Origin of the sequence: Streptococcus mitis (genome assembly GCF_946190065.1) — a bacterium.
Taxonomy (GTDB): Bacteria; Bacillota; Bacilli; order Lactobacillales; family Streptococcaceae; genus Streptococcus; species Streptococcus mitis_DE.
Genome location: NZ_CAMHZD010000005.1, coordinates 57,672 through 113,774 on the forward strand (window position 1 = coordinate 57,672; position 56,103 = coordinate 113,774).

A 56,103-nucleotide genomic window follows, 5' to 3' on the forward strand; every position below is an offset into this window, starting at 1 on the left:
AGCAAGTACGGGTATTATTGAAGAGCTCATATTCATAGCTATATTTTACCTCGGAACCTACTATATCTTGAAAAACAAGGTTAATTTGCAATAATATTAGAGTCTAGCGACAATAACTCGCTAGGCTTTTTTCGTTCTCAGGACTTACATTTTTATATGAAGTATTTAATAAAAAGGAGTATAATGACTTTAAAACTAATTACATGTATATCTATAAGGAGGTCAATTCTTTATGCTGAGAAGATTTGTTACCAAGAAGCACCTCGTACTTTACTTCTTTTCTATTGCCATTACTTGGCTGGAAGCGATTATCACACCAGCCCTTGTTCAAAATATTGTTGCTAGTTTTACCAATCAAGAGCTAGGCATTCTTTGGAAAGTATTGATTCTAGGAATCCTTGGTAATCTCATCCTCTTACTAGGTTTGGCTGGGAAACGCTATTACTACGCCCGTTTGATTACTGACTTCAAATATGGAATCAAGAGTGCTATTTTCAAGCGATTTTTAAACAGTTATGAGATTGATGAAAAGGATATTTTGTCTGACCTAGAAAACGACGTCAAGCAACTAGAAGAAAGCTATATTGAGCCAACGGTCATCATCATTTCTTCTCTTGGCTTCACAACTGTGTCCATTCTCTATGCCCTATGGACCAATTTTTACTTGGGTTTGATTTTCATCCTCTTCTACTCCTTTCCTGTACTCTGCAGTGCTATTGGATCCAAGCGTTTGGATTCACTTTCTGAAAAGCGGTCCACTGTTAACCAGAGCTACTTAGCAAGCTTGACAAATTTTATTGGTGGTAGCCAACAAATTCGCCATTATCAGGGGCAAGACTACTTTTTTTCTCGTTATCAAAAGCAATTACAAACCAGTCTAGATGCCGAAATCAACTATGAAAAACAACGAACTTTAAACAGTCTCTTTATCAATAGCATCGATGCCTTTTGTTCTGTCACACCAATCGTCATCGGTGGCTTTATGACCTACTATAATTATTTAGACGCGGCGAGTTTTGTGGCCATCTATCTAGTTTCCCATAATATCGGCTATCAATTCCAAGAGTTGGCTTATTTTACCAACACCCGAAAAGCGACTCGAACTCTTCTCAACAAATACCAAAAACTTTTGGGTCAGTCTGACTCCATCTCGCCTAGAAGCATAGAAAACATTTTCCCTATCCAGCTTAACAGCATCTCCCTAGAAAAAGATGGGAATATCCTCCTGTCTCCGATTTCCATACACATCAAGCAAGGAGAAAAAATCGCCATTATCGGGGAAAGTGGCTCTGGAAAGACAACCCTGCTCAATATCATTCATGGAGAAGAGACACCGACAAGTGGACAGATTAGCTTTGCTGGTCAGAACCTGTCACGTCAAGAAATCACAAGTATTAGTTCCTATATTCTCCAAGATAGCCATTACTTTGACACGCTATCTCTGGAAGACAATATCCTTCTGGGACTGGATAAAAAGGAGGAACGTTTAACTTACATCCTCAAAAAAACGGGATTAGATCATTTGAAAAATAGAACGCTCAGCAATGATAGTCTGTCTGGTGGCGAGAAACAACGCCTAGAAATCGCTCGCTCTCTCTACCATAATAGCCAACTCATCCTAGCAGACGAGATTAAGGCCAATCTTGACTCGGAAAATAGCAGAAAGATCAGTGACTTGCTCTTCTCCCTACCTCAGACAGTCATTGAAGTCATTCACCACTACACGGAAGAAGACTTAAAACACTATGACCAAGTCATTCATTTAAGCAAAGAAAAGTAATAGTCTATAACATACGATTTTAAAAAGCAAGGAACCCGAATTCCTTGCTTTTTATACTCAATGAAAATCAAAGAACAAACTAGGAAACTAGCCGCAGGTTGCTCAAAACACTGTTTTGAGGTTGTGGATAGAACTGACGAAGTCAGCTCAAAATACTGTTTTGAGGTTGCAGATGGAAGTTGACGCGGTTTGAAGAGATTTTCGAAGAGTATTAACTCAATATCAAACTGGCTACAATAGGACTGACAAAGACATAGAGAATACCTGTGACACCGATAGCCAAACCACCCATAGCTCCTGCTACAGAGCCGTATCGAAAGGCTGTGCCTGTTCCGACTGCATGGCCTGTTCCTCCAAGGGAAAGACCAACAGCTACTGGATCGTCAATTTTCAACCACTTCAAAAGGGTTGGTCCGATGACACTGGTTAAAATCCCAGTTGCCACTACAACCACCAAGGTCACAGTCGTCAAACCTTGCAATTTTTCTGTAATTCCTACTGCCATGGCGGTTGTCACTGACTTAGGAAAGAGAGAAATGGCTAAGAAAAAGTCCATGCCAAAAATCTTAGCCACAAGGGCTGTGAAAGAGGTATTGACAACTACGGCTAACAGACTTCCAAAAAGAATACTCCGAGCATGGTGCTTCATCAAGTGAAAACTCTTATAAAGCGGAATCCCTAGAGCCACGGTCGATGGGACAATCAAGTTGTTCAGATAAACCCCACCTTGGTAGTAATCTTGGTAAGAAATCCCCGTCACTTTTAGAAAGATGATAATGAAAACAGCTGACAAAAGCAAGGGCGTTGTCAATGGATGGGGAAAACGTCTGTAAATCAGCATTCCCATTAGATAAGCTAGGATAGACAGGGCAAGCCCAAACAGGGGATTGGAAACAAATTCACTCATTTGGCATCTCCTTTCTCATAATCTCCCTCAAACCGTCTCTTGATAAACTGAACTACCAAGGCTATGAGGATAATATTGATGACTGCTGCAAAAAAGATAATCAAAACAATGGGCAAAAGATAGGGAGCAATCACATCAAACTTCTCCATGATTCCCACTGCTGGCGGCAAAAAGAGAATGGTCATATTGGCCAGCAAGAAATTCCCCACCATGTTGACATGCCTGGTTCTCAACCACTTGAATTGTAGGGCTAGAAAGAGAATAATCAAACCGATAATGCTGCCTGGGATAGGCAGATGAAAGAAACTAGAGATCCCCTCTCCGATTAGAGAAATCACAAAGAGAATCATTAATTGAACATATAATTTCATCCTAAACTCCACGAAATAGACTTCTTGCATACCAGTTTACTCTTTTTTCAGAAAATTTCAAGGAAATACGCAAAAGTTAATAAAAATAGGGAGAAAAGGGAATACAGACAATTAAAAACTTGTGAAAACAGGCATGATTTAGGATAAAAGATTCAGTGTCTTTCTTGCCAGCTTTCTTGAAAAGTAGTATAATTATTGCATGCGCAATCATCTTGTGATACAAAGACTGTCCGTGAATGGACTTTCTTCTATTTATAACTCTAAAAAGAAAGGAGATACTATGGCCTATTTGGAAAAATGGTTTGACTTCAATCGTCGTCAGAAAGAAATTGAAAGTCTCTTGGAAGAGACCATTGCCCAGCAGAGCGAGCAAAGGCTGACCTTGAAAGAGTTCTACCTCCTCTACTACCTGGACTTGGCTCAAGAAAAATCTCTACGCCAGATTGACCTGCCAGATAAACTTCATCTGAGCCCGAGCGCTGTTTCTCGAATGGTGGCTCGCTTGGAAGCTAAAAATTGCGGTCTGCTTAGTCGCATGTGTTGTGATCAAGATAGACGCTCTAGCTTTATCTGCCTGACAAGTGATGGGCAAAAAACACTAGCCACACTACAAAAGGCTGTCGAAGAAAGCTTGGAAACTGGTTTGGATTTCTTGATTTAAGATGATTTTTTAAAAAAAGTTGCGTGCGCAATCATTTTTCTTGACATTCTCTTTTACAAGGAGTAAAATAAAGTCATCATTAAACAAAGGAGCTTTTAAAATGATTGAAATTACCTATCTAGATGCCAGCAAGAACGAAAGAACTGTAACGTTCGAATCTTATGAAGACTTTGATCGTTCACAACAAGCTTGTCTTATCGGCGTCGCAGACTACTACCCTGTTCAAAAATTGACTTACAACGGTCATGATTTGGACTACCATGGAACTTACGGAGATATCTTCTTCTATCTCAAGAAACAAGATTTAAGCCAATATAACTAAAAAAGGAGAAATACAATGGCAAAAGCAATTACAGATGCAACATTCGAACAAGAAACAAAAGACGGTTTGGTCTTGGTAGACTTCTGGGCAACTTGGTGTGGTCCATGTCGTATGCAAGGTCCAATCTTGGATAAATTGTCTGAAGAACTTTCAGAAGATGTTTTGAAAATCGTTAAAATGGACGTTGATGAAAATCCAAACACAGCTCGTGCCTTTGGAATCATGTCCATCCCAACTCTTCTCTTCAAAAAAGACGGCCAAGTAGTCAAACAAGTTGCTGGTGTTCACACAGCAGAACAAATCAAGGCCATCGTTGCTGAATTGAGCTAATCATATTAGAGACCAAGTCCTTTCTTTGGTCTCTTTTTTCTTGCCCTTTGCCATTTTTCAAAAAATATGCTAGACTATAGGTAGAATATTACGATGTTTGGGACATGCCATCGCTAAAAAAAACCTTGACTTGGTATTTTTTAGCTCCCTCAAGGGAGCTTTTTGCGTGCTCTGAACATTTCCCATTTTGGAAGGAGTACTATGAAACGTCAATCTGCCTTGGTCGTCTTTAGTGGCGGTCAAGATTCTACAACCTGCCTCTTTTGGGCTAAAGAACACTATGAAACGGTCGAAGCCGTCACCTTTGCCTACGGCCAACGCCATCATCTCGAAATTCAAGTCGCTAGAGAAATCGCCAAGGAACAGGGGATTCGTCATCATATCCTAGATATGTCTCTGCTGGGGCAAATCACTAAAAATGCCTTGACTTCTGATCTGGAGATTGAGCAAAAAGAGGGAGAGGTTCCCAATACCTTTGTTGACGGTCGCAACCACCTCTTTCTATCCTTTGCGGCAGTTCTTGCCAAACAACGGGGCATGAAAGATATCGTGACAGGTGTCTGCGAAACAGACTTCTCAGGCTACCCCGATTGTCGGGATGTCTTTGTCAAATCCCTCAATGTCACCCTCAATCTTGCCATGGATTACGACTTTGTTATCCAAACACCTCTCATGTGGCTAGACAAGGCTGAAACTTGGGAGTTAGCCGATCAACTCGGTGCCTTTGACTATGTTCGTGAAAAGACCTTAACCTGCTACAACGGGATTATTGGAAGTGGCTGTGGAGATTGCCCAGCCTGCCACCTACGTCAGCATGGTCTAGATGTTTATCTCTCACAGAAAGGAGAGGCCTAATGTTTTTTGCACCTAAAGAAATCAAACAGGAAACTGGGGAGTCGCTTGTCTACAATCCTCACAGAACCTTGGTATCAAAAGAGTTTACTTTCGACGCTGCCCACCACCTCTTTCACTATGAGGGAAAATGCAAATCCCTGCACGGCCACACCTATCATTTGCAGATTGCTGTCAGTGGATTTTTAGATGAACGTGGCATGACCTACGATTTTGGAGACATCAAAGCTATATACAAGAACTACTTAGAGCCCCACTTGGATCATCGCTATCTAAACGAAACTCTTCCCTATATGAACACGACTGCTGAAAATATGGTTTACTGGATTTTCCAAACCATGAATCAAGAGTTGCCCGACGAACGCGGTCTTCGTTTGGAATACGTTCGCCTCTATGAAACTCCGACTTCCTTTGCGGAGTTTAGACGGGAGTGGTTAGATGACTAGGGAACGTGTCCTCAAACTACCAGTTCTGGAAATTTTCGGCCCAACCTTTCAAGGCGAAGGCCGTGCAATCGGGCAGAAAACCATGTTTGTCCGCACTGCTGGTTGCGACTACCACTGCGACTGGTGCGATTCTGCCTTTACTTGGGATGGCTCTGAAAAGCCAACTCGTATGACTGCTGACGAGGTCATTGCTGCCTTGGATAAATTGGGGAGCTACGACTATGTAACCCTATCTGGGGGCAATCCTGCTATCCTAGCAGCCAATATGGCTGAACTGGTCACCAAGCTCAAGGAACGCGGTGTCACTCTGGCTGTTGAAACTCAAGGCTCTCGCTGGCAAAATTGGTTGAAAGATATCGACCAGGTCACTCTCAGTCCCAAACCTCCTTCATCCAAGATGGAAGTCAACTTCGAAACCTTGGACTTTATCGTTTCCCAACTGGATCCAGACAAGGTCACCTTTAAAATCCCTGTCTTTGATGATGCAGATTTAGCTTTTGCTAAAGGCATACAAGAACGCTACCAACCAGATGTTCTTTTCTTATCTGCAGGAAATCCTGAGCCCAAGGTCACAGGCAATATTATCCAAGACCAACTGGACCGTCTCAAAGAACTCTGGGAACGCATCGCTGCTGACGATAGCTGGGGCAATGTCCGCGTCCTTCCTCAACTCCATACCCTCCTCTACGATAACAAACGTGGTGTTTAAGATTAGAAAGAAAAAATCATGTCACAACAAGAAGAAATGAAAAACCTCAGCCTACTGGGCAACAAAGAAACCAACTACATTTTCGAATATCAACCAGAAGTCCTGGAATCCTTTGACAATCGTCATGTGGAAAATGACTATTTTATCAAATTTAACTGCCCTGAATTTACCTCACTTTGCCCAATTACCGCTCAGCCAGACTTTGCGACCATTTATATTTCCTACATTCCTGACAAGTTCTGTGTCGAGTCAAAATCCCTCAAACTCTACCTCTTTAGTTACCGAAATCATGGAGATTTCCACGAAAACTGTATCAACACCATCGGGAAAGACTTGGTTAACTTGCTAAACCCTCGCTATTTAGAGGTTTGGGGAAAATTTACACCTCGCGGTGGCATCTCAATTGACCCCTACTACAACTACGGTAAGCCTGGAACTAAGTATGAAGGCTTGGCAGAACAACGCCTCTTCCAACACGACCTTTATCCAGAGAAGATTGACAACCGTTAAACTCAAACGAAAAAGCCCTGTTCCTCGAGATGAGGAGCAAGGCTTTTTGAGTTTCAATTATTCTTCTGTTCCAAGGAAGTTTTTCGCAACGAGGGCTGCAAGAACTCCACCAGCGATTGGTGCAAGGATGAAAATCCAAACTTGTTGAAGGGCTGCACCACCTACCAAAACAGCTGGTGCCAAGCTACGGGCTGGATTTACTGAAAGCCCAGTAATATTCAAGCCCACAAGAATCATCGCCATCAAGGACAAACCGATTACCAAACCAGCTATCGCGCCATTTCCCTTGCTTTCTGAAGTCACTGTCATGATAACCACAACAAACAAGAAGGTTGCAATGACTTCAAACAAGAAACCTCCAAATACAGTGACACCGTTTGCCAAGGCATTTTCACCAAGACTAGCAGTTGACATCCCTGAGTTAGCCAAGAGGAAGAAGACAGCGCCAGAAGCAATAAAAGCTCCAACAACCTGACCAAGGATGTAGTTGACAAGGTCTTTTGATGACAAACGTTTGTTTACAAACATAGCGATCGAAACAGCTGGGTTCAAGTGAGCCCCTGAAACAGTTCCGATTGAGTAGGCTGCAACCACGATGGCTAAACCAAAGGCAAAGGCGATTCCAAGGTGACCAAGGCCATCAAGACCATTTCCAAAAACAACAGCTCCTGTTCCGACGAACACAAGCATGAACGTACCGATTAACTCAGCGACAAATTTTTTCATTTTCTTTCTCCTTTTTTCAAAAACTAGATACTAGTCTATCAAAAGAAGGAAAGGGGTTCAAGAAAATTGATTGGAAATTTTCTTGAAAATCATGAAATAACTCACTTGTTCTTAGTATTGAAAAGACTGGATAGCTTCTTTCAAGTCATCTTGTAAACTATTTCTCTGGTCAAGTTGGACATAGACTTCCAACAGACAGGATCTAAAGTTGGAAAATTTGTAAAAATCTTCCCTTTCTTCTATCAGAAAATCAACTGTTTTTATCCAAGAAGCTACTTGCTCTTGTTCCAACTTCCCTTGTAAAATCGGTTCATAAAGTACTCTGGCTAAACGCCAATCCTCATCATCTGTAAAACGAAAGGGAATTCCTTTAAATAATTGACCAAGTATGTCAAATACTTCATGAATTTTGTTTTTAGGAAAGCCTGAATGACAAACTACCTCTGTCAGTAAATCGGCTCCATGTGCAAAAGCGTGAACCCAACCATACTGACTTGAAAAACTTGTTGTATCCTTTTCTTTTGAAAGATAGTACAAACCTTGATGTAAAAGGACATTGCGAATTTCTGCTTTTAATCCCTGATAAAAACCCGATTGCTGGTTGGCATCCGCAGACAAGAGATTTGCATAAACAAGTGCCCTAAAAGAACGTTCAAGTGTTGGCAGGTCTACCATATCAATCTCTTTATCTAGTCCTCCATCAGCTGAGACCACCTCAGCAATGAACTGAAATTGTTCCTGTGTAAATAACCCTTCCTGAATCCCTCTAGCAAAGCTTGTAAAAACAAGGTCGTCGCGAATTTCTGGAGAAGGATCTCCCAAATGGTCAAGTAACCACTGGATTTCTTCCTCATGATAACTTGGTTTTTCTTCTGCTATTTTTCTAAGTAACTTTTGATACATGGTCAATACCTCTACATTTCTAGCAACTTGATATAATCTAGACCCCATTTCTCGACAGCATCTAAAACAACTCTGAATTCCTGCCCCATTTCGGTTAAGCTGTACTCAACTCGTGGTGGAACTTCGGCATAGACCTTTCGTTGAACAATCTTATCCTTTTCTAATTGACGGAGATGACGGGTCAAAATAGTTTGAGTAATCCCAGGCAATAATCTCTGCAATTCTTTAAATCGTTTGGTACCCGTACTCAACTGATAAATGATTACCAGTGCCCATTTCCCCGTTAAAACCCTCTGCGTTGTCGCAAATGGACAAATACCATACTCACTCACTTTATTTGTCATAAAATATCTTCTTTCTATTTTTTTAAAAAAATTTATCTTTTAGTATCAATAAAAGTACTACTTTTGATACTAGCTATCGAAAAAGTGTCTACTTGTATTTTTGTTTGTAACTGTTACAATTATATCATAAAAAAGAAATGGAGAATATATATGTCAACAAACTTAGAAATTTTCAATGCTTATAACCAAGCTTTAATTGCTGGTGACTTTCCTGGTGTCTTTGAAACGATGGCAGACGATATTGTCTGGCATCAAACTGGTACTCATAGTATATCTGGTACAGTTGTTGGTAAGGACAAGCTAGGAACTCACCTGGCTACATTTGCTGAGAAAACTAATGGAACCTTTAAGGTGATAACAAATTGGGTTTCTGACAATAAGGATTTAATCGCAGCCAATGTTACTTTTCTTGGAACACGTGCTGATGGTACTGAACTCAATATGAACGGGATTGACCTCTTCCGCATTGAAGACGGAAAAATCAAAGAAGTTTGGCTCTTCTCTTCAGATCAAGCTGAAGAAGATAGCTTTTGGGGATAATTTAAGAGGCCAGGACAAAAAATTTTGATTTTAGGAATTCTTTATTATAAATTTTTAAAATCGATAGATTAGAAAAAAAAGCGAACAAGACAGAATTCTGAGTGTCAGATAACTCGTTTTGTTCGCTTTTTATATTTAAGGTTAGACTTTTGTTCCAGACTCTTTTAATTTATTCTCCCAACTGGGCACTGTAGGCGATAATCTGGTCAACCGTGTCTGACAAGAACTGGATGGTATCACGGAGTGGTTTATCTGTTGAAATATCAGCACCGATAATCATGGCTGACTCAAGTGGTGTCTTGCTACCACCTGATTTGAGGAGATTGAGCCAGTCTTCAGCTCCAGTTTCTGAGTTTTTAAGATGGAGGTAACCAGCTGTCGAGATCACAAGTCCAGCCGAGTAAGTGTAACTATACAAGCCCATGTAGTAGTGAGCTTGGCGCATCCAAGTCAAAGCTGCATCGTCGTCGATTTCAATGGCATCTCCCCAGAAATCGGTCAAAACTTCCTTCATAATGCTGTTGAGTTTGCTTGCTCCGAAAGTTGCTCCTTCTTCAATCAATGTATACACTTTACGCTGGAAGGCTGCTTCCAAAAGGTGAGTGATAAAGTTATGGAAGTAGGTGTCTGTCAAGCGGTGAGCCAGAGCGAAGCGTTTTTGACGAGGGTCGTCAGATTGGTGCTCCAAGTAATCACTGAGAAGCAATTCATTGAAAGTTGACGGTGCTTCGACATAGTAAGTCGACATGTGTGCATTAAAGTAGCTTTGATGATTATCTGAAAAGATGAATTGACCAGAATGCCCGATTTCATGAATCAAGGTATAGACATCACTCAAACGACCTGTCCAGCTCATGAGGACATAAGGGTGCACGCGATATGGGTCCGCTGCATAGCCACCAGAATCCTTGCCACTATTGGCAGCAAAGTCCACCCAGCGCTCTTCTTGATAGCGAGCAACTTCCTGACAATATTCTTGCCCCAAAGGTTCTACTGACTTCATGACCAAATCATAGGCGTCGTCAATGGTCACTTGAGGATTGAGGACACTATCCAAATCCAATTTCCAGTCTGCAAAGGTCATCTTTTCAAGACCATTCACCTTGGCAACATGCTTGAGGTATCTCTGAGCAACTGGCGCAAAGTCCTTCATGATGAGGTCAATCTGGCGATCAAACATGGCACGGTCCACTTCTTGCTCAGCCAGAAGATAATCAAAGACAGAGTCATAGCCCTTCATATCTGCCAAGAGTTTTTCAGACTTGACTTGGGCTAAATAAGCTGCGGCAGCCGTATTTTGGTGCTTACGAAGTCCTTCTGAGAAGGAACGGAAAGATTTCTCACGAACCTCAGCATCCTCGTGATTTTGGTAGAAATTCTCATAGGTCACAAAGCTGTTTTTGTAGGTCTTGCCATGGGCTTCAAAGTCGGCCATTTCAAAATCCCCAGCTCGCATCTTAGTATAAATATCCTGCGGACTGTAGAAAACTTCACCGAGATTGGTCAAGGCCTTCTCCACATCAGCTCCTAGATAGTGGGCTTTTTTGATTTTGGCCTGACGAATGGCCGCCGTCAAATGAGGTAATTCACCCAAACGGTTCAAGACTTCCTCATCAGCTTCCACCAAGGCATCGTCAAAAAAGGTCAAGGCTACACTGGCATCTGTTTCAAATTCCATCCCAGCTTGGGCAATGTTAGCAAATTCTTCATTGCTATAGTCTGTCGTCTGAGGCATAAAGCCATAGTTTCCAATATGGCTCATCTGAATGTAGATTTGTTCCAATTCCGCAAAGGCCTTTTCAAAATCCTCAAAAGTATGAAGATTGCCCTTGTAATCACGGCTAAACTGGTTGATGTCTTCACGAGCCTTCTCGATTGCACGCAAGAAATCCTCACGGTCTTGGTATAGGGCTGTTAAATCCCAAAGTTCCTTCTCTGGAAATTCTGAACGGTGTTTTTGTTCCATTTTCTTCCTCTTATTTCTCTAATTCTAATAAAACACTAAGGGCTGATAAAGCATAAAGCGGCGCTGTTTCTGCTCGCAAAATACGAGGACCAAGTCCTGCCAAAACAGCTCCTTTGGCTTCAAAACTTTCGATTTCTGCAGGTGACAGACCACCTTCTGGACCAAAGATAAAGAGCAGTTTGGCTCCTTTTTCAAGACCAGCGACTGTTTGTAAGAGCGCAGCGGCTTCTCCCTCTTTTGCTGATTCTTCATAGGCCACTATGATAGAGTCAAACTGGTCAAACTGATCTAGAAAATCTGCTTTTTTCTCGAAAAGCTTGATACTTGGAACAACATTACGCTTACTTTGTTCTGCCGCTCCAAGGGCAATTTTTTCTAGTTTTTCAACCTTTTTGCCCAATTTCTTGCCATCCCACTTGGCGACCGACCAGTCGGCAGGAAAGGCCCAAATCTGGCTGGCACCCAGTTCGGTTACTTTTTGAGTGATAAACTCCAGCTTGTCCCCCTTGGGAAATCCAGATGCGATGGTCACTTGGACTGGCAGTTCCACATTATCAGCTAACTCTTCAACCAACTCAAACTGACGGGCTTCCACATCCAGCACGCGCGCCAAGCGCTTGATACCATCATCAAAGACCAAAGTCACCTCATCACCTTCTTTCAAGCGCATGACTTGAAACATATGCTTGCTGGTTTCCTTGTCCTCGATGGTAACAAGAGAGATAGCACGGCCTTTGACAAAATACTGTTGCATGCTAGCCTCCAATCACACCGGAAATATCCTTGGTTTTCTTAAAGACACAGGCATTCCATTCCCCTTGAATCATGTGGGTTTCAAGGAAAAATCCAGCTGACTCAGCCGACTCGCGCACCATATCCCACTTGTCCTTGATAATGCCACTCATGATCAGGTAGCCTTCGTCCTTAACCAAACGATAGGCATCGTCTGTCAGATGAATAAGGATATCCGCCAAGATATTAGCTACAATGACATCTGACTCAATCTCAACTCCCTTAAGCAAGTCTCCTGCTGCTACATGGATGTTTTCCATGCCAGGGTTGAGCTCAATATTTTCCTGAGCGACACGAACTGCCACATCATCCAGGTCATAGGCGAAAATTTCCTTAGCACCAAGCAGCGAGCTAGCAATAGAGAGAACCCCTGAACCAGTCCCCACATCTAGCACCGTTTCGCCACCACGAAGGACCTGTTCCAAGGCAAAGAGGCTCATCTTGGTCGTCGGATGGGTTCCTGTCCCAAAAGCCATACCTGGATCCAGCTTGATAATCTTTTCTCCCGCAGTCGCCTCATAGTCTGTCCAAGACGGCACGATGGTCAAGTCATGGGTGATGCGAGCTGGTTCATAATATTTCTTCCAGTTGTCTGCCCAGTCTTCCTCAGCCAAGGCAGTCGTCCCCATCTTGACCTCACCCAAATCCATAAAATCAGTTAGTTCCGCGAGACGAGCCTGCAAGTCTGCCTCAACCACTGCCACATCAACCGTATCAGGATAGTAGGCTGTCACTACGATTTCTTCTTGCTGCTCTACCTCTGGGAAAATCTCACCAAAACGATCCACATTTCCCACATAGTCCATACTGTCTTCGATTGCAACACCTTGCGCTCCCAGCTCAATAAGGAGGTTAGAGACTAGCTCCTCTCCCTCACGCTTCACTGTAACTTTTAACTCTTGCCATGTTTCCATAAATTTTTTCCTTATCAATCTATTAATTCTTCTAATTCTTTTAAAGTTCTTCCATCCTGATCTTTCCAATCAGTTCGACCGTTCGTTTGCATACCCAGCAAAAAAGCTGCTGCATAAGAAGGGCTAGAAAAGAGTTGTTTTTCTTTTAACACTCCATCTTGAATGACCCGAGAAGCTATTAAATTCTGACGCATTTCTTTTAAACTTGCTGGAAGGTATGGAGAATCCTTTATTTCTACTTGACTTCCTTCTAAAACAACAAAACCTTCAGTTGTCCGTTCACAAGTTGCTTCTATTACTTTGTTAGATTTCTTAGTTTTACGCTTTAAATAAAGATAAGTTGAATGATTATCAGTCAGATCTTGACTAACTTTCTTTTTTGTTTCATTTCATCACGAGACTTCAAATCTCCCAATTGAATACGAGGTATTTTGTAAATCACTCCCGTCCAATTTGACAAAGTACATTTGATTTTTCCAGTTACTTCACCATCCATGAGAAACATATTGATATTTTTGCTACGCTTTGCCATTTATCGAACTTCCTCCAAATAATCCCTCACTCTATCTTGCAACTGCGGAACTACTTGACTGGATGTCAAAAATTCCTCAATGTTCATCAGTCTATAGGCTTGCCCTTCATCTCCAAATACGATACTGTCAAACTGGTCCTGTGTCAACAAACCGACTAGAAAAACGGATTGTTTATCTGCAAAAAGCATACTTGGATAAACCTTACTCCATAGCAGACAATCCTCAGTCAGATGAATTCCCAGTTCTTCATAAACTTCACGCGCCGCGCACTCAAACGGACTTTCATCCCCCTCTCGTCCCCCACCTGGCAGTTCCCACATATTGGGCCAGGGAATGCTTGCCTTATCATCGCGTAAGATAGTCAAGAGCTTATCCCCACAAAACAAAGCAATCTTACAGCCTGTGAAATCAGAAATTTCTAGTTTCATCTTCAGTTCCTTCTAACATTTCCTTTTCCAGCTCTGCTAACCAATTTTGATAATAGATTTTCTCATCCCGTAACATTCGGCTGCTATTCATTTTACGTCTAGCAATCTTCATAGCCTTGTGAGTTTGAACTACATCTTTCCTTACCTTAAATTGATACCAAGCTTGAATGACCTGCATATCTGCTGTTTTTATAGATAAAAAGGATTTGACCCCTCGAATACTTGCATATTCTTCCGCTTTCTTATTATCTCCTTCCATCAGAGCAACTTGAAGAAGGTATAATTGAGAGCTAGTTTTAGACATTGGATTGTCTGTTTTCTCTAGCACAGACTGCAACTGTTGCTTTGCAAGCTCTATATTATCATCCAATATGAATACCAATCCCTGAAGAGTCTGAACACTTTCTGCAAAACTCCCTCTCACATCCTCATCAACAGACATGATAAAGTCTTTCAAGTCATATTCTTGAGGAGCTAGCAAGGTCTGGGCAGAATGCCTCAACATCAGGTAGGCGTATTTCGTATTTTCAGGGTATTGTAGCAATTCCCAGATTTTTGCTCCATCGGTGATTCCGACTGGCAAAACGTTGTTTAAGAAGAAAGATAAATTTAGAAAAATCCAAGTGCCTGCAAAATACCAGCTTCTTGTCAAAAATCCAAAAAGTGTTGCCAATAATATCAAGCAAAGGTGAACTATCAAGCCACCTGAAAGCATTAAGATGATTCTTTGATCACTTTCATTCTCTTTTAAACCAATATACTGAGCACCAACATTTTTTATAACTGCTGTTCGACTAAGATGAAGCCTGCCTGACTTTTTGGTTAAAAGAAAGTTCCCTAATCCAAAAGCCACCAGACGATAGCCTGTCAAGTATCCACAAAAAGCATGACCCAGCTCATGAAGAATAAAGATTACATACATGCTTAGAAGAGCGAAGGTATAACCAAAAGTAAAGGCTAAAAATGCGGAATACCCCAACTCTGCAAATGCGATGGTTCCACAAGCAAAAGCTAGCATAATAAGGACAAAAGCTAGCACATAAACCAAATAAGTCCCAATTTTTTTCATAAAGTCTCCAACCAACCCCTAGTATCTCGGATAAGGATAAAATTCCCCCTCTTCCAAGCCAACTTTTCCTTCTTCAAAGACTTCTTGGTTCCATTCCATGACGAATTCTTCTGCTTCTGGGTCTTCCAAAAAGTCCATAAGGGCATCTAGTCCAACCTCGGCAGTATCTTTAAGGAAAAGAGCAAAATAAGCTAAAAATTCGCGAGAAAATCCTTTTTTAGGCAGGTAAGGAATGACCGTCAAATAGTCTTCCTCATTGACGGTTGACTTGGCAGGATTGTAAAAAAGCACTGCTTCTTCAAAGAGGATATCATCTGACGAAACCTCTCCGTCCTCGTCCACCATCTCCACACCTGTAGCGTTTTGTGCTTCCAATAGAAAACTCACTTCAACTGCGTGGTTGCGTTTGTCCCAACTAATCTCAAAGTCAAAGGGAAAGTTCTTCTCCAACTCTTCCTCTAAAACATCTAAAAATCCGTAAGTTGCCATTTTGTCCTCTTTCCTATGCGACTCTTAAATCGCCCCGATTGCTCGGAAATATGCTAAAATAGATACTACCATCTTACCACATATACATCAGAAAATCCACGTTAGAAAGGACTGCTATGCCAGACAATCTCGCGCTTCGCATGCGCCCTAAAACCATCGACCAGGTCATCGGTCAGGAACATCTGGTTGGACAAGGAAAAATCATCCGCCGCATGGTGGAAGCCAACCGACTGTCCTCCATGATTCTATATGGACCCCCAGGAATCGGCAAGACCAGTATTGCCTCTGCCATCGCAGGGACGACCAAGTATGCCTTTCGAACTTTCAATGCGACAGTTGATAGTAAAAAGAGACTGCAAGAAATCGCTGAAGAAGCTAAATTCTCAGGTGGCCTTGTACTGCTACTAGACGAGATTCATCGTCTTGACAAGACTAAACAAGACTTCCTCTTGCCTCTCTTGGAAAGTGGTCTGGTCATCATGATTGGGGCTACGACTGAAAATCCTTTCTTTTCTGTCACTCCTGCCATTCGTAGCCGTGTTCAAATTTTTGAGTTGGAACCTCTGTCTAACCAAGACGTCAAAGAGGCTCTTCAGATAGCTCTAAGTAGTCCTGAGCGTGGTTTTGATTTCCCAGTAGAACTAGATGAAGATGCGCTGGATTTCATCGCAACCTCTACAAACGGAGACCTGCGCTCTGCCTTTAACTCACTGGATTTGGCAGTTCTCTCTACCCCTGAGAATGACGAGGGCATCCGCCATATCACCCTAGACATCATGGAAAATAGTCTTCAGAGAAGCTACATTACCATGGACAAGGATGGAGACGGTCACTATGATGTTCTATCTGCCTTGCAAAAGTCTATCCGTGGCTCAGATGTTGATGCCAGTCTTCACTATGCTGCCCGCTTGATTGAGGCTGGTGATTTGCCAAGTCTCGCTCGTCGTTTGACTGTTATCGCTTATGAAGATATCGGTTTGGCCAATCCTGAAGCCCAGATTCACACCGTGACTGCCCTGAATGCTGCACAGAGGATTGGTTTCCCCGAGGCTCGTATCCTCATTGCCAACGTCGTGATTGATTTGGCTCTTTCTCCAAAATCCAACTCAGCTTATGTGGCTATGGACAAGGCACTTGCTGACCTCAAAACATCAGGGCACTTGCCTATTCCGCGACACCTGCGTGATGGGCACTACAGTGGAAGCAAGGAACTGGGCAATGCCCAAGACTATCTCTATCCACACAACTATCCTGGAAATTGGATTAAACAAGACTATCTGCCAGAAAAAATTCGTAATCATCACTATTTCCAAGCAGAAGATACTGGTAAATATGAACGGGCTTTGTCTCAAAGAAAGGAAGCTATCGACCGTTTGCGAAAAATCTGAAATCCTTTTCAAAAAATTGCACTTTCCTCTTGATTTTTTTTGAAAAAGTGGTATCATATAAACATAGAAACGCTGTGGTGTACGACTTCACACTTAAGTGTTGACCGACTATTTTTTGTATTATTAGGGAAACAAAAGTCTTCTAACAGCATGTAGGCCGTCTCACACGGAAACAGCTTCAGTTAGAGCGAGTTGCCCACCTGCTTAATTGCGCGGGTTCAATACAAACCGTGAAGTTTCGGCACCAATACAGCTTTTTTCTTTGCCTCCTTAGCTCAGCTGGCAGAGCAGCGGACTCTTAATCCGTGGGTCACAGGTTCGATCCCTGTAGGGGGCATCTAAATACAACAGGAAAAGCCTTGATAACCAAGGCTTTTTTGCTTATCTATAACTGATTTGCCTCATCATTTGCCCCACTTTTAAATCTATCTTTTCTTTTTGAATCAAATTACATCTTTACAAATAGTGTAAAGCCAGTTACTTTTGCTTTGATTCCATACAATATTTTCATGTAGAGAAGACAAATTTTATCTTCTCTTTTTATTTTCAAAATAATAAAAACTGATTTTCTTTTCATAAATCAGACTGAAACTTCCAAATTTTCCATTTAGTTTATTGATATTTCCTCTAAAAAGGTGTATAATATTTTTATTATCAAACTATACTATATAACAGGATGGTATTGAAATGAAATTTTCTAATCGTTTATCGCTATTCCTTGCAGGAGTTGTTTTTGTCCTTTTAGGACTTTTCCTATTTACAAACCCAGTAGCTAATCTTGTTGCTTACAGCTGGTGGATTGCATTTGGTTTACTGGTTTCTTCTATAGCAGCTATTTTAGGCTATTTCTCTGTACCAAAAGAGCTTCGCTCACCAGCTCATCTTTTCCAAGGGATTGTTAATCTTCTCTTAGCTCTTTACCTCGTTGCCTATGGCTTTGTGACGCTGCCAGTTGTCATTCCAACTATTTTAGGAATTTGGTTAATTGTAGAAGCCATTATAGTTTTCTTTAAAGGCAATCGTCTGGGATTGATTTTCCCTATTATTGGCAACCATATCATGTGGATAGCGTTGCTTGCATTTTTACTAGGTCTAGTGATTTTGTTCAATCCAGTAGCTACAAGTGTCTTTGTCGTTTATGTCGTTGCCTTTGCATTTTTAATTGTTGGTTTCACCTATATCCTTGATGCCTTTCGTAAATAATCTAGCTGCCATTTTGGGCATATTAAAATAGCTGGGAAGTTACATTCTCAGCTTTTTCTGTTGCCTCCTTAGCTCAGTTGGTAGAGCAGTAGACTCTTAAGCTATGGGGCGCAGGTTCGAGCCCTGCAGGGGGCACATCTAAATCAACAGAAATAAGCCTTGAAACCAAGGCTTTTTTAACGTCTAATAGCTTTTTGTAGAAAAGTATTTAAAAATAAAAGAGAAGAGAATCTCTCACTCTCTTCTCAGTATATCTTATTAAATTTAGTTTTTCTTAATCTACCTGATTTTCCTTTGCAACGACAAATTCTTTAACCAGTCGATAGATAACAGCAAATACGGGGGTAAAGAATATCATTCCAAGTAGTCCGAAAAGATTCCCTCCGATACTAGCTGCTGCAAGTGTGAAAAGAGCTGGCAAACCAATAGACTGACCTACAACTTTTGGATAAATAAGGTTTCCTTCAATCAGCTGTATAACTTGATATAGAAGAAGAGAAAGTAAGGCTTGAGTAGGACTCACTGTGAAGATAAAAATCGCTCCCACAACACAAGCAATCATAGGCCCTACATAAGGAATGAACGATAGCACTCCTGCAAAGATACCTGTCATTACTCCATAGGGTATCCCAAACATGCTGTAACCAACCGCTATCATAACTCCTATGATAACTGCTTCAATCAGCTGACTCATCAAAAATTGGTCATAAGTCTCTAGTGCTACTTGTCCAATGTAAGTCAACTTTATCACCACCTTCTCTGGAAGAAAAACTTTTAGAAGTCGACTCGTCATCGCTGCCAAATGTTCCTTACTGGATAAAAATAAAAAGGTGAAGACTATAATCAAAAAGGCATTCATCAAACTTGAAAAAATATTGCCGATATTACTAGTCAGACCTGATAAAAAACCTATCAAAGCTTGGCTAATAGAACTAGATTGTCCCTGTATGCCTGATACGATAGTTGACAGCATGTCTTTGGTTACAAATTCCGAGCTGTCTAGCAATTTCCTAAGTTGAGTCAGGACTGTTGAAAGGACTGCTCCCAGCTGACTAATAGTCTGGGCTAGGGTTGGCAGCACCAAAACCAAAAGAGCAATCACGATTAAGATAAGAGCTAGGAAAACAAGTACCATGGCAATCGGACGACGCAACTCTGCCTTTACCTTCAATTTAACTAAGTACTGTTCAATTTTTTTCATAGGAACATTAAGCACAAAAGCAATAACAGCACCATAAATCAAGGTTGATATTACATCAAAGAGAGAGATTGCTCCTGATATAAAGCTCGATGCATTCAGAATTACAAGAGCAACCAGCCCTATAAAAAGTATTAACGGGGTGTATTTTTTTACTAAGTTCATAAATTCTCCTTAATAAACATGTTTAGATACGACTATACTATTTGGTTTTTCAAACTCTCGATTAAGGTAGGCTTGGTAAGTTCCTGGAGCGATAAATCCTTTGGGTGAGAGGATATCGGTGCCAGCCTGACCGACTATGGTATCAGCCAAGAGCACACAGTTTGTAGATAAGACAAAGTAGGATTTAAACTTAGATTTGATAAATTTATAAAGTTCCCCATCTGTCTCATGTCTGATTTTATAAGCGTAGGTGTAGTCTTCCTTACCATCACCTGTCATGATTTTATCTGCACTTGGCTCCCATGGAATCGTCAGTTGTTTCAATTCAGCCAACTTTTTCTGAACTGCTTTTTCCATTTCAGGCGTCAAATCTATCCCATAACCAAAAAGCGTTTTTTGACTCTCACGTTTACATAGGTCAATGTACTTGTCACGATCACAGAAATATAAGACACCATCTCCTACCATGCCAAATAAGGTCTCAGAAGACGGATCATAGTTGCCATAAGAAATAACACGGCCTTGATAGCAGATATCCACATGACCAATTGCCGAAAACAGAGAGGTCTCAGCTGTATGAACAAAAATTTCAAGCTCCGCTGTCTTACCAGACTTCACCATTCCAAGATGGATATCCTCTCTCTCATCAGCATTTTCCTGCATGAATTTGTTAACTTTTGCTAAAGTTCTTGCAGGGATGAGAGCGGCTAGGACAATAGGTAAGCTAATTCTAATACGACGTTTGAGATGGTTTTTCCCAATTTCCTCCTCAAACAAGAAACCATCACGGATATTGGACAGACCATAAAGGAAAAAATAAGCCCCTAATACAAAGAGTTGAAAGACAGAATTTCCTGTAGAGGACAAAAGACTAGTCCCACCAAGAAAAACTAGTACGAGTCCATCTAGTAAGAGACGAAAACGAGGTCGAATTTTGTTTTTGCGGTAGAGAACATAGGTGACAAGGTTAATACTAGCATGAAAAATCTGATAAACTCCAATCACAAGAGCCAAAATATAAATCGGCACATCCGTCGCAAGATTGGAGCCAAGCAAATATCCCAGCACTAACAATTTAACCAGTGCAACTCCCAAGGTGTCCGTTGACTGACTTTTTTTGAAAATACGTAATACTAAATCTAAGACCGTTGCTATCCAAGCTAAAAACAGAACCAGTCGAATAACCTTTACTGGCAACCAAGTCCCCGTGACCATCAAGATGAGACCTAGCAGAACAAACAAGAACCCCTGAGCAAGTAATTTCTTACCTGTCAGACCTAAAGATAGAATTTTCGCCATATAAAAACCTTTCAACAATAAAAATTAAACACTCCGATTAAACTGACTAGTAAATAGCCAACACTACAAACAGCCTGTGCCAGCAACATATGGTGACTAGAAATGACTGTAGTAATGTCACCATCTTGTCTTATGCACTTCTAAAATTTGTTATATTGATTAGAAACCAGAGCTTATAAAAACTAGCTAAACTCGAGAGATAGACACAATTGCGACGAAAAAATGTATAACCAATTCAACTTGTTAAGGTAAGAAAGCATTATTTCCAATCTATTAATTATTCATCTATTACCTATTATGACACAATATTCCCTATAGTTCAACTTTTTACTTGTTTTTATATTACACGGACTAAAAAGTTTTCAACAGTTGATTGCATTTGTTTTAATAAGTTTTAACCTTTCTTGGTTAGATAAAAAAAGAACCATACAGTTTAGAATCTGTATGGTTTTTGCCCCACTTTTGTCCCATTTTTAAATCATGACATTGAAAATACCTAAAATCACTTATATTTCAATATTTTTAATTGCTCTCAATATGAAAGTCCTTTCCAAATCCCTGTAGGGGGCATCTAAATCAACAGGAAAAAGCCTTGATTTACAAGGCTTTTTTGTGTAGTCTTAGCACTAAAAACGATAGAAAAAGCGGCCCTTCTGTACTGACCCCAAAAGTTGGACAGAAAAAACCTAACTTTTGTGGCGCAGTTCATTAGCGCCACATAAAGTTATTTAAGCATCTCCTTTTCTCTCATTACCATTTTCTGTTATAATAAATTGTACTTCTAAAATAGAAAGGTCTTAAGATGACAACTCTTATTAAACATAAACGTGTAGAATTTTCAGAACTTTTTTATGACTTAGTTTTTGTTTTTGCAATTTCAAAAGTAACTACTTTAATCGACCATCTTCATAACGGTATTTTGACTTGGAATTCTTTCCTTGATTTTTTCATTGCTATTTTGGTTCTCATCGATTCCTGGATGATTCAAACCGATTATACCAATCGCTATGGAAAGAACTCTTTATTTAACATGGTAATCATGTTTATCAAAATGGGACTTTTACTCTTTATAGCCAATATGATTGGACCTGATTGGCAACAATATTTTCATTATCTCTGTTGGGCTATTGGTACATTAACCCTTACCTTATTTTTTCAATATTTGGTTGAATTTTTTAGAAAATCAACCGATGATGTTGAACGGGAAAGTATCAAAGATTTTCTATGGATAACAGGTCTAGGAAGTTTAGGAGTCTATCTAGCAGCTCTTCTTCCTATTTACGTTAGAGTCTATATCTTCTTTGCTAGTATTCTGTTTATCTTTATTATGCCAAGTATCTTGCTTAATAAAGATAAGCATTACCAGGTAAATCTCCCCCATTTAATCGAGCGCATCTCCCTTCTTGTCATTATTACGTTTGGAGAGATGATTACGAATCTAGCTAACTTCTTTACAATCGAGAATTTCTCGATTTATTCGGTTCTTTATCTCATTATTATGATTTCTCTGTTCTTGTTTTATTTTGGTCAATTCGACCATGCTATTGATGAAAAATCTAATCAAAAGGGACTATTTCTAATTTACAGTCACTATCCTATTTTCATTGGACTTATGATGATGACTGTATCGATGAGTTTTCTTCAGAATCCTGAAGCTAATCGTCTCTTTGCAACCAGCTTCTCTTATATCGGATTTGGCCTCTTTCAAGCTGCTGTCCTAGTAAATGGGCCCTATAACAAACACTATCTTCGCTATTCGAAAAGTTACTACTGTGTCCAAGCGACACTCTATCTGGCTGCCTTTATTCTCTCTTTAATCTTTGCTTCTAATCCTATAATAGTAGTGAGTATAACAACCATTTTAGCTCTAGCTATAGCCATTCATTTTATTTATTTTTATATGACACAGAATAAAAAATATTCCAAATCTAACTGGGAGTTATTTTAATGAGTTTATAACATTAAAAAGCTTTGGGAACCAAGGCTTTTTTGCTTTCTACCTAAACTTTTTCATGATGTATTTCCGTACAGGTTCTTCAACCATTTGAACGATTTCAAATCCTTCTTTTTGGTAAAGATTGTAAGCTGTTTGATTTGCCTCGTAGACATTTAGAGAAATACTATCTATGTCTCCATTTTCAAAGGCCAAACTAACAAATTTCCTTAAAGCCTGGCTACCTAAGCCTTGCCCCTGTTTCTGGGGGTTGATAAAAAATCTTCCAATATGAAGATTACTGTCTTCTTGCCTGATTTTCTGGATAAGCCCCACAAACTCTTGTCCTTCAAAGATTGAAAAGATTCCTTCCAAATCTTGCAAAACTTGAATTGTCAAGGGAAAAGGAATCATTGTTCCCATCCATTGTTCTTGAAAGGATTTGCCAAGGAAGTTGGACCATTGGCATACGAGCTGAGCGTTTTCTGTACTCACCTTTTCTTCAAAACGAATTATCATCTTTGCCTCACCATCTTATCTATGTTTCTCCATTATACTACTTCTCCCATTTTTTACGAATAGATAAGTATGATTGATTTTTATTTTTTTCTTGTCGGGAGCATTCTCGCTTCTTTTCTTGGTTTGGTCATTGACCGTTTTCCAGAGCAATCCATTATCCAACCTGCTAGTCACTGCGATTCCTGTCAGACTCGCTTGCGTCCCTTAGATTTGATTCCGATTCTCTCACAGGTCTTCAATCGCTTTCGCTGTCGCTACTGCAAGGCTACATATCCTGTCTGGTATGCCCTTTTTGAATTGGGCTTAGGACTCCTCTTTCTGGCTTGGTCTTGGGAATTGCTTTCCTTGGGGCAAGTCGTCCTAATCACCGCTGGTTTGACCTTGGGCATCTACGACTTTCGCCATCAGGAATATCCCTTACTAGTCTGGATGACTTTCCACCTAATCCTAATGGCCGGATCTGGCTGGAATCTGGTCATGGTCTTCTTCCTTGTCCTTGGAATTGTGGCTCATTTTATCAATATTCGCATGGGCGCAGGGGATTTCCTCTTTTTAGCTTCTTGCGCTCTCGTCTTTAGTGTAACGGAGTTACTGATCTTGATTCAGTCTGCTTCTGCGATGGGAATTCTAGCCTTTCTCCTACAAAAGAAAAAGGAAAGACTTCCTTTTGTGCCTTTCCTCTTACTTGCTACTTGTTTAATTATTTTTGGTAAGCTACTGCTTGTTTGATAAAGTCCAATTTCTATCATATGTCCTTCATGAAATTATTTCACAGTTAAATTATAAATTATTTCTTTTATACAAAGGAATGATATTATCAAATTGATCTGTTCTTTTATCTTCTTGATATTGATCAAAAAATTTCATTTCGACCGAAAATATTTCGCTTATAAACTGTAAACGAATACTTTGTTTAGACATTATAGTCGCTAGACTGACTAGATGATTACTCAAAACGACGTCCAGAATACTCTTTACTTTGCTTGGCTTTTTTACAAAAATTTGATCATCCAAAGGTTCAATCATTTTGTAACCTTTTTGCGCAATTTGACGATAAAAGTAAGAATGTTGCTTTGGAGTCAATAATCCTAACTTAAAAGCTCGATACTCTAAAGCTTGTATCGAAACATTCAAATCCGACTTCAATAAAATATAACTATCAGGATTGCTGACACGCTTGCCAACCCTCTCTTCAAATTTGACTAAAAACTCTTCTTTTGGCAATAAAAAACATGATGCAAAATAATTTGCTTCTTGCTCCAAACGATCGCCATCTTCATTCATATCTTTATATTTGTGTAAAAGAATATGTCCTAGCTCATGAGCTAAGTCAAAATTTCGACGTACAGATGATTTATTCGTCCCCAACACAATATAAGGTCTTCCCAATTTTGACCATGCGCTATAAGCATCAGCTTGACCATTAATTAATCGTTCCACGATATAGATGCCTGAACGTTCTAATTTATAAAGCAAATCATGATTATCTTTTGAAATACCTAATTTTTCCCTGGCATAAAGAGCCAATTCCTCAATAGATTCTCCCTTATGATAAGATTCACTCACTACATTACTTAGGTCATGAATTGTAATATTAGGTATAATTACAAAACTTTCAAAATAATCAATCAAACTATCTACCTTATGTAAATACATAGTTTGAATATCTATTGTTTTCCGTGTTGCTAGGTCTGCATTTCTAAAGGCGATTACAGAAGAATCAAATCGAATACTTTCTTCTTCTTGTTCAAAATAAGTTAAATCAACATGAAATTGGTTGGCCAAATGCATTTTGGTTGATAATTTAGGTTTCGTTTCGTTGGACTCAAACTGCCAAATGGCTTGTTCCGTTAAATTAATTCTCTGAGCTAATTCTGCTCTACTTAAACCATTTAACAGCCGTAATTCTTTCAATACCCGACCATTAAACATTTACATACTCCTTACTACTTTTGACCTTCTTGTTTTTCTATTCTTGGAATAATTTCAAAATCTTCTGTTTCCGATAATTCTGAAAAATTAGGAATATCTTGGTATTAGCTTCTTCGAAATGGTACGAACTTGATTGAATATACTCAGACAAATCTTGAATCAAGTGTAACTGACCAGTTCGTGCATCAGGCATAACAACATCTACAGATATAATATTGTTTTCTGAGTCCGCCTCATAAGTTAAAATCATAAATTTTTCGATATTCGAATTTTTAGTAGCTTGTTCAATTTCTTGAATCATTTCATCAGAAACTAACTCCATCTGAATTGGAAAGGAATGACTATCTTCATCATTTTTGTAGGAAGAATGTTGATTAAGATAAAGTGTATTCATCCGAGCATATTCAAATAAGTAGCCACTCTTATTTTTTTGTACCAAAGGAAATTGGCTCGTAAGTCGCTTCTTACCCTTTATAATTAACAATACTTTCCCATATTTTTCTGTATTTGTTTCAAATTCTAAATATCCCCAAGTCTGTCCTGCTAATTGTAATTTATACTCAAACAAATCTGCTGATGCAAATGCATTATCAATATGATTAGGTCGCGTCCATGCATAACCATTCGACACTTTCATTGTCTCTCTTTTTTCTAGACGTTCATCTACATAATCTTTTTGACCTTTCATCAAAGTATCTACAATTTTTTGTGCCTTGAGCGAATCAAAGAGATCCTGATTTAACATAATTATTCCTCCTCCGAATACTTTTTAATGAATTATATCATTTTCTTAAAGAAATTACTACAATAATTAGTTTTTTCTTAAAGTTACATATCAGAGTAATTTAGCAAATGATATCTAAAACTAGCCTTTCTCCTGCAAAAGAAAAAGGAAAGACTTCCTTTCGTGCCTTTCCTCTTGCTCGCTACTTGTGTGATTATTTTTGGTAAGCTACTGCTTGTTTGATAAAGTCCTGAATCGGCTCTCCTTGGTGGAGGGCTTTTACAATTTTCGAACCAACGATAACACCATCTGACACTGCATTAAAGCGTTCTACATCTTCTTGACTAGATACGCCAAAGCCTGTCAATACTGGGATGTCGGCCACTTGATGCAATTGTGCCAAGTGCTTGTCCAAGTCTGCGCGGTAATTGCCTGATTTCCCTGTCACCCCATTGATGGCAACGGCATAGACGAATCCTTCTGCCCCATCAATCAACTCTTTCTGGCGCTCAATTCCTGTCGTCAAACTAACTAGAGGAATCAAGGCGATGTCTGTGTCTGCCAAAAAGGGTTCTACAAAGTTGGCATGCTCATGAGGCAGGTCTGGGATAATCAAGCCCTTAACCGCTGTATCTGCCAAATCTTTGACAAATTTTTCAACACCGTACTGAAAGAGGGGGTTGAAGTAGGTCATAATGACAAGTGGCACCTCTGTTTCAATGGTTTTCAAGGTTTCAACCAAAGCCTGAGTAGAAGTTCCATTGGCTAGACTGCGCAAGCCCGCTTCTTCGATAACAGGTCCATCTGCAACAGGGTCTGAAAAGGGAATGCCCACTTCAATAGCAGAGACACCCAAATCTTCTAAAAAGTGGATTGTTTCTCCCAATCCATCCAAACCTTTCTCATGGTCTCCAGCCATGATATAGGGAACAAAAATTCCCTTTCCAGCTGCTTTTATAGCATTCAATTTTTCTGTTAATGTCTTAGGCATGAGCTTCTCCCTTCTTTGCTGCATCTGCTTCCAAGCGGTCCTTGACTTGAACCACATCCTTGTCCCCACGACCTGATAGACAGACAATCATAGACTTGTCTGGGCCCAGTTCTTTGGCCAATTTCACCGCAAAGGCGATCGCATGGCTAGATTCCAAGGCTGGGATAATCCCTTCCACACGAGACAGGAGTTGGAATCCTTCCAAGGCTTCTTCGTCCGTCACAGGAACATAGCTGGCACGTTTGATATCGTGGTAGTGAGAATGTTCTGGACCGATACCAGGATAGTCCAAACCTGCTGAGATAGAGAAGGCTTCAAGAATTTGACCATGAGCATCTTGCAGTACATCCATGAGGGAACCGTGAAGCACACCTGGACGACCCTTAGTCAAGGTAGCTGCGTGGTGCTCCGTATCCACACCAAGTCCAGCCGCTTCAGCTCCATACATAGCTACAGACTCATCTTCTACAAATGGATGGAAGAGACCGATGGCATTAGAACCACCGCCAACACAGGCTACTAGGGCATCTGGCAGATCTTGACCTGTCAAATCGCGGTACTGTTGTTTAGCCTCTCGACCGATGACACTTTGGAAGTCACGAACGATTTCTGGGAAAGGATGTGGCCCCAAGGCAGAACCAAGGATATAGTGGGTATCATCGATATTTGCTACCCATGAACGAAGGGCTGCATTGACCGCATCCTTAAGCACACGCGAACCATCTGTCACTGCCTCAACCTTAGCTCCCAAAAGTTCCATACGGAAGACATTGAGGGCTTGGCGTTTGACATCCTCTTCACCCATATAGATGGTACATTCCATGTTAAAGAGGGCTGCAGCAGTTGCAGTTGCTACACCGTGCTGACCAGCACCTGTTTCTGCGATAATTTTCTTTTTACCCATACGTTTAGCCAGAAGAACTTGACCCAAGGCATTGTTAATCTTGTGGGCCCCTGTATGGTTAAGATCTTCCCGTTTAAGATAAATCTTGGCTCCGCCAATATGCTGGGTCAAATTTTTTGCGTAGTAAAGGGGAGTTTCACGTCCCACATACTGGCGCAAGAGTTGGTTTAATTCCTCTTGGAAACTTGGGTCTGCCTGACTTTCACGGTAAGCTTTCTCCAACTCCAAAACTGCTGTCATCAATGTTTCTGGGACGAAACGTCCACCGAATTTTCCGTAAAATCCATCTTTATTTGGTTCTTGATATGCCATTCTTTACCCTCTCTATAAATCTTCTAATCTTTTTATGATCTTTTTGTCCATCTGTCTCCACTCCGCTTGATACATCTACTGCATAGGGAGTAAAGTGTTGAATTGCTTTCACTACATTGTCTTCCTTAAGCCCACCTGCGATAAAGAAAGGCTGAGTTAGTCCAATCGTATCCAGTTGAGCCCAGTCAAAGGTCTGGCCACTCCCAGCCACAGGGGCATCAAAGAGTAGATAGTCTGCCTGAGAATTGGGCACATGTCCCTCTCCATCCACCTGCACAGCCTGAATACTGGCACAAGGCAAATTCTCAAACAAATCATCCGCCACCTGACCGTGGACCTGTACCAAGTCCAAGCCAACTTTGTCTATCGCTTCTAGTAGCTCCACCCGACTTGGTGAAACAAACACACCAACCTTTTTGACATCCGCAGGAATAAGCTTTACCAGCTCAGAAGCCTGATCCAAGGTCACTTGTCTTTTACTAGGTGCGAAGACAAAACCGATGTAGTCCGCTCCTGCTGAAACAGCTGTTTCCACCGCTTCTTTGGTCGATAGTCCACAAATCTTAACCTTTGTCAATCTGCAACTCCTTGATTCTCTGGGCTACATCTTCTGCCTGCATGAGAGCTGTCCCTACTAAAATGCCGTTAAAGTATGGTGCTACTCGCTCTGCATCCTGCCCTGTAAAAATAGCAGACTCAGAAATGTAATAGCGTCCTTCCTTAAAGTGCTGGGACAAGTCTACACTGGTCTGCAAATCGACCTTAAAGGTGGTCAAGTTACGGTTATTAACTCCGATAATCTGAGCACCAAGTCTGTGGGCTACTTCTAGTTCAGCTAGATTGTGGGTTTCCACCAAAACTTCCAGACCAAGCTCTGTCGCGTAGTCGTAAAGTTCCTTGAGGCGTTCTTCTGACAAGGCTGTCACAATGAGCAAGATGACTGTCGCACCAGCATTGCGGGCACGGATGATTTGCTTTTCATCAATGATAAAGTCCTTGTTGAGCGTCGGAATGTTTACCTGACCAGAAATCTCCCGCAGATAATCCAAATGCCCTTTAAAGAAAACCTCATCTGTCAAAACCGAAATCATCACTGCACCGTTTGCTTCATAAGTCTGGGCCTGTTGCACAATATCCACATCGAGATTGATATCTCCCAGACTAGGGCTAGCTTTCTTGACTTCAGCGATTACCTGTAAACGGTCTTGGTGTTGTTTTAGATAGTCAACCAAGCGATAGGTCTGGCGCAAGGGTTGAATTTGCTCCAGCTTCATCTGCTCCACCTCACGCGCCTTCTGCTCCAAGATTCGTGATAAAAATTCCTGACTCATTTTTGGTACTCCTGTAACAGTCTAAGTTTTTCAAAGGCCTTGCCACTAGCAATCACTTGACGAGCCAAGGCAACTCCTTCTTTAATACTAGCTACCTTACCATTGGCATAGAAACCAAGACCAGCATTTAAGACTGTCGTTTCCAAGAATGGACTTGGTTCATTTTTAAGAACGCTGAGCAAAATTTCTGCATTTTCCTGAGCATTGCCTCCACGAATATCTTCGATAGCATAGCCTTCCATTCCCAAATCCTCTGGAGTAAAGCTTGACAAGGTGATTTCGCCATTTTCAAGAAGAGCAATCTTGGTTGTTCCATTCAAGCCAGCTTCATCCAGTCCTTCTGGCCCAGCAACCACGATGGCACGCTTGCGACCCATATTTTTCAAAACCTGAGCTGTACTTTCTAGCAGTTCTGGACAACTAATTCCAAGAAGCTGTGTTTCCAAAGCCATTGGGTGAATCAGAGGACCAGTCAAGTTCATAATGGTTGGAATTCCCAATTCCAAACGAGCTGGCATGATGTATTTCATTGCTGGGTGCATATTTTTAGCAAAGAGAAAGACGATTCCAGTTTTATCAAAGACCTTACCTAGTTCAGCTGGTTTGAGATCTAGGTTGATACCCAAGGCTTCGAGGACATCTGCAGAACCAGATTTAGAAGAAATCGAGCGGTTACCGTGTTTGGCCATGTGAACACCGCCACCAGCCAAGACAAAGGCTGCAGTTGTGGAAATGTTGAAGCTGAAGGATTTGTCTCCACCTGTACCACAGTTGTCCATGGCATCATGAATTTCAGTTGGAATGTGTTGGGCATGGCCTCTCATGACCTGGGCAATGGCTGTGCGTTCCTCAGGTGTTTCCCCCTTCATCTTAAGAGCCAAAAGAAGAGAAGCAATCTGCGCTTCAGTTACACGCCCAGTTACGATACGCTCAATGACATCCGTCATTTCCACACCTGATAAATTTTCAAATTTTGCTAATTTTTCAATAATCTCTTTCATCCTAGTTTCCTCACTTTACAACCTTTTCGATAAAATTCCGAATAGAAGACAAGCCATCTGGCGTTCCGATACTTTCTGGATGGTACTGGAAGCCATAAATTGGAAGTGTTTTGTGTTGAATCCCCATGATGGCTTGGTCATCAGTCGAACGAGCTGTCACTTCAAAGTCTTCTGGCATTTCCTCAATCAAAATACTGTGGTAACGCATGACTGCACGGCCATCCTCGATGCCTTGATACAAAACAGATGGCGCTTCAAAGCTGATATTGCTCTGTTTCCCATGCATGACTTTGGGAGCCAAACCTAACTTACCACCAAAGACTTCTGCAATGGCTTGGTGGCCCAAACAAATCCCAAGAATCGGCTTCTTGCCAGCAAAATCACGAATCATATCTTCCATCTTTCCAGCATCAACTGGCCAACCAGGACCAGGAGAAAAGACCAGACCATCTGCTTTTTCAGCTTCTTCATACAGCTTGGGATCATCATTTCTCAAGACCTGCACTTCTGCAAAATTCCCAATGTATTGGGCCAAGTTATAGGTAAAAGAATCATAGTTGTCAATCAATAAAATCATGGTCTTAGTTCTCCAATTCTAGTCATAGATTTTGCTTTGTTAATGGTTTCTTGGTATTCGTTTTTGGCGATAGAGTCGTAGACAATCCCTGCCCCAGCCTGCACATAGGCTGTTTGATTTTTGAGAATCATAGTTCGGATGGCAATGGCGAAATCCATATCACCCGTCGCAGACAAGTAGCCAATCGCTCCTGCGTATACGCCCCGTTTTTCTGTTTCCAGTTCATAGATGCGTCTCATCGCTCGAATCTTTGGTGCTCCTGAAACTGTTCCAGCAGGAAGTGTTGCTTTCAAGGCATCCATTGCAGTGAGTTCTGGAAGCAAACGCCCCTTAACCACGCTGGTCAAATGCATAACATAACGGAAGAGCTCCACTTCCATATACTTAGTGACTTGGACACTAGCCGTTTCAGAGATGCGACCAATATCATTACGACCCAAGTCTACTAACATTCGATGCTCTGCTGTTTCCTTCTCATCCGAAAGCAGGTCTGTCGCCAAAGCCTTGTCCTCTTCATCCGTAGCTCCTCTTGGTCGCGTACCTGCAATCGGATTGGTTGTCACGATGCCATTTTTGACAGAAACCAAACTTTCAGGACTGGCGCCGATGATTTGATAATCCCCAAAATCATAGAAATAAAGGTAATTAGAAGGATTGGTCACGCGGAGATTTCTGTAGAAGTCAAATGGATTTCCAGTCACTTCTGCTGAGAAGCGTTGACTAAGTACACATTGGAACATATCACCATTACGAATCAAGTCACGAGCCGTTTCCACCATTTCCTCAAACTTCTGAGGAGCGATATGCGGTTGGAAGTCAAGCGGTGATAAATCCAAGTCTTCAAATTCATTTGGAGCAGGAATGCGTAATTCTTCAAGCACATGGTTCAAGGCTTCTTCCAAGTTTTCTTGACTACGCTCACTATAGAGTGCATCCTCGATGACATGGATTTTTTCCTTCTTGTGGTCAAAGACAATGTAACTCTCATAGACGAAGAAATGCATGTCTGGCGTTCCAATTATATCTTGAGGAATTTGACCAATTTCTTCATAAAGCGAAATCATATCGTAACCAACAAAACCAATTGCCCCACCACCAAAAGGTAGATCTGAATGGTGCTGGCTCTTATGAGTCACTTGATAAAGGAAATCCAAGGGATCCTGATCAATCACTTGACCATTTTGATAAAGAACTCCATTTTCAAACTTAATCTCAAAAACAGGATTATAGGCTAGGATAGAAAAACGAGCTGTTTCCTTGTCTCTCGGAATACTTTCTAAAATAACCTTGTGTTGCCCCTTTAGACGCATATAAGCCAAGATTGGTGATAAGACATCTCCATGAATGATTCGTTCCATTGTATTTCCCTTTCAGTTCTACTTCTAGTCCGTGGCGACTGTATGAAAAATCCCCACGCAAAACAACTTGCGTGAGGACGAAATTCGCGGTGCCACCTCAATTATAGGATTTCTCCTATCTCTCATTCCTGTCTCAGAAACCTCCTGTAACAGGCTGTGCGATAGAGGGCACTCCCTTGAGAATTATGTTTTTTTCTCTTGTTTCAAATGGACCCAACCTTACAGCTTTCTCTGCTTGTTTTCAGCAACCACAAGCTCTCTGTGAGAGAAAAGACTGTAATTTTTCCATCTTTTATTTTTTAGCTTCTAGGTAGTCTGCAATCGCAGCTACGTCCTTGTCTCCACGACCAGAGACATTGATGATGATAATTTCGTCTTTACTTAGTTTCGGTGCACGTTTAACTGCTTCTGCGATAGCGTGTGAGCTTTCAATCGCTGGGATAATCCCTTCAGTCTTGCTGAGAAGGAGGAGAGCCTGAACAGCTTCTTCATCCGTCGCTGCGACATATTCCACGCGACCAGAATCTTTAAAGTAGGCATGTTCTGGACCAACCCCTGGATAGTCCAATCCAGCTGAGATAGAGTAAACTGGAGCTAGCTCTCCATCTTCCTTAAAGACTGCATAAGTCTTCATGCCGTCGACAATTCCGATACTACCTTTTGTCATAGTAGCTGCGTGCTTGTCTGTATCAAGTCCATGACCAGCAGCTTCGACCCCAACCAATTTGACTTCTTCATCAGCCACATACTGTGAAAAAGCACCGATGGCATTGGAACCACCACCTACACAAGCAATGACATAGTCTGGTAAGCGTCCTTCTTTTTCTAAGATTTGACGGCGAGATTCTTCACTGATGACCTTTTGGAACTCATGAACAATGGTTGGATATGGGTGAGGTCCCACAGCAGATCCCAGAACATAGAAGGCTTCAAGGTCATTCATCCATGCTCCAAAGGCTGCATCAACAGCATCTTTGAGGGTACGAGTCCCTGTTTCAACTGCGTGAACAGTTGCTCCCATCATCTCCATACGGAAAACATTGAGACGTTGACGCTCCACATCCTCTGCCCCCATGTAGACATCACAGGCCATACCAAACTTGGCTGCAGCCGCTGCTGTAGCAACACCGTGCTGACCAGCTCCTGTCTCTGCGATAACCCGTTTTTTACCCATACGTTTAGCCAGAAGAATTTGCCCTAAAACGTTGTTTAGTTTGTGAGAACCAAGGTGGTTAAGGTCTTCGCGCTTGAGATAAATCTTAGCTCCACCTAAGCGGTCTGTCAAACTTTCTGCAAAATAAAGCGGTGTTTCGCGACCTGAATAGTCCTTCAAATAATGGCGAAATTCTGCCAAAAATTCTGGATCATCCTTGTACTTGTCAAATGTCACTTCCAACTCATCCAACAAAGCCTGAATAGGCTCTGGTACAAAACTACCACCAAATTGTCCAAAATAACCTTTAGTTGTCATAAAATTTTCCTCTTTCTGTATTTATTCGACTTTTTGTTTGCTTTTAGTAGTAGGCAAGGAGCTGCAGATAGAACTTTAAGTTCATCAAAGCAACTTAACGCCCTAATAAAAGAAAAACAAAATGACCGAAAGAAAAAAGCCCACACACAGAATTAAATTCCGTGTGAGGGCGTTGGTAACGCGGTGCCACCTCAATTATAAAGGGACTATCCCCTTTACATCTCTACCTTGTCTAACAACAAGTTGCACTGTAAGGTGTGCGCACCGAATTTTCATTGTTTCAAATTCATTTTTAAAATCAGCCCACTTTCACTACTTCCAACCACCTGTTCACAATGACCACAGGCTCCCTGAAGATTAAAAATAGTTACTTTTCTGATTTATTGAACTTATTTTAATACTTTGTTTTTTCTTTGTCAAGACTTTTTTACGATTTTTTTGATAAAGTTAGCACTTTTTCAGAAACTGTTTTGAAAGTCTCAATGATATAGTCCACTTCTTCATCACTTAATTTAGTGTGAAGAGGAAGGGTAATTTCATTTTCAAAGAAGGTATAGGCCTTAGGATAGTTCGCCATGTCAAAACCAAGATTCTTATAGGCTGTCAAGAGCGGAAGCGGTTTGTAGTGTACGTTACTTGCAATTCCCGCTTTGGCCAATTCTTGGATGATAAGATTGCGTTCTTCTAGGCTCGCTCCTTCTACATGGGTGATGTAGAGGTGACGTGAAGATTCGACAGTTTCAGTCTTGTGTGCTAAAGGAAGGATGCGAGAACCTGCAAAACCACGATCATAGCGGTTCACAATGTCCTTACGACGTTGCAACAAACTTGCATAGCGATCCAATTGTACCAGACCAAGTGAAGCCATGATATCGGTCATGTTGCACTTGTAGGCTGGTGTTACGATATCATATTCCCATGAACCCAATTGCATCTTGGCAAGAGCATCCTTAGTTTGCCCGTGAAGGGAAAGAATTTGGAATTCCTTGTACATCTCTTCGTCGTCAATCGCTGGATTGGCTTTCCAAGTCGCACTTCCACCTTCTGCCGTTGTAAAGTTCTTAACAGCATGGAATGAGAAGGAAGTAAAGTCAGCGATAGAACCAGCTGGTTGTTCTTTATAAGTAGATCCCAAAGCATGGGCACTATCAGAGACAATCACAATACGGTTAAAGGCTTTTTGCCACTTGCTTGAAGCAGTAAAGAGGTCACGTTTCTTTTCCACAACTTGGAACAAACGGTCATAGTCGCAAACAATCCCTGCAAGTTCTACTGGGATGATCACCTTAGTTTTCTCAGTGATAGCTTGCTCCAGCAAGTCATAGTCCATCTCAAACGTATCTGCTTGAATATCCACCATGACAGGGGTCGCCCCTACGTGAGTGATAACACTACATGAAGCTGTATAGGTCATGGCTGGAACGATAACCTCATCACCAGGTCCAACTTCCAAGACGTGCAAAATCAACTCAAGCGCGGCAGTCGCAGAGTTAAGACAGACAGTCTTGGGCGTCTGTGTGTATTGAGACAAGCGACGCTCCAGTTCTTTTGTCTTGGGACCTGTTGTAATCCAACCAGAACGCAGGGTATCCGCTACTTCAGCAATTTCTGCTTCTGTAATATCGGGTGGTGAAAATGGAATATTGTAATTTGGCATTGATTTGCTCCTTTTATCTGTACTCATTCTCTCATGACTACTTTATTTTAGCACTTCAAACACGGTTTGAAACATGATTTTGATGTCTCCAAGGAAACTAAACTCTCGGAGATAGGCGAGGTTATAGCGCATCTTTTCAGGAAGAACGTGTTCGACATAGGCTTGGTCAACCGACAGACCTTTCTCCGTCATTTGACTGATGATAGTGTCCTCATCCTTGTAGTTGATGCTGGCTGGAGAGGTAATCCCTGCTGGCAAAAGCAAGGTCGCCATCATTTCAGGGCTATACTGCTCTGTGTAGCGTGGCACTTCAGGTCGTGTACCGACAAAGGACATTTCGCCTTTAAGGACATTGACCAGCTGAGGCAGTTCGTCCAAACGCACACGGCGGATGAAATTGCCAACCTTGGTAATGCGACTATCGTTAGCAGAAGTCACCAAACTTCCTTTTTTGTCTGCATCCGTCACCATGGTACGGAACTTCCAAATCTTGAAAGGTCGATTGTACTGGGTCACACGCTCTTGCTTGTAAATCACTGGCCCCTTGCTATCCAACTTGATCCAAATGCTCAAGATGAGAAAGATGGGAGAGGTCAGAACCAGTACAACCAAGGCCAAAACCCAGTCCAAACAACGCTTGAAAATCAGCGAACCCTTCCTTTTAGAGACAAGCTGGTAGTAAGACTCAACCTCGCTTGATTTCATTTCCACGGGCAAGTCTTCCCATTTCAGCATGCTGTTTCTCCTTTGTTTTTATTATACTATTTGTCAACATTTTTCATTATACCACAAAATGGAAAAGGCGGTGAAAGAAATCTGTAATTTGAAGGATTTCCTTCTTACACTCAATGAAAATCAAAGTACAGCTTTGAGGTTGCAGATAAAGCTGACATGGATTTGAAGAGATTTTCAAAGAGTATTAGGACATGGCACCCGCCTGCAAGCTATACATCTTGTGGTAGGTTCCTCCTAGAGCCAAGAGTTCCTCATGGCTTCCGCTCTCGATAATGCGCCCCTTGTCCAAAACATAGATACAGTTGGCGTCTTGGATGGTCGAAAGGCGGTGGGCGATGGCAATGGTTGTTCGTCCCTGTCTCATCTTAACCAGTGAAGCTTGAACCAGACTTTCTGTTTCAGAGTCAATATTGGCTGTCGCTTCATCCAAAATCAGGATTTTAGGCTGACTGGCGACTGTTCTGGCAAAGGCTAGAAGCTGGCGCTGACCTGTTGAAAAACTGGAGCCACGCTCAGAAACAGGGGCGTCATATCCCTGAGGAAGTTTTTGAATAAAGGAATCTGCATCCACGAAGGCTGCCGCAGCCTGGACCTGCTCATCACTGATTTCTTGGTACATGGCGATATTGGACTTAATGGTCCCATGATAGAGGAAGGGCTCCTGCAAGACCAGACCAATGTTTTTTCTCAACTCTTCCTGACTGTAGTTCCTGATATCCACATCATCCAAGAGAACTCGCCCTGACTGGAATTCATAAAAGCGCATGAGGACATTGATAATCGAAGATTTCCCAGAACCTGTATGCCCCACAAAAGCAATGGTCTCACCCTTGTTAACGGAGAAGGAAATATCATCCAGAATCGGATGTTTACCGTCATACGAGAAACACACATGTTCAAATCGAATATTGCCTTCTTTGACTTTAGCCTGTCCATCTTCTTGAAGGGGCTCATAGGTCCTCTCGTCGATCAGAGCAAATACACGACCTGCAGAAACCATAGACGTTTGCAGGGTTGAAAAGTTTTGCGTTACTTCAATCAAGGGGTCAAAAAGGCGGTTTATGTACTGGATAAAGGCATACATAGTTCCTGCTGTTATTCCCAGATAAAGGCCACGATAGCCAAAGTAGGCCATTAAAACTGCATATCCTAAGAGTTTAAGCAAACTCATGGCAGGGCGCAAAAAGAGGGCATCCAAGGCTACAGAACGGTTGGCATAGACCAAGTGTTCTTGGTTGATTTCATCAAACTCTGACTGTAGGCGCTTCTCTTGATTAAAGGCCTGGATTATTCTGATTCCCTCGATGTTTTCAGCCAACTTGCTATTGATATCTGACAAGAGACTTCTGGTTTTCTCAATGATTTTCACTGATTTTTTCCGATAGAGATTGACCAAAAGGAAAATCAAGGGGAGAAAGAGCAAGACTAAAGCAGTCAAACGAAAATCCAACACCAACATGGTATACAGAGTTGTCAGAAAGATAAAAACTGCTGAAATAAAGCTGGATAAAATCCCTGAAAACATATCACTGATAGTCTCGGTATCATTTGTCAAACGAGAGACGATGGAACCTGCTGGCGTCTTGTCAAAATAAGACATGCCCAGCTTCTCCATATTGGCAAAGGCATCGCGACGAATATCCCTTACAATACTGTAGGACACCCGCGCAAAGAGAAGATTGCCGACATACTGGACCAGAGTTTGTAGAATATAAAGGCCATAGTAGGCCAGCAAAACGGTCACAGCGAGTTGGTTGAGATTGCTGAGATACTGGTCGATAAAGTGGGAAGCCACAAGGGGAATGACACTTTTTATGATCGTAGTCGCTAGGAGAAAACTTAGTGCCAAAAAGGTCAAGAGTCCATAGGGCTTGAGATAAGACATCAAGCGCTTCAATACAGTCCATTGTTCTTGTTTATTCTGCATCTTCTTCTCCTTTCATTTCCAGCTGCTGAGACTGGTAGGTCTGGGCATACCAGCCATCCATGGCTAGTAGGTCTTCGTGCCTGCCTCGTTCGATAATCTGACCATTTTGCAGGACTAAAATCAAATCTGCATGAACAACCGCACTGAGGCGATGGGCTGTGATAATGGTTGTTTTGTCCTTTCGCGTCTCCTTGAGGTTGTCGATAATCGCATACTCCGTCTTGGCATCCACGGCTGACAAAGAATCATCCAAAATCAAGATATCAGGGTCTAAAATCATAGCCCGACTCATAGCCAGACGCTGCTTTTGACCACCAGAAAGACTGACTCCTTTTTCACCGATCAGCGTATCAAATCCCTGAGGCATGGCTACAATATCTTTATAAACTTGAGCTAGCTTAGTCGCTTCCTCGACTGCTGTGAGCGGCAAATTAGGATTGCCAAAGCGGATATTGTCTAAGATAGAGGTCGCAAAGAGGAACTGGTCCTGAGGAACATAGCCCATAAGACTGCGAAGGTCTGTCAGACGATAATCGCGAATATCGTGACCGTTTAGATAAATGGCTCCCTCATCCACATCGTACTCACGCAAGAGAAGCTTAATCAAGGACGTTTTTCCAGAGCCTGTCTGACCAACCAAGCCCAGGGTTTGCCCTTTTCCCAAACTAAAGTGAACATTTGTCAGTGTTTCCTCATTTTCAAAGGCAAAGCTATCAATGGCATACTGCAAGCGCCCGTTTTCAATACTGTCTAGAGGAAACTCAGGGTCTTGTACAGGTGATTCCTGAGACAAAAGTTCCTCAATCCGCTGGTAAGAAACCTTCCCTCGCTGAGTAATATTAAAGAGGAAGCCGATGGCCATAAGAGGCCAAACCAGCATATCCAAGTAGCTGATAAAGGTAACTAGATTCCCAACAGTAATCTGCCCCTCCTGAACCATCAAGGAGCCTACCAAGAGGGTTAAAACATAGGAGGAACCAACAAACAAGAGAACCATGGGGTCAAAGAGACTATCGTATTTCATGGTTTGGAGGTTCTTTTGGAAGGTCAATTCATTGACTGCCTGAAAGGACTTCAACTCGTCCGCCTGGTAACCGAAAGACTTGGTCACTTTAATACCTGATACTGACTCCTGCACCTTGTTATTGAGTTCAGAAAAGGCAACTTGTGATTCACCAAAGGCCTTATGTGTCTTTCTACCTAAACGACTGGTCGCATAAGCCATGAAAGGTAAGGGTAAAATGGCAACTAGGGTCATTTGCCACGAAATGCTAAAGAGCATGGTCAGCAAGGTCACTAAAGCCGTGATAGAAGCATCAACAGCAGACATAACACCGCCTCCTGCTAGACGAGTCAAGGCATTGATATCGTTGGTGGCGTGTGCCATCAGGTCCCCCGTCCGATAGGTTTGATAAAAGGCTGGAGACATCTTTGTAAAATGCTCAAACAAGCGAGACCGCATAATCTGCCCCAAACGGTAGGAAGTTCCAAGGATATACATACGCCAAACATAACGCAGATAGTACATCCCAAAGGCCGCAAGAAGCAAATAAAATAGGTCAAGAAGGAGGTCCTGCTGGGTTAATTGCCCCGAAGTAATGGCATCAATGACCCGCCCCATGACCATAGGGGGAATGAGATTGAGGACAGAAACCAAGACCAGGGCCACAATCCCGACTAGATAACGGCGTTTTTCTAACTTGAAAAACCACCAGAGTTTTTGAATAATGGACATAACATCCCTTTCTGATTGCAAATAGAAACCTGAGGCCAATACTCAATGAAAATCAAAGAGCAAACTAGGAAACTAGCCGCAGGCTGTACTTGAGTACGGCAAGGCGACGTTGACGCAGTTTGAATTTGATTTTTGAAGAGTACAAGACCCCAGGTTTTTCTTATTCATAGGTTACGACTGTAACAGCACCCTTGTCATACTCAGCGATAAAGATGTTGGCTACATTGTCATGCCCTTGCTTGCTGAGATTATCAAGCAGCCACTCTTCGCTACGACCAATCGATTCCAAGACATCGACTTGGATCACACCGTCAGTCACAACTGGATACTTAGGATTTTCATCTCCCATTTGAACCACGATGAGTTGGCCATTTTGTTCTTGCACAGCTCGTTTAACTTGCTTCATCTGGAAAATCCCTTGGCTACGAAGTTTGAGGGCTACATCCGATGCAGACAAGCCAACTGAACGACAGGCTTCTGGGTCAATCTGCCCATTTTTGATGAGGAGAGTTGGTTTCCCATCAATCAAGCGTTTGACAAAGCGAACATTGTTATTGAGCCACTTTAGGGTCAAAACCAAAATCGTCCACATCATCAAAATCACTGTGTATTGCAGGATACTGATTGAACTATTGTAAATTACCCCACCGATGATACCACCAAGAACATAGTTCTGAATTTGGTCTGTAGCAGAGTTAGGTGCTAGATTCCCCTTTCCTGTCACATTAATAACAAAAACAAGAGAGAAAAGACCCAAGGCCAGTTTGATTAAAATTTCCATATAGTTGAGTGTCATTTGTTTACCTCCACCAATTCAATAGCGTCTGTTTGATGCAATTCTAATTTCTCTAAAAGATACTTGTCTGGTTGGCTCCCGTTCATGGCACGATAGACATTTGAACCTACCTTGACAAGCGCTCCATCAGTGGCTGCAGAAGTATTGACATAGACTTCTGATTTATCCACTCCCAAGTCTTTGGAAACAACCTCTATGAAATGAAGGGAGGTTTGAAATTGATTGTTAGAGGCTTGATTGGTCTGGTATTTTGAAATTGTCACTAAAAGCATGGCCACTAAGGTCAAGGCCAAAATCATGACCAATTCCCGAAACTTAGTCCCCTTTTTATCTCGATAGGCCTTAAAGGCAAAAAATCCTGTGATAGCTAGGAGAACAATTCCAAAGCCAATCATGATTCCATTTTGTTGACTGATTTGGCTAAGCACATAGTCATATGAGTAAAATTTCATTTATTTTCACTCCCTTTCATAAAATCATTCTTAATTATAAACGAAAGAGAGTGATTTTTCAAGCCATACGTTGGGGAAATGGACTTATCAGACCAACTTCTCTAACTAATGACTCAAATACCTGTTTCAAGATTCTAATTTTGATAATTGATAAGAATAGACACTAGGAATTATCACTACAAAGAAAAGTGTCAAGAAGAATACCCAGTAAACATATAGTTGCACAAAGGAATTTAGAAACAATAACAATCCTCCTAATACCCAAATTTTTCCAGCTAGACGATGCGTTTTTCTCCAGTTTTCATCATTCTCCAAGGTCCACGGTAGTCGAATACCGATTATATAATTTCGGTGTGTTTTTGGTAGATAATTTCCAATTATGATCATCATGACTCCCATAAAAATCTGAGCTAGTAGCCCACTCATCATGGAATAACCCAAAGATTCTCCGAAGATAGAAATCATTAATAGACAAGATACAAAAGGAATAATCCAGTAAATCAAAACTTGTATTTTTGAACTGATATTGCTAGATTTAGGATCTTTAATCATTATAAATAGAAGCAACCAATGCATCAAAAGCATGAGAGTCGGTAATCCAAAGATAGCAGACATTTTATGATTGTAGCCATCCGCTTGACCCAGTAGATTAAAATGAGTGGGTATCTCCTCTGGTAATTGATTCCAGAAAACACAACCTACAAGGGAAGGTAGTAGGATGAGAATGCTCGTAAATAATACCAATTTCTTATTGATTTTTATCTTCATCAAAATGATCTCCTTTCAGATCTGCTAACCAAACCATTATGTCCTCTAAAACCGATGTATTTAACTCATAATAAATAAAGTTTTTTTCTTTCATTTCATGAATCAAATCCGCTGCTTTCAAAATCGTGAGATGGTGTGAAATAGTTGCACTAGTCAACTCAAATTGACTGGCAATTTCTCCTGCAGATAATCTACCTGCTTTGAGTAAATTTAAAATCTCTCTCCTAACTGGATGAGATAAGGCTTTAAAACTATTTGCAAAACTCATAATGACTCCTTTCCCTTTGTAATATTAGTAGGGCTAGGAATAAGCAAGGTAGAACTGATAGCATTCCGGTCGGTGATGGGCCTAAAATCAAGAGGCTTGAAACTTTTTCTCCTGGTAATTGGAAGAGTAACCCAATACCTGCAGTTGCATTGATTGCCCCATGAAATAGGGCAGAAGCCCAGATAGAACCTGTCTTTTCCAACAACCAGCTCAACAATATTCCTACGCTAAAACAAAATAGAAACATAGCAACAACTCCCAAAACGGGATAAGCAAAATAAGTAAGACCATAATTATATCCTTGTAAATTGATTGGTAAATGCCATAGACTCCAAATGAGAGCAAGTAAGACATGAGTCTGGACTAGTGAAAAGCGTTCTCTTAGCACTGGGTAAAGATAGCCACGCCAACCAATTTCCTCCCCCAATGCAAAGAAACTATTAAAAAAAGGAGCGTAGGTCAAACTAGCTAGGATTTGAATCAAAACCAAGGAAGATAAGGGAATGGCTGATTGAGAGACACCTTTTTCTTGTAAGATGGCTTGAATAGATTCAAAACCAAGGCTGAAATTGCTAGGAAATACAAGAAAATAAAGTCCCGCTCCTAAAAAACTGATGACTGCTGGTAACCAGATAGCTAGTAAGTAAAAGCGCCAGTTCCTCTTGAGATTCACGACTAATTTAGATTTGATTCCACTAGGTTGATTCGTGATTTTCCCTAAAACAAAGACTGCAAGTGCAGGCATCCACATGGCTACAATACTAGCAAGTTGACTCCATGGAGAATTTAGACCAACACCACTTAGCCATAGTGCCAACCATATTATCCAAGCAAGGGCATAAGCCAAGACCACAAAAAGAAGGATTGTTCTCTTATTTGACATATATGTAACTTCACTTTCTATTTAGATGTTTTTCTAAATAACATTATACACCTTTCTATTCTAAACACAAGAACTATTTAGATTTTTTTCTAAATAGTTTAGGGAATTTTTATTTTCTAAGGATAAAGTCTAAAGAGTAATTTTCAAACCATACGTTGGGGAAATGGACCTTTTTTTGGTATAATAAAATCTATAATCTGAATGAAAAAGGTAACTTTATGAAACTCATCTCATGGAATATTGATTCCCTCAATGCTGCCCTAACTAGTGACTCAACTCGTGCCAAATTGTCCCAAGAAGTACTACAAACCTTGGTCGCTGAAAATGCTGATATCATCGCTATCCAAGAAACCAAGCTTTCTGCCAAGGGGCCTACAAAGAAACACTTGGAAATTTTAGCTGAACTCTTCCCAGACTACGAAAACACGTGGCGCTCTTCCCAAGAACCTGCCCGTAAAGGCTATGCTGGAACCATGTTCCTCTATAAGAAAGAACTTACGCCAACTATCAGCTTCCCAAAAATCGGTGCCCCTTCTACCATGGACTTGGAAGGTCGTATCATCACTCTAGAATTTGATAAATTTTTCGTTACCCAAGTTTACACACCAAACGCTGGAGACGGCCTCAAACGCTTGGAAGAACGCCAAGTATGGGATGTCAAATATGCTGAGTATTTGGCTGAACTAGACAAAGAAAAACCAGTCCTTGCAACCGGTGACTACAATGTGGCCCACAATGAGATTGACCTTGCAAATCCTGCTAGCAACCGCCGTTCACCAGGATTTACCGACGAGGAGCGTGCTGGATTTACCAACCTTTTAGCAACTGGATTTACTGATACCTTCCGCCACATTCACGGCGATGTTCCAGAACGCTACACTTGGTGGGCACAGCGCAGCAAGACCTCTAAAATCAATAATACTGGCTGGAGAATTGACTACTGGCTCACAAGTAACCGTCTCGCAGACAAGGTGACCAAGTCTGATATGATCGACTCGGGAGCTCGCCAAGACCATACACCTATTGTCATGGAGATTGAGCTCTAAGGAGAAAACGAATGGACTATCAAGCTGTCATTCCTGAATTTGTAGTATCTGACATCGAAAAATCACGCCACTTCTACTGCGACCTGCTAGGATTCTCTGTCGAATACGAGCGTCCAGAGGAGAAATTTCTCTTCCTCTCGCTTGAAGACTGCCAACTTATGCTAGAAGAAGGCAGCGTAAAAGAATTAGCTCAGCTGACCTATCCTTTCGGGCGCGGTGTCAATATTTCCTTTGGCATTGCAGATGTTCCTCAGCTCCACCAAAAACTGCTGGAAGCTGACTATCCTATCCATCGTCCCCTGACAAAAAGAGAATTTCGAGTAGGAGATAGTTTTATTTATCCCCATGAATTTGCAGTCTTGGATCCAGATGGCTATTTTTTAAGATTTAGCGAGTAGAAAAATAGAAACCTACAATACTGTATCGTGTTGTAGGTTTTTGTTCGTTCGTTTTTTTTATCTAAACACTAACAAAATCTTTGATTTCTAAAGTTATTTAGTGTAAAATAAAAACATTGGCACAAGCCTATTTGAAATTGAATATCATTTTACTTGTTTATGTCGTGAATTGGCACGACGTTTCTACAAGGTGCCGGAACACCTAACAATAAGTAAGTCAGAGTGAGGTATGGCCGTTTTTGCCATGCCTATTTTGGGGACTTACTTAGAGATTAAGTAGGTCCTTTTTTCTATTAGTTTTTTCTGGTTAAGGATCTGAAACAAGCAAATGGATTGGCTTTTAGACTTTAGGAGGTCTTATGAAATTATTAGAAGAGCGCATCCTCAAGGATGGGCATATCTTGGGTGACAACATCCTCAAGGTGGATTCCTTTTTAACCCACCAAGTTGACTTTAGCTTGATGCGAGAGATTGGTAAGGTTTTTGCGGAAAAATTCGCTTCTGCTGGCATTACCAAAGTCGTGACCATTGAAGCGTCGGGTATTGCCCCAGCCGTTTTTACAGCTGAAGCCTTAAACGTTCCCATGATTTTCGCTAAAAAAGCTAAAAACATCACTATGAACGAAGGAATCTTAACTGCCGAAGTTTACTCCTTTACCAAGCAGGTAACCAGCACTGTTTCTATCGCTGGAAAGTTCCTCTCACCAGAGGACAAGGTTTTGATTATCGACGATTTCCTTGCTAATGGCCAAGCTGCTAAAGGCTTGATTCAAATCATCGAACAGGCTGGAGCAACAGTCGAAGCTATCGGTATTGTGATTGAAAAATCTTTCCAAAATGGCCGTGATTTGCTTGAAAAAGCAGGCTACCCTGTTCTATCACTCGCTCGTTTGGATCGTTTTGAAAATGGTCAAGTCGTATTTAAGGAGGCAGATCTCTAATGCAAACTCAAGAAAAACACTCGCAAGCAGCCGTTCTTGGCTTGCAGCACTTACTAGCCATGTACTCAGGATCCATCCTGGTTCCCATCATGATTGCGACAGCCCTTGGCTATTCAGCTGAGCAGTTGACCTACCTGATTTCCACAGATATCTTTATGTGCGGGGTAGCAACCTTCCTCCAACTCCAACTCAACAAATACTTTGGGATTGGACTCCCAGTCGTTCTTGGAGTTGCCTTCCAATCAGTTGCTCCCTTGATTATGATTGGACAAAGCCATGGTAGTGGCGCTATGTTTGGTGCCCTTATCGCATCAGGGATTTACGTGGTTCTTGTTTCAGGAATTTTCTCAAAAGTGGCCAATCTCTTCCCTTCTATCGTAACAGGATCTGTTATTACCACGATTGGTTTAACCTTGATTCCTGTTGCTATTGGAAATATGGGAAATAACGTTCCAGAACCAACTGGTCAAAGTCTCTTGCTTGCAGCTATTACTGTTTTGATTATCCTCTTGATTAACATCTTTACCAAAGGATTTATCAAGTCTATCTCTATTTTGATTGGTCTGGTTGTTGGAACAGTCATTGCTGCTAGCATGGGCTTGGTTGATTTCTCTCCTGTTGCAGCAGCACCACTTGTCCATGTCCCAACTCCACTCTACTTTGGGATGCCAACCTTTGAAATCTCATCTATTGTCATGATGTGTATCATCGCAACGGTGTCTATGGTTGAGTCAACTGGTGTTTATCTGGCCTTGTCTGATATCACAAAGGATCCAATCGACAGCACGCGCCTGCGCAACGGTTACCGCGCAGAAGGTTTGGCCGTACTTCTCGGAGGAATCTTTAACACCTTCCCTTACACCGGATTTTCACAAAACGTTGGTTTGGTTAAATTATCAGGAATCAAGACTCGCCTGCCAATCTACTACGCAGCTGGTTTCCTGGTCCTCCTTGGACTCCTTCCTAAGTTTGGCGCCCTTGCCCAAATCATTCCAAGTCCTGTCCTCGGTGGTGCCATGCTGGTGATGTTTGGTTTTGTATCTATTCAAGGGATGCAGATCCTCGCCCGTGTTGACTTTGCTAACAATGAACACAACTTCCTTATCGCAGCAGTTTCAATCGCTGCAGGTGTCGGACTCAACAATAGTAATCTCTTCATCAGCATGCCGACAGCCTTCCAAATGTTCTTCTCAAACGGAATCGTCGTAGCCAGCCTACTCGCTATTGTCCTCAATGCAGTACTAAATCATAAAAAGAAATAAGAAAAAGAGGTGTAGACCTCTTTTTTCTATATCCTTACCTGTCTTTCTTCTGACCTCTGGCCTGTGACAAACATGGTAAAGGTTGCTTTGCAGACATTTCTGCCTTCTTGATTGGTGATATCCACATCCACCACACAGGTTGTGCGACCTTGATGGACACATTCTCCTTTAATAGTCAGCACATCATCAAGTTTTCCTGCTTTGAGGTAGTTGATAGAGGATTGGAGCGTCACTCCGTCTAATCCTAGCGAGATAACCACCAAACCACTGATCTGGTCACAAAGGGTAAAGAGATAGCCACCATGAGCATTGCCATAGTAGTTGAGCGACGAGTCCACTACTTTGGTCGTCACCACAACGTGACCATCTCTCATTTGTTCAATTTCGTAATTTTCAAAGGCAGATATAGCGTCAAAATGAAAATCTTTCATCGTTTCCTCCTGATATTTCAAACGACACTATGATACTACTTTTTATAGGACTGTGCAAGGAGAAAGCTCCTAGTCTGGCAAAATTCCGACCTGCTCCACAAATCGCATAAAGGCCGCCTGTCCTTGTTCTGTCTGCTTGTAGACTCCTGCATCCTCAAGTACACGCGCAAAGATAGTACCCACAGAGTCCTTGACGATTTCAAGGGCTTTTTCTTTATCCGTTAGATCTGGATGGTGGGCTCTGAGTTGGTCTGCCCATTCCTGATGATAATCGGCAACTGTAACAGCTTCTCCTACAAGATAGCTAGCAACTTGCTCCACTTCTTCTTTCAGACGTGGTGGCAGGATTGCCAAGCCCATGACCTCAATCAAACCGATATTTTCCTTCTTGATATGTTGGACATCCTTGTGGGGATGATAGATACCATCAGGATGCTCTGGCGATGTTTGATTATCTCGTAAAACCAAGTCCAACTCAAACTGTCCATCGCGTTTACGCGCAATCGGTGTGATGGTGTGATGCGGTGTCCCATCAGTCTCAGCTAAAATCTGCACACTAGGATCTGAATACTGACGCCATTCCTGTAAAATCTTGTCAGCCAAGTTGGTCAAATCCTCTTTGGAATCCGAAGTCAAACGCAACACTGACATAGGCCACTTGACAATTCCAGCCTTGACCTGCTCAAAACCAGCAAATCGGAAAGACTTTTGCAAGGGAGCCAATTCCATAGGAAATACGTGACGACCTCCTTGATAGTGATCATGAGTTAGAATAGAGCCCCCCACAATCGGCAAGTCGGCATTAGATCCAGCAAAATATCCTGGAAACTGCTCTACGATAGCCAACAGACGTTCAAAACTCTGACGACTAATGGCCATGGGACGATGCTGGCCATCTAAGAAAATACAGTGCTCATTAAAGTAAGCATAGGGCGAATACTGGAAGCCCCACTCCTGACCAACCATTTCAAAACGGATAATACGGTGGTTACTGCGAGCTGGGTGGTTGACCCGACCATGGTAGCCCTCATTCTCTAGACAAAGCTGACACTGAGGATAATTACTAACTTGCACCAACTTGGCTGCCGCAATCTCTTTGGGATCCTTTTCAGGCTTAGAGAGGTTGATGGTAATTTCAAGTTCACCGTAATCAGATGGAACACGATAAGCAATATTTTTAGCAATGGCCTTGAGTTTGATGTAGTCATTTTTCTGACTGAGTTGGTAAAAATCCTCTATCGATTGCTCAGGAGAGTGGGCATAGGTTTCCCAGAAGTCACGATTGACCTGACTCGGACAAGGAGTCACCAAGTCCATCAGTTCAGCACCAAGGATTTCACGTGCAGTCTGACTATCCTCAATCATCTCTAATCGAACGGCTTCCTCAACCAGCTGGTCCTTGAGGTCAATCACTTTATCCAGATCCGTCTCAACTTCCAAAACACCGTCTCCCACTCGTGCCAAGACACGATTGGTCAGGTAGATTCGATCCATTTCCTCAAATGAACTTTCAGAAATGACCTGTGTTACAAATTTATCTACTAAGGTCACTATAGAGCCTCCTTTTAACTAGTCAAGGACGCGAGTGCCACCTGCAACTTCAGCGATATAGAAGCTTGGAGCGTAGCCAACTACTTCCTCGTAGTGTTTGCCTACAGCTTCCTTAAAAGCCTCAACAGTATCTTTTTGAACCAAGGCAATGGCACATCCACCAAAACCTGCCCCTGTCATACGAGCACCGAGAACACCTTCTTGTGTCCAAGCTGTGTGAACAAGAGTATCCAATTCCAAACCAGTTACTTCATAGTCATGCTCCAGAGAAACGTGTGACGCATTCATCAAACGACCAAATGTTTCCAAATCTCCTGCTTGAAGGGCTACTTGAGCTTTGAGGGTACGTTGGTTTTCAAGCACAGCATGGCGAGCACGTTTCAAACGATTTTCATCTTTAATCAGATAGCTGTATTGGTCAAAGGCCCACTCATCCAATTCACCCAAGGTCTGAATATCTAAAGCAACTTGCAATTCTTCCACTGCTTTTTCACACTCAGCACGACGTTCATTGTATTTAGAATCCGCCAATTCACGGCGTTTGTTAGTGTTCATAATAACAACGACATTGTCCTTCAAATCAAGTGGTACCAAATCATACTCTAAAGTGTTAGTATCTAAGTAAATAGCACGTTGGTCTGCACCCATACCGATAGCAAACTGGTCCATAATGCCAGAGTTGACTCCGATAAAGTTGTTTTCTGTTTGTTTTCCGATTTTAACCAAATCGAGACGCTCTAATTTTAAATCAAAGAGATGCTCTGCCACGACCCCTGTCAAAAGTTCCAAGGATGCTGAAGAAGACAAACCAGCACCATTTGGGATATTCCCATAAACAAAGAAATCAAAACCTTTGTCAATCACATGACCAGCTTCTTGCAAGAAATGAAGAACCCCTTTTGGATAATTGGTCCAATTGTGCTCTTTTTCAAACTTGAGGTCAGCGAGAGGCACTTCGATAATGCCCTTGTCCTCAAAATTAGCTGAGTAGAAACGTAAAACTTGGTCGTCACGCTTACGAGCTGCACCGTAAGTTCCCAAGGAAATAGCAGCTGGAAAAACGTGCCCACCGTTGTAGTCCGTGTGTTCACCAATCAAATTGATACGACCTGGTGAAAAGAAAGTTTGGTCTGCTTCTTGACCAAAAACAGCAAGAAAGTCTTTGCGAAGAGTTTCAGCAGTAAGATGTTGTGTCATATGATTTCTCCTTTTACTGTCCGTTAAGTCACCTTAACGTGTAATCGTTTTCTTCTATTGTATCCAAGGGATTTTCCAAGGTCAATCCTTTTTACTAAAATTTTACTAAACTATCGGTAAAAAGCAGAAAAATATGATATACTAATCTAATCAAGGAGGATTTATGGCTACCTTAAAAGACATTGCACAGCTAGCCTCTGTCTCTATCGCGACCGTATCCCGTGTCCTCAATCGCGACCAGAGTCTATCTGTTACAGAAGAAACCAGACACCGTATTTTAACTGTTGCTGAAGAGCTGGGCTACACCAAGCACCTCAAGACAGGCGAGTCCCACAAGCCCAAGCAAAAGATTGCCATTATCCAATGGGTCAGCGAACAAGGGGAGCTAGACGATCTCTACTACTACCAGATTCGCCTAGGCATAGAAAAAAGAGCCCAAGAGTTGGACTACGATATCTTGCGCTATTTTAATGACCATCCTTTTACCCTAAGCGAGGAAGTAATTGGGATTCTCTGCATCGGAAAATTTAGCCGAGCTCAGATTTCTGCCTTTGAAGAATACCAAAAGCCTCTTGTATTTCTAGACAGCGATACACTTTCCCTGGGACATACCTGCATTATCACAGACTTTTACACTGCCATGAAACAGGTTGTCGATTATTTTCTCAGCCAAGGGATGGACCGCATCGGGATTCTAACAGGCCTTGAAGAAACAACCGACCAAGAAGAAATCATTGAGGATAAGCGACTGGAAAATTTTAGAAACTACAGTCAAGCAAAGGGAATCTATCATGATGAACTGGTCTTTCAAGGAAGCTTTACTGCCCAGTCTGGCTATGACTTGATGAAGGAGGCTATTCAGAGTTTGGGAGACCAACTGCCACCAGCATTTTTTGCAGCTAGCGATAGTTTAGCTATCGGTGCCCTCCGTGCCCTCCAAGAAGCTGGAATCAACCTGCCAGACCGCGTCAGTCTTATTTCCTTTAACGACACCAGCCTGACCAAGCAAGTCTATCCTCCCCTCTCCAGCATCACCGTCTATACCGAAGAAATGGGCAGAGCAGGCATGGATATTCTTAATAAAGAAGTACTCCACGGTCGCAAAATCCCTAGCCTGACCATGCTGGGAACCAGACTGACTCTGAGAGAGAGTACTCTGCCATAACTCCACAAATTAAAAATGACAAAAAATCCTAATAGAGAGTCTCAAATCTCCATTAGGATTTTCTTTTTTAGGCCATCACAATCATAGACTTAATGGTCTTACGTTCATCCATATCTTTATAAGCTTGATCAATATCTTCTAATTTATAGCTTGAAGTAAAGACACGGCCTGGATTGATATCACCATCAAGGACGGCTTTTAGTAAAAATTGCTTATCATATGTTGTCGCAGAAGCTGCCCCACCTGCTACAGAGATATTTTGCATAAATGTCGAACCAAGAGCACGATTATTATAGTGTGGGACTCCTACAAATCCCATACGCCCTCCATTATGAAGGACACCTAGCGCCTGTTCTACAGCAGCCTCCGTACCAACACATTCAAGTGCTGCGTCCGCTCCGCCACTGAGAATTTCACGCACCTTGGCAATACCTTCTTGACCTCGCTCAGCTACAAAAGCTGTCGCACCCGACTCCAGAGCCATCTTTTGACGATCTTCATGACGACTCATGAGGATAATTTGCGACGCACCACGCATCTTCGCCGCGATGACAGCACATTGACCTACAGCACCATCACCAATGACCACAACCTTATCCCCTTTTTGAACATTAGCAACACGCGCCGCATGATAGCCTGTCGGCATAACATCTGCAAGAGTCAAGAGGGACTTTAGCATACCTTCTGTGTAGTCAGAAGGTTGTCCAGGGATTTTAACCAGCGCCCAGTTTGCATAGTGAAAACGAATATATTCCGCCTGAAAATCGCCTCCCAAGTTATTACCAATATGATTATCGCAAGAACCGTCAAAGCCAGCAAGACAGGCATCACATTCACCACATCCATGGGTAAAAGGGACAATGACAAAGTCACCTGGTTTCACCGTCGTAATGGATTCCCCAGTTTCTTCGACAATCCCAATCGCTTCGTGTCCACTATTTTTGTGTCCAGCTTTCGTTTCTGGATTACGGTACCTCCATAGATCCGATCCGCAAACGCACGCACGAACTACACGAATAATCGCATCATCTGCGTCTATAATTTGCGGACGTTCAATTGTAGCAAGACCAACCTGACCTGCCTTTGTATATACTGCTGATTTCATTTAAATTTTTCCTTCCTTGTAAAGTTTAATTTTGAGATTTAAGCGATTTAAAGCCACCTGTAACTGAGACAAGCGCTCCTCTAATTTTTTCTTTTCCTCTTCTAAAATACCAAGCCTTTTCTCTCGCGTTTCATCCCCCTTTTGGTAGAGAGACATATAGTCAACTAAACTATCTACAGAGACACCTGCCGAACGAAAACACTTAATAAATTCCAGAGCTTCAATATCATGATCTTGAAAATCACGAATTCCAGTTGCAGTTCGAGTAATCGGTGGCACAAGACCAACCCGTTCATAGTACCGAATCGTATCCGCTGAAATTCCCAACAAGTCACTAGCAGATTTAATATTCATACACTAACCTCCTCTCATTCACTGAATTTAAGCTATTCTAACTCACTTATCTTATTATATAATTTTGAGTTGACTCCAAGTCAAGCATTTTGCGTCTAATCGAAAAATTTTTTATCATTATCAGTTCTCTTATTAGCATACCTTTTCATCAATCAAAGAAAGAGGTTGGGGAAAGCGTCTTTCAAATATGATACCAAAGAAACTGGAAAAAAAAGTCTTTAAAAGCAAAAAGCGCATAGTATCAGACATTGAAAACCCTTGATACTATACGTTTTTTTGTATGAAGATTTACTTCATTTTCTCTTGAAATTGAGTTTTGTCTCAGCCGCTTTTTCTAGTGTTGATGCCCATGGGATTGCCCTAAGGCTGTTACCTTTCGCTTATGTTGCGCATGATTGCTTTGACTGGTGTCCACTTCGATAGTAATATTCTGCACACCTCTTTCTTCTAAGAGCTGACGTACTTGATTCTTTGTTTCCGTCATCTCCTCCCAATCCTCTAAACAGATATGGATAATAGCATTATTTTCTAGACCATCCATGGACCAAATGCTAAGTTGATTGACACTTTTGACATTGGTCAGAGCCTCCAAATCCTTCTCCAAATCACCTGTCTCTAGTCCTTCTGGCACAGCATCCAGGAAAATCTTGAGTGCGCTCCAAAATCGAGGAATAGCTTTTGTTAGAATGAAGATGGAAATGACAAGCGATAAGAGCGGATCAAGGATATACCAATCTGTAAATCGGAGGATAATCGCCATTAGAATGACAGCCAACCAACCTAGAGTATCTTCCAAAAAGTGCAGGCTCAGAATTGACTCGTTCTTTGTCTTTCCCTTACGAACTACTAGACTAGCTAGCACATTGATACTGACTGCAATGATTCCTAGCCAGAGGACGCCTTCGTCATTAACGGGCTGTGGATTCAAAAGTTTAGTTATATTTTCCAAGATCACTAGAATGGATCCTGTGATAAGAATCACAGCAGTCACTAGGGCCCCTAAAAGACTAAATCGCTTGTAACCCAAGGTGTATTGCCTATCTTCTTCTCTATTTGAGATTGTTTCTAAAAAGGCCGATATGCCGATTGCTATAGCATCTCCCAAGTCATGGATAGAATCAGCAAGAACAGCACTTGAACCGAAGATTCCTCCTGCGATAAACTCAACAATAGCATAGCTTAAATTTAAGAAAAAAGCTACCCAAACAGTATATTTTGCCTTCATCTTTCTCATTCCTTTGTTATAATAGATTTATGAATACCTTGTTCATTATCCACTAAAACTCAAAGAAAGGATAGAAGCAAAACGTCAGCTTTATTCAGTTCTGAACAATTTGCCTCAAGTGTCCATATGACTACCATTGACCGCCGTATCAGCAAAACAAAAAAAGCCATCTATCAAGCTTTTCTACAACTTTTAAACGATACGGGTTACGAATCCACTACCGTTCAGGATATCATTGATCTCGCAGATGTGGGACGATCCACCTTTTACTGTCACTATGAGAGTAAGGAACTACTTCTGGACGAACTTTGCCGCGGCCTCTTCCATCACCTCTTTGAAAGAGAGCAATCCATTTCAATCGAGGATTATCTCTCCCATCTCTTTCTTCACTTTCAAAAAAACCAAGACCATATCACTAGTCTACTATTTTCAAAAAATGACTACTTCCTCCGTCAACTCCATAAAGAGCTAGAACACCATGTCTATTCCGTGCTGGCTGATAAGTTGAAAAAAGCTCACCCAAGTCTGCCTCCTTCTTACCTCCAACACTTAGTCATGTCCAACTTTATCGAGACATTGACCTGGTGGCTCAAAAGAGGGCAAGACTTTACAGACCAGGAAGTTGTCCAATTTTATCTAGACCTTCTCATTCCTAAAAATTGAATACAGATTAAAGCTCGGTTGCCTTATTTCTAGGCTACTGAGTTTTTTATCTTTTCAATAATCAAAAAAGCCCAGACGACATTGTCTGAGCGTTCTTCTATATTGTCGTTTAACCAAGTTGAGTTTAGCTTTTCAAGCTATTTCTTCAACAAACCTTGTTCTTGTAGAAACTCCTTGGCTACTTGTTCTGCTGACTTGCCTTCAACACCGACTTGGTAGTTGAGCTGGCTCATCTGGCTTTCAGTAATTTTACCAGCCAATTTATTGAGAACTGTTTCCAACTCTGGATGTTTCTTGAGAAGAGCTTCTTTCATCAGTGGAGCTCCTTGATAAGGTGGGAAGAGTTGCTTGTCATCTTCCAAGACCTGCAAATCATAACGCGCCAATTCCGCATCAGTCGAATAGGCGTCCGTGATTTGAATATCACCTGACTGAATAGCCTGATAGCGAAGGGCTGGTTCCATGGTAGCTACATTGAGATTGAGACCATACATTGATTGTAAGCCCTTATTTCCATCTTCACGGTCATTAAATTCGAGTGTAAATCCAGCCTTCAACTGCCCTTCCACTTTTTTCAAGTCCGAAATGGTCTTCAAGCCATATTCTTGAGCAATCTTTTTTGGAACAGCTACAGCATAGGTATTTTGATAAGACATGGGTTTGAGATAGGCTAGATGATCCTGTTTGGCAATACCATCACGCGCCACCTGATAAACCTGCTCTGGCTCATGACTCACTTTAGGTGATGGTTGCAGCAAACTTTCAGTCACCGTACCAGTAAATTCAGGATAGATGTCAATATCGCCTTTTTTCAAAGCTTCATAAAGAAAGCTTGTTTTCCCAAAATTCGGTTTAACAGTCGCAGTCATGCTGGTATTTTCTTCAATAAGGAGTTTATACATATTGGCCAAAATTTCTGGTTCCGGTCCCAATTTCCCAGCAATAACCAAGTTTTCTTTCTCTTTTTGAGCCAAAAGAGCTGGACTATAAGACAAACCAAGCAATATGGTCACCAAGGCAAAACCAGAGAAAATCGTCCGCAATTTTGCCTTTTCCATCACTTTTAGTAGGAAGTTAAAGGCAATGGCAAGCACTGCGGAAGAAAGTGCCCCAATCAAAATCAGACTGGCATTATTACGGTCAATTCCCAAAAGGATAAAGGAACCCAGTCCCCCTGCACCAATCAAGGCCGCCAAGGTTGCCGTACCGATAATCAAGACCGCTGCCGTCCGAATCCCAGACATCATAACAGGCATAGCAAGTGGAATTTCAAACTTCTTGAGACGCTCCCACCTAGTCATCCCAAAGGCAATCCCAGCCTCTTGTAGACTTGGATCAATTCCCTTGAGTCCAGTGATGGTATTTTGTAAAATCGGAAAGATCGCATAAATCACTAGAGCTGTCAAAGCCGGCAAGGTTCCAATTCCCATCAAGGGAATAAAGAGCCCTAACAAGGCCAGAGACGGGATGGTCTGGAAAATCCCTGCAATCTGTAAGACCCAATCCGCTAACTTCTCATGATATCGAAGATAAACAGCCAAGGGAATCGCTATAAAGATGGCCAGCAACAAGGTCAAAAGTGACAACTGCAAATGTTGAGATAGAGCTGTCAACCAATCACTAAAACGATCCTGAAAAGTTGCAAT

The 56,103-nt window shown here is 41.6% G+C and carries 59 protein-coding genes, 2 tRNA genes, 3 pseudogenes, 1 riboswitch and 1 other annotated feature (2 of these 66 running past the window's edge); of the genes and pseudogenes, 23 read left to right on the forward strand and 41 right to left on the reverse strand.

What is annotated here, in order from left to right; translation table 11 throughout:
* Together OCF96_RS03525 and gggC are read left to right on the forward strand one after the other, a co-directional pair.
* Positions 1–94: the final stretch of a hypothetical protein gene (locus tag OCF96_RS03525; protein ID WP_261446422.1), read on the forward strand. 674 nt of this gene lie to the left of the window's left edge; the window shows 94 of its 768 coding nt (coding positions 675–768); the start codon falls outside the window, past its left edge; it ends in the stop codon at positions 92–94.
* A 138-nt stretch (positions 95–232) separates the two neighbouring features.
* Entirely contained in the window at positions 233–1,780 is a 1,548-nt protein-coding gene (gene gggC, locus OCF96_RS03530) for a streptosactin export ABC transporter GggC (RefSeq protein ID WP_261446423.1), read from the forward strand.
* Positions 1,781–1,991: 211 nt separating this feature from the next.
* On the opposite strand, the gene OCF96_RS03535 is transcribed toward gggC, so the two are convergent.
* Both OCF96_RS03535 and OCF96_RS03540 read right to left on the reverse strand, forming a co-directional pair.
* Positions 1,992–2,687, reverse strand: a complete 696-nt coding sequence (locus OCF96_RS03535) for an LrgB family protein (protein ID WP_001288941.1) — start codon at positions 2,685–2,687, stop codon at positions 1,992–1,994.
* A complete protein-coding gene (locus OCF96_RS03540) occupies positions 2,684–3,058 on the reverse strand; it encodes a CidA/LrgA family protein (protein ID WP_000781322.1) in 375 nt (124 codons plus the stop codon). Before OCF96_RS03540 ends, OCF96_RS03535 begins: the two co-directional genes overlap by 4 nt.
* Positions 3,059–3,338: 280 nt before the next feature.
* Between OCF96_RS03540 and OCF96_RS03545 the strand changes: the two genes are divergently transcribed.
* From OCF96_RS03545 to queF, 7 genes are all read left to right on the forward strand, one after another.
* A complete protein-coding gene (locus OCF96_RS03545) occupies positions 3,339–3,719 on the forward strand; it encodes a MarR family winged helix-turn-helix transcriptional regulator (RefSeq protein WP_261446425.1) in 381 nt (126 codons plus the stop codon).
* A 100-nt stretch (positions 3,720–3,819) separates the two neighbouring features.
* On the forward strand, positions 3,820–4,041 hold the full coding sequence (locus OCF96_RS03550; RefSeq protein ID WP_000570255.1) for a DUF4649 family protein: 222 nt from the start codon (positions 3,820–3,822) through the stop codon (positions 4,039–4,041).
* Between the two features lie 15 nt (positions 4,042–4,056).
* A complete protein-coding gene (gene trxA, locus OCF96_RS03555) occupies positions 4,057–4,371 on the forward strand; it encodes a thioredoxin (protein ID WP_001029581.1) in 315 nt (104 codons plus the stop codon).
* 201 nt (positions 4,372–4,572) lie between these two features.
* Positions 4,573–5,226 carry a 7-cyano-7-deazaguanine synthase QueC gene (queC, locus tag OCF96_RS03560; RefSeq protein ID WP_261446426.1) on the forward strand — a complete coding sequence of 218 codons (654 nt, stop codon included), beginning with the start codon at positions 4,573–4,575 and terminating at the stop codon, positions 5,224–5,226.
* Complete coding sequence (gene queD / locus OCF96_RS03565; protein WP_261026732.1) at positions 5,226–5,669, forward strand: 6-carboxytetrahydropterin synthase QueD; 444 nt, start codon at positions 5,226–5,228, stop codon at positions 5,667–5,669. The genes queC and queD overlap by 1 nt, the downstream gene beginning before the upstream one ends.
* Positions 5,662–6,378 (forward strand): 7-carboxy-7-deazaguanine synthase QueE, encoded by a 717-nt coding sequence (gene queE, locus OCF96_RS03570; RefSeq protein ID WP_261446427.1) that lies wholly within the window; start codon positions 5,662–5,664, stop codon positions 6,376–6,378. Before queD ends, queE begins: the two co-directional genes overlap by 8 nt.
* Positions 6,379–6,396: 18 nt before the next feature.
* Positions 6,397–6,888 carry a preQ(1) synthase gene (gene queF, locus OCF96_RS03575; protein WP_261446428.1) on the forward strand — a complete coding sequence of 164 codons (492 nt, stop codon included), beginning with the start codon at positions 6,397–6,399 and terminating at the stop codon, positions 6,886–6,888.
* A gap of 57 nt (positions 6,889–6,945) precedes the next feature.
* Here the strand turns inward: queF and OCF96_RS03580 are convergent, their stop codons facing one another.
* The 3 genes from OCF96_RS03580 to OCF96_RS03590 all read right to left on the reverse strand — a co-directional run bounded on the left by OCF96_RS03580 (position 6,946) and on the right by OCF96_RS03590 (position 8,861).
* The gene (locus OCF96_RS03580; protein WP_261446429.1) at positions 6,946–7,614 is read right to left on the reverse strand and encodes an MIP/aquaporin family protein; all 669 of its coding nucleotides are present in this window, start codon (positions 7,612–7,614) and stop codon (positions 6,946–6,948) included.
* A 111-nt stretch (positions 7,615–7,725) separates the two neighbouring features.
* Entirely contained in the window at positions 7,726–8,517 is a 792-nt protein-coding gene (locus OCF96_RS03585) for a DUF2785 domain-containing protein (protein ID WP_261446430.1), read from the reverse strand.
* Positions 8,518–8,528: 11 nt separating this feature from the next.
* Positions 8,529–8,861: a winged helix-turn-helix transcriptional regulator gene (locus tag OCF96_RS03590; protein WP_000182730.1), complete on the reverse strand. Its 333-nt coding sequence runs from the start codon at positions 8,859–8,861 to the stop codon at positions 8,529–8,531.
* A gap of 150 nt (positions 8,862–9,011) precedes the next feature.
* On the opposite strand from OCF96_RS03590, the gene OCF96_RS03595 reads away from it, so the two are divergent.
* Positions 9,012–9,401 (forward strand): nuclear transport factor 2 family protein, encoded by a 390-nt coding sequence (locus tag OCF96_RS03595; RefSeq protein WP_261446431.1) that lies wholly within the window; start codon positions 9,012–9,014, stop codon positions 9,399–9,401.
* Between the two features lie 169 nt (positions 9,402–9,570).
* Here the strand turns inward: OCF96_RS03595 and pepF are convergent, their stop codons facing one another.
* The 7 genes and pseudogenes from pepF to OCF96_RS03630 form a co-directional block, all read right to left on the reverse strand.
* On the reverse strand, positions 9,571–11,367 hold the full coding sequence (gene pepF, locus OCF96_RS03600) for an oligoendopeptidase F (RefSeq protein WP_261446432.1): 1,797 nt from the start codon (positions 11,365–11,367) through the stop codon (positions 9,571–9,573).
* Positions 11,368–11,377: 10 nt separating this feature from the next.
* Positions 11,378–12,121 (reverse strand): 16S rRNA (uracil(1498)-N(3))-methyltransferase, encoded by a 744-nt coding sequence (locus OCF96_RS03605; protein WP_261446433.1) that lies wholly within the window; start codon positions 12,119–12,121, stop codon positions 11,378–11,380.
* A gap of 1 nt (position 12,122) precedes the next feature.
* Complete coding sequence (gene prmA / locus OCF96_RS03610) at positions 12,123–13,073, reverse strand: 50S ribosomal protein L11 methyltransferase (RefSeq protein WP_261446434.1); 951 nt, start codon at positions 13,071–13,073, stop codon at positions 12,123–12,125.
* Positions 13,074–13,087: 14 nt separating this feature from the next.
* Positions 13,088–13,605: pseudogene (locus OCF96_RS03615) on the reverse strand (DUF4357 domain-containing protein).
* A complete protein-coding gene (locus OCF96_RS03620) occupies positions 13,606–14,034 on the reverse strand; it encodes an NUDIX hydrolase (RefSeq protein WP_261446435.1) in 429 nt (142 codons plus the stop codon).
* Positions 14,015–15,103, reverse strand: coding sequence for a M50 family metallopeptidase (locus OCF96_RS03625; RefSeq protein WP_261446437.1), 1,089 nt, complete (start codon positions 15,101–15,103; stop codon positions 14,015–14,017). The genes OCF96_RS03620 and OCF96_RS03625 overlap by 20 nt, the downstream gene beginning before the upstream one ends.
* A gap of 18 nt (positions 15,104–15,121) precedes the next feature.
* Positions 15,122–15,592: a DUF3013 family protein gene (locus tag OCF96_RS03630; RefSeq protein ID WP_045592523.1), complete on the reverse strand. Its 471-nt coding sequence runs from the start codon at positions 15,590–15,592 to the stop codon at positions 15,122–15,124.
* A 116-nt stretch (positions 15,593–15,708) separates the two neighbouring features.
* Between OCF96_RS03630 and OCF96_RS03635 the strand changes: the two genes are divergently transcribed.
* The 4 genes from OCF96_RS03635 to OCF96_RS03650 all read left to right on the forward strand — a co-directional run bounded on the left by OCF96_RS03635 (position 15,709) and on the right by OCF96_RS03650 (position 18,318).
* Positions 15,709–16,980: a replication-associated recombination protein A gene (locus tag OCF96_RS03635; protein WP_261446439.1), complete on the forward strand. Its 1,272-nt coding sequence runs from the start codon at positions 15,709–15,711 to the stop codon at positions 16,978–16,980.
* A gap of 264 nt (positions 16,981–17,244) precedes the next feature.
* Positions 17,245–17,317 (forward strand) — tRNA-Lys (locus tag OCF96_RS03640).
* A 350-nt stretch (positions 17,318–17,667) separates the two neighbouring features.
* Positions 17,668–18,183, forward strand: coding sequence for a DUF308 domain-containing protein (locus tag OCF96_RS03645; protein ID WP_000672744.1), 516 nt, complete (start codon positions 17,668–17,670; stop codon positions 18,181–18,183).
* 62 nt (positions 18,184–18,245) lie between these two features.
* Positions 18,246–18,318, forward strand: a tRNA-Lys gene (locus OCF96_RS03650).
* A gap of 139 nt (positions 18,319–18,457) precedes the next feature.
* Here OCF96_RS03650 and OCF96_RS03655 read toward each other — a convergent pair.
* Complete coding sequence (locus OCF96_RS03655; RefSeq protein WP_261446441.1) at positions 18,458–19,546, reverse strand: AI-2E family transporter; 1,089 nt, start codon at positions 19,544–19,546, stop codon at positions 18,458–18,460.
* 9 nt (positions 19,547–19,555) lie between these two features.
* Positions 19,556–20,845 (reverse strand): DUF308 domain-containing protein, encoded by a 1,290-nt coding sequence (locus tag OCF96_RS03660; RefSeq protein WP_247930674.1) that lies wholly within the window; start codon positions 20,843–20,845, stop codon positions 19,556–19,558.
* An 802-nt stretch (positions 20,846–21,647) separates the two neighbouring features.
* Between OCF96_RS03660 and OCF96_RS03665 the strand changes: the two genes are divergently transcribed.
* Positions 21,648–22,793 (forward strand): low temperature requirement protein A, encoded by a 1,146-nt coding sequence (locus OCF96_RS03665; RefSeq protein WP_173304495.1) that lies wholly within the window; start codon positions 21,648–21,650, stop codon positions 22,791–22,793.
* Positions 22,794–22,841: 48 nt separating this feature from the next.
* Here OCF96_RS03665 and OCF96_RS03670 read toward each other — a convergent pair whose 3' ends face one another.
* Positions 22,842–23,297: a GNAT family N-acetyltransferase gene (locus OCF96_RS03670; RefSeq protein ID WP_261072877.1), complete on the reverse strand. Its 456-nt coding sequence runs from the start codon at positions 23,295–23,297 to the stop codon at positions 22,842–22,844.
* A 69-nt stretch (positions 23,298–23,366) separates the two neighbouring features.
* On the opposite strand from OCF96_RS03670, the gene OCF96_RS03675 reads away from it, so the two are divergent.
* Positions 23,367–24,026 carry a prepilin peptidase gene (locus OCF96_RS03675; protein WP_261446443.1) on the forward strand — a complete coding sequence of 220 codons (660 nt, stop codon included), beginning with the start codon at positions 23,367–23,369 and terminating at the stop codon, positions 24,024–24,026.
* Positions 24,027–24,077: 51 nt separating this feature from the next.
* Here the strand turns inward: OCF96_RS03675 and OCF96_RS03680 are convergent, their stop codons facing one another.
* Together OCF96_RS03680 and OCF96_RS03685 are read right to left on the reverse strand one after the other, a co-directional pair.
* A complete protein-coding gene (locus OCF96_RS03680) occupies positions 24,078–25,229 on the reverse strand; it encodes a spr1629 family repressor/antitoxin (RefSeq protein ID WP_084890029.1) in 1,152 nt (383 codons plus the stop codon).
* Between the two features lie 14 nt (positions 25,230–25,243).
* A pseudogene (locus OCF96_RS03685) lies at positions 25,244–25,974 on the reverse strand (spr1630 family ClpXP-sensitive toxin).
* A 120-nt stretch (positions 25,975–26,094) separates the two neighbouring features.
* On the opposite strand from OCF96_RS03685, the pseudogene OCF96_RS03690 reads away from it, so the two are divergent.
* Positions 26,095–26,196: pseudogene (locus OCF96_RS03690) on the forward strand (prepilin peptidase); the annotation flags it as partial.
* Here the strand turns inward: OCF96_RS03690 and trpA are convergent.
* The 17 genes from trpA to OCF96_RS03775 all read right to left on the reverse strand — a co-directional run bounded on the left by trpA (position 26,168) and on the right by OCF96_RS03775 (position 43,119).
* Positions 26,168–26,944: a tryptophan synthase subunit alpha gene (gene trpA / locus OCF96_RS03695; protein ID WP_261446444.1), complete on the reverse strand. Its 777-nt coding sequence runs from the start codon at positions 26,942–26,944 to the stop codon at positions 26,168–26,170. The pseudogene OCF96_RS03690 and the gene trpA sit on opposite strands and share 29 nt — an antisense overlap.
* Positions 26,937–28,160, reverse strand: coding sequence for a tryptophan synthase subunit beta (gene trpB, locus OCF96_RS03700; protein WP_000331265.1), 1,224 nt, complete (start codon positions 28,158–28,160; stop codon positions 26,937–26,939). The genes trpA and trpB (OCF96_RS03700) overlap by 8 nt, the downstream gene beginning before the upstream one ends.
* A complete protein-coding gene (locus tag OCF96_RS03705) occupies positions 28,138–28,737 on the reverse strand; it encodes a phosphoribosylanthranilate isomerase (RefSeq protein WP_261446445.1) in 600 nt (199 codons plus the stop codon). The genes trpB (OCF96_RS03700) and OCF96_RS03705 overlap by 23 nt, the downstream gene beginning before the upstream one ends.
* Positions 28,724–29,491, reverse strand: coding sequence for an indole-3-glycerol phosphate synthase TrpC (trpC, locus tag OCF96_RS03710; RefSeq protein WP_261446446.1), 768 nt, complete (start codon positions 29,489–29,491; stop codon positions 28,724–28,726). The genes OCF96_RS03705 and trpC overlap by 14 nt, the downstream gene beginning before the upstream one ends.
* Positions 29,488–30,492, reverse strand: coding sequence for an anthranilate phosphoribosyltransferase (gene trpD / locus OCF96_RS03715; RefSeq protein ID WP_261446447.1), 1,005 nt, complete (start codon positions 30,490–30,492; stop codon positions 29,488–29,490). The genes trpC and trpD overlap by 4 nt, the downstream gene beginning before the upstream one ends.
* 10 nt (positions 30,493–30,502) lie before the next feature.
* The gene (locus OCF96_RS03720; RefSeq protein WP_084890039.1) at positions 30,503–31,069 is read right to left on the reverse strand and encodes an aminodeoxychorismate/anthranilate synthase component II; all 567 of its coding nucleotides are present in this window, start codon (positions 31,067–31,069) and stop codon (positions 30,503–30,505) included.
* A complete protein-coding gene (gene trpE, locus OCF96_RS03725) occupies positions 31,066–32,427 on the reverse strand; it encodes an anthranilate synthase component I (RefSeq protein WP_261446449.1) in 1,362 nt (453 codons plus the stop codon). The genes OCF96_RS03720 and trpE overlap by 4 nt, the downstream gene beginning before the upstream one ends.
* A gap of 292 nt (positions 32,428–32,719) precedes the next feature.
* A complete protein-coding gene (gene trpB / locus OCF96_RS03730; RefSeq protein ID WP_261446452.1) occupies positions 32,720–33,898 on the reverse strand; it encodes a tryptophan synthase subunit beta in 1,179 nt (392 codons plus the stop codon).
* A gap of 162 nt (positions 33,899–34,060) precedes the next feature.
* Positions 34,061–34,291 (reverse strand) — a binding site (T-box leader).
* Between the two features lie 34 nt (positions 34,292–34,325).
* Entirely contained in the window at positions 34,326–35,555 is a 1,230-nt protein-coding gene (locus tag OCF96_RS03735; protein WP_261446454.1) for a DegT/DnrJ/EryC1/StrS family aminotransferase, read from the reverse strand.
* A 42-nt stretch (positions 35,556–35,597) separates the two neighbouring features.
* On the reverse strand, positions 35,598–36,290 hold the full coding sequence (locus tag OCF96_RS03740) for a sugar transferase (protein ID WP_000922210.1): 693 nt from the start codon (positions 36,288–36,290) through the stop codon (positions 35,598–35,600).
* Between the two features lie 184 nt (positions 36,291–36,474).
* Positions 36,475–38,217, reverse strand: coding sequence for an ABC transporter ATP-binding protein (locus OCF96_RS03745; protein ID WP_261446455.1), 1,743 nt, complete (start codon positions 38,215–38,217; stop codon positions 36,475–36,477).
* Entirely contained in the window at positions 38,207–39,952 is a 1,746-nt protein-coding gene (locus OCF96_RS03750; protein ID WP_261446456.1) for an ABC transporter ATP-binding protein, read from the reverse strand. Before OCF96_RS03750 ends, OCF96_RS03745 begins: the two co-directional genes overlap by 11 nt.
* 160 nt (positions 39,953–40,112) lie before the next feature.
* Positions 40,113–40,748, reverse strand: coding sequence for a DUF421 domain-containing protein (locus OCF96_RS03755; protein ID WP_020901636.1), 636 nt, complete (start codon positions 40,746–40,748; stop codon positions 40,113–40,115).
* A complete protein-coding gene (locus tag OCF96_RS03760; protein ID WP_020900359.1) occupies positions 40,745–41,200 on the reverse strand; it encodes a DUF3290 family protein in 456 nt (151 codons plus the stop codon). Before OCF96_RS03760 ends, OCF96_RS03755 begins: the two co-directional genes overlap by 4 nt.
* Before the next feature lie 126 nt (positions 41,201–41,326).
* On the reverse strand, positions 41,327–41,968 hold the full coding sequence (locus OCF96_RS03765) for an SdpI family protein (protein WP_094753358.1): 642 nt from the start codon (positions 41,966–41,968) through the stop codon (positions 41,327–41,329).
* A complete protein-coding gene (locus OCF96_RS03770; RefSeq protein ID WP_000006510.1) occupies positions 41,949–42,236 on the reverse strand; it encodes an autorepressor SdpR family transcription factor in 288 nt (95 codons plus the stop codon). The genes OCF96_RS03765 and OCF96_RS03770 overlap by 20 nt, the downstream gene beginning before the upstream one ends.
* Positions 42,220–43,119: a CPBP family intramembrane glutamic endopeptidase gene (locus OCF96_RS03775; protein WP_094753359.1), complete on the reverse strand. Its 900-nt coding sequence runs from the start codon at positions 43,117–43,119 to the stop codon at positions 42,220–42,222. Before OCF96_RS03775 ends, OCF96_RS03770 begins: the two co-directional genes overlap by 17 nt.
* A gap of 218 nt (positions 43,120–43,337) precedes the next feature.
* Here OCF96_RS03775 and OCF96_RS03780 point away from each other — a divergent pair, with 218 nt between their 5' ends.
* From OCF96_RS03780 to OCF96_RS03795, 4 genes are all read left to right on the forward strand, one after another.
* Positions 43,338–44,165, forward strand: coding sequence for an exodeoxyribonuclease III (locus tag OCF96_RS03780; protein WP_261446460.1), 828 nt, complete (start codon positions 43,338–43,340; stop codon positions 44,163–44,165).
* A gap of 11 nt (positions 44,166–44,176) precedes the next feature.
* Positions 44,177–44,563 carry a bleomycin resistance protein gene (locus OCF96_RS03785; protein ID WP_261446461.1) on the forward strand — a complete coding sequence of 129 codons (387 nt, stop codon included), beginning with the start codon at positions 44,177–44,179 and terminating at the stop codon, positions 44,561–44,563.
* Positions 44,564–44,696: 133 nt separating this feature from the next.
* Positions 44,697–44,792: riboswitch (purine riboswitch) on the forward strand.
* A 130-nt stretch (positions 44,793–44,922) separates the two neighbouring features.
* Positions 44,923–45,504, forward strand: coding sequence for a xanthine phosphoribosyltransferase (locus tag OCF96_RS03790; RefSeq protein ID WP_261446462.1), 582 nt, complete (start codon positions 44,923–44,925; stop codon positions 45,502–45,504).
* Positions 45,504–46,766 (forward strand): nucleobase:cation symporter-2 family protein, encoded by a 1,263-nt coding sequence (locus OCF96_RS03795; RefSeq protein WP_261446464.1) that lies wholly within the window; start codon positions 45,504–45,506, stop codon positions 46,764–46,766. Before OCF96_RS03790 ends, OCF96_RS03795 begins: the two co-directional genes overlap by 1 nt.
* A gap of 26 nt (positions 46,767–46,792) precedes the next feature.
* Here OCF96_RS03795 and OCF96_RS03800 read toward each other — a convergent pair whose 3' ends face one another.
* The 3 genes from OCF96_RS03800 to OCF96_RS03810 form a co-directional block, all read right to left on the reverse strand.
* Positions 46,793–47,197 (reverse strand): PaaI family thioesterase, encoded by a 405-nt coding sequence (locus OCF96_RS03800; protein ID WP_000651224.1) that lies wholly within the window; start codon positions 47,195–47,197, stop codon positions 46,793–46,795.
* A 69-nt stretch (positions 47,198–47,266) separates the two neighbouring features.
* Positions 47,267–48,748, reverse strand: a complete 1,482-nt coding sequence (locus OCF96_RS03805) for a UDP-glucose--hexose-1-phosphate uridylyltransferase (RefSeq protein WP_261446465.1) — start codon at positions 48,746–48,748, stop codon at positions 47,267–47,269.
* Between the two features lie 18 nt (positions 48,749–48,766).
* On the reverse strand, positions 48,767–49,945 hold the full coding sequence (locus OCF96_RS03810; RefSeq protein WP_261250194.1) for a galactokinase: 1,179 nt from the start codon (positions 49,943–49,945) through the stop codon (positions 48,767–48,769).
* 163 nt (positions 49,946–50,108) lie between these two features.
* On the opposite strand from OCF96_RS03810, the gene galR reads away from it, so the two are divergent.
* On the forward strand, positions 50,109–51,110 hold the full coding sequence (galR, locus tag OCF96_RS03815) for a DNA-binding transcriptional regulator GalR (protein WP_004259105.1): 1,002 nt from the start codon (positions 50,109–50,111) through the stop codon (positions 51,108–51,110).
* Between the two features lie 67 nt (positions 51,111–51,177).
* On the opposite strand, the gene OCF96_RS03820 is transcribed toward galR, so the two are convergent.
* The 3 genes from OCF96_RS03820 to OCF96_RS03830 form a co-directional block, all read right to left on the reverse strand.
* Complete coding sequence (locus tag OCF96_RS03820; protein WP_004259103.1) at positions 51,178–52,215, reverse strand: zinc-binding dehydrogenase; 1,038 nt, start codon at positions 52,213–52,215, stop codon at positions 51,178–51,180.
* Positions 52,216–52,569, reverse strand: a complete 354-nt coding sequence (gene nmlR / locus OCF96_RS03825) for a stress response transcriptional regulator NmlR (protein ID WP_001022624.1) — start codon at positions 52,567–52,569, stop codon at positions 52,216–52,218.
* 334 nt (positions 52,570–52,903) lie between these two features.
* Positions 52,904–53,794 carry a cation diffusion facilitator family transporter gene (locus OCF96_RS03830; RefSeq protein WP_000645152.1) on the reverse strand — a complete coding sequence of 297 codons (891 nt, stop codon included), beginning with the start codon at positions 53,792–53,794 and terminating at the stop codon, positions 52,904–52,906.
* A gap of 126 nt (positions 53,795–53,920) precedes the next feature.
* Between OCF96_RS03830 and OCF96_RS03835 the strand changes: the two genes are divergently transcribed.
* Positions 53,921–54,457, forward strand: a complete 537-nt coding sequence (locus tag OCF96_RS03835) for a TetR/AcrR family transcriptional regulator (protein WP_020903532.1) — start codon at positions 53,921–53,923, stop codon at positions 54,455–54,457.
* 137 nt (positions 54,458–54,594) lie between these two features.
* Here the strand turns inward: OCF96_RS03835 and OCF96_RS03840 are convergent, their stop codons facing one another.
* On the reverse strand, positions 54,595–56,103 hold the 3' portion of the coding sequence (locus OCF96_RS03840) for an ABC transporter permease/substrate-binding protein (RefSeq protein ID WP_033684815.1). It continues 12 nt past the right edge of the window; the window shows 1,509 of its 1,521 coding nt (coding positions 13–1,521); the start codon falls outside the window, past its right edge; it ends in the stop codon at positions 54,595–54,597.

Excerpts from the sequence above, each read along its gene's own strand:
- gggC (WP_261446423.1), top strand. The coding sequence starts at position 233 with ATGCTGAGAAGATTTGTTACCAAGAAGCACCTCGTACTTTACTTCTTT.
- OCF96_RS03535 (WP_001288941.1), bottom strand. The coding sequence starts at position 2,687 with ATGAGTGAATTTGTTTCCAATCCCCTGTTTGGGCTTGCCCTGTCTATC.
- OCF96_RS03540 (WP_000781322.1), bottom strand. The coding sequence starts at position 3,058 with ATGAAATTATATGTTCAATTAATGATTCTCTTTGTGATTTCTCTAATC.
- OCF96_RS03545 (WP_261446425.1), top strand. The coding sequence starts at position 3,339 with ATGGCCTATTTGGAAAAATGGTTTGACTTCAATCGTCGTCAGAAAGAA.
- OCF96_RS03550 (WP_000570255.1), top strand. The coding sequence starts at position 3,820 with ATGATTGAAATTACCTATCTAGATGCCAGCAAGAACGAAAGAACTGTA.
- trxA (WP_001029581.1), top strand. The coding sequence starts at position 4,057 with ATGGCAAAAGCAATTACAGATGCAACATTCGAACAAGAAACAAAAGAC.
- queC (WP_261446426.1), top strand. The coding sequence starts at position 4,573 with ATGAAACGTCAATCTGCCTTGGTCGTCTTTAGTGGCGGTCAAGATTCT.
- queD (WP_261026732.1), top strand. The coding sequence starts at position 5,226 with ATGTTTTTTGCACCTAAAGAAATCAAACAGGAAACTGGGGAGTCGCTT.
- queE (WP_261446427.1), top strand. The coding sequence starts at position 5,662 with ATGACTAGGGAACGTGTCCTCAAACTACCAGTTCTGGAAATTTTCGGC.
- queF (WP_261446428.1), top strand. The coding sequence starts at position 6,397 with ATGTCACAACAAGAAGAAATGAAAAACCTCAGCCTACTGGGCAACAAA.
- OCF96_RS03580 (WP_261446429.1), bottom strand. The coding sequence starts at position 7,614 with ATGAAAAAATTTGTCGCTGAGTTAATCGGTACGTTCATGCTTGTGTTC.
- OCF96_RS03585 (WP_261446430.1), bottom strand. The coding sequence starts at position 8,517 with ATGTATCAAAAGTTACTTAGAAAAATAGCAGAAGAAAAACCAAGTTAT.
- OCF96_RS03590 (WP_000182730.1), bottom strand. The coding sequence starts at position 8,861 with ATGACAAATAAAGTGAGTGAGTATGGTATTTGTCCATTTGCGACAACG.
- OCF96_RS03595 (WP_261446431.1), top strand. The coding sequence starts at position 9,012 with ATGTCAACAAACTTAGAAATTTTCAATGCTTATAACCAAGCTTTAATT.
- pepF (WP_261446432.1), bottom strand. The coding sequence starts at position 11,367 with ATGGAACAAAAACACCGTTCAGAATTTCCAGAGAAGGAACTTTGGGAT.
- OCF96_RS03605 (WP_261446433.1), bottom strand. The coding sequence starts at position 12,121 with ATGCAACAGTATTTTGTCAAAGGCCGTGCTATCTCTCTTGTTACCATC.
- prmA (WP_261446434.1), bottom strand. The coding sequence starts at position 13,073 with ATGGAAACATGGCAAGAGTTAAAAGTTACAGTGAAGCGTGAGGGAGAG.
- OCF96_RS03620 (WP_261446435.1), bottom strand. The coding sequence starts at position 14,034 with ATGAAACTAGAAATTTCTGATTTCACAGGCTGTAAGATTGCTTTGTTT.
- OCF96_RS03625 (WP_261446437.1), bottom strand. The coding sequence starts at position 15,103 with ATGAAAAAAATTGGGACTTATTTGGTTTATGTGCTAGCTTTTGTCCTT.
- OCF96_RS03630 (WP_045592523.1), bottom strand. The coding sequence starts at position 15,592 with ATGGCAACTTACGGATTTTTAGATGTTTTAGAGGAAGAGTTGGAGAAG.
- OCF96_RS03635 (WP_261446439.1), top strand. The coding sequence starts at position 15,709 with ATGCCAGACAATCTCGCGCTTCGCATGCGCCCTAAAACCATCGACCAG.
- OCF96_RS03645 (WP_000672744.1), top strand. The coding sequence starts at position 17,668 with ATGAAATTTTCTAATCGTTTATCGCTATTCCTTGCAGGAGTTGTTTTT.
- OCF96_RS03655 (WP_261446441.1), bottom strand. The coding sequence starts at position 19,546 with ATGAACTTAGTAAAAAAATACACCCCGTTAATACTTTTTATAGGGCTG.
- OCF96_RS03660 (WP_247930674.1), bottom strand. The coding sequence starts at position 20,845 with ATGGCGAAAATTCTATCTTTAGGTCTGACAGGTAAGAAATTACTTGCT.
- OCF96_RS03665 (WP_173304495.1), top strand. The coding sequence starts at position 21,648 with ATGACAACTCTTATTAAACATAAACGTGTAGAATTTTCAGAACTTTTT.
- OCF96_RS03670 (WP_261072877.1), bottom strand. The coding sequence starts at position 23,297 with ATGATAATTCGTTTTGAAGAAAAGGTGAGTACAGAAAACGCTCAGCTC.
- OCF96_RS03675 (WP_261446443.1), top strand. The coding sequence starts at position 23,367 with ATGATTGATTTTTATTTTTTTCTTGTCGGGAGCATTCTCGCTTCTTTT.
- OCF96_RS03680 (WP_084890029.1), bottom strand. The coding sequence starts at position 25,229 with ATGTTTAATGGTCGGGTATTGAAAGAATTACGGCTGTTAAATGGTTTA.
- trpA (WP_261446444.1), bottom strand. The coding sequence starts at position 26,944 with ATGCCTAAGACATTAACAGAAAAATTGAATGCTATAAAAGCAGCTGGA.
- trpB (WP_000331265.1), bottom strand. The coding sequence starts at position 28,160 with ATGGCATATCAAGAACCAAATAAAGATGGATTTTACGGAAAATTCGGT.
- trpC (WP_261446446.1), bottom strand. The coding sequence starts at position 29,491 with ATGAGTCAGGAATTTTTATCACGAATCTTGGAGCAGAAGGCGCGTGAG.
- trpD (WP_261446447.1), bottom strand. The coding sequence starts at position 30,492 with ATGAAAGAGATTATTGAAAAATTAGCAAAATTTGAAAATTTATCAGGT.
- OCF96_RS03720 (WP_084890039.1), bottom strand. The coding sequence starts at position 31,069 with ATGATTTTATTGATTGACAACTATGATTCTTTTACCTATAACTTGGCC.
- trpE (WP_261446449.1), bottom strand. The coding sequence starts at position 32,427 with ATGGAACGAATCATTCATGGAGATGTCTTATCACCAATCTTGGCTTAT.
- trpB (WP_261446452.1), bottom strand. The coding sequence starts at position 33,898 with ATGACAACTAAAGGTTATTTTGGACAATTTGGTGGTAGTTTTGTACCA.
- OCF96_RS03735 (WP_261446454.1), bottom strand. The coding sequence starts at position 35,555 with ATGCCAAATTACAATATTCCATTTTCACCACCCGATATTACAGAAGCA.
- OCF96_RS03740 (WP_000922210.1), bottom strand. The coding sequence starts at position 36,290 with ATGCTGAAATGGGAAGACTTGCCCGTGGAAATGAAATCAAGCGAGGTT.
- OCF96_RS03745 (WP_261446455.1), bottom strand. The coding sequence starts at position 38,217 with ATGCAGAATAAACAAGAACAATGGACTGTATTGAAGCGCTTGATGTCT.
- OCF96_RS03750 (WP_261446456.1), bottom strand. The coding sequence starts at position 39,952 with ATGTCCATTATTCAAAAACTCTGGTGGTTTTTCAAGTTAGAAAAACGC.
- OCF96_RS03755 (WP_020901636.1), bottom strand. The coding sequence starts at position 40,748 with ATGACACTCAACTATATGGAAATTTTAATCAAACTGGCCTTGGGTCTT.
- OCF96_RS03760 (WP_020900359.1), bottom strand. The coding sequence starts at position 41,200 with ATGAAATTTTACTCATATGACTATGTGCTTAGCCAAATCAGTCAACAA.
- OCF96_RS03765 (WP_094753358.1), bottom strand. The coding sequence starts at position 41,968 with ATGAAGATAAAAATCAATAAGAAATTGGTATTATTTACGAGCATTCTC.
- OCF96_RS03770 (WP_000006510.1), bottom strand. The coding sequence starts at position 42,236 with ATGAGTTTTGCAAATAGTTTTAAAGCCTTATCTCATCCAGTTAGGAGA.
- OCF96_RS03775 (WP_094753359.1), bottom strand. The coding sequence starts at position 43,119 with ATGTCAAATAAGAGAACAATCCTTCTTTTTGTGGTCTTGGCTTATGCC.
- OCF96_RS03780 (WP_261446460.1), top strand. The coding sequence starts at position 43,338 with ATGAAACTCATCTCATGGAATATTGATTCCCTCAATGCTGCCCTAACT.
- OCF96_RS03785 (WP_261446461.1), top strand. The coding sequence starts at position 44,177 with ATGGACTATCAAGCTGTCATTCCTGAATTTGTAGTATCTGACATCGAA.
- OCF96_RS03790 (WP_261446462.1), top strand. The coding sequence starts at position 44,923 with ATGAAATTATTAGAAGAGCGCATCCTCAAGGATGGGCATATCTTGGGT.
- OCF96_RS03795 (WP_261446464.1), top strand. The coding sequence starts at position 45,504 with ATGCAAACTCAAGAAAAACACTCGCAAGCAGCCGTTCTTGGCTTGCAG.
- OCF96_RS03800 (WP_000651224.1), bottom strand. The coding sequence starts at position 47,197 with ATGAAAGATTTTCATTTTGACGCTATATCTGCCTTTGAAAATTACGAA.
- OCF96_RS03810 (WP_261250194.1), bottom strand. The coding sequence starts at position 49,945 with ATGACACAACATCTTACTGCTGAAACTCTTCGCAAAGACTTTCTTGCT.
- galR (WP_004259105.1), top strand. The coding sequence starts at position 50,109 with ATGGCTACCTTAAAAGACATTGCACAGCTAGCCTCTGTCTCTATCGCG.
- OCF96_RS03820 (WP_004259103.1), bottom strand. The coding sequence starts at position 52,215 with ATGAAATCAGCAGTATATACAAAGGCAGGTCAGGTTGGTCTTGCTACA.
- nmlR (WP_001022624.1), bottom strand. The coding sequence starts at position 52,569 with ATGAATATTAAATCTGCTAGTGACTTGTTGGGAATTTCAGCGGATACG.
- OCF96_RS03830 (WP_000645152.1), bottom strand. The coding sequence starts at position 53,794 with ATGAAGGCAAAATATACTGTTTGGGTAGCTTTTTTCTTAAATTTAAGC.
- OCF96_RS03835 (WP_020903532.1), top strand. The coding sequence starts at position 53,921 with ATGACTACCATTGACCGCCGTATCAGCAAAACAAAAAAAGCCATCTAT.